A 57,671-nucleotide genomic window follows, 5' to 3' on the forward strand; every position below is an offset into this window, starting at 1 on the left:
CGGGCCGGGTCGATGGTGTAGTCCTCGGTGCCGACCCATTCGGTGTCGGGGCCGAACTTGGCCTGGCCGCCCATGTCGAGCGTCAGGTGCACGCCGAGGCCGGCGTGTTGCGGCACGGGGTAGATCAGGCGCGAGAACGGCGCGCGGCCGGACAGCGTGAAATAGCTGCCCTTGCACAGGTAATCGGTGGGGATGCTGGCGGCCGGCACGCCCTCGATGCGGCGCGCCAGCGCCGGCGCCTGCAGGCCGGCCGAATTGATCAACACGTTGCAGCTCAGGCTCATGGCGTCATCGCCGCCGAACTGCAGATCGAAGCCGCCTTCGGGGCGCACCCGGCCGGACACCAGCGGGGTGTGGAACACGCACTGGGCGCCGGCGTTCTCGGCATCGCCCTGGTAGGCCAGCATCAGCGCGTGGCTGTCGACGATGCCGGTGGACGGCGACACCAGCGCCGCCGTGCAGCGCAGCGCCGGTTCCAGCCGCATGGCGTCTTCGCCGGAAATGAACTGCAGATCGTCCACGCCGTTGGCGCGGGCGCGCTGCGCGATGCCTTCGAGCTGGGCGGCCTGCTCGGCGCTGGTGGCCACGATCAGCTTGCCCAGCCGCTTGTGCGGAATGCCGCGCTCGGCGCAATAGGCATACAGCAGATGCTTGCCGCGCACGCACAGGCGGGCCTTGAGGCTGCCCGCCGGGTAATAGATGCCGGCGTGGATGACTTCGGAATTGCGCGAGCTGGTGCCGGTGCCGATCGCCTCGGTGGCCTCGGCCACCAGCACCTCGCGGCCCGACTGGGCCAGGGCGCGGGCGATGGCCAGGCCGACCACGCCCGCGCCGATGACGACGCAATCGATGTCGGCGCTCATGGCTTCCCGCCTTCCGCGCGGGCGCCGGCGGGCGTCAGGTCGAAACCGCCCGCGTGGAAGACCAGCGGCGGTTCGCCGCTATGGCCGCAACGTTCGACTTCTCCCACCATGATGACGTGATCTCCCTCGACATAGCGGCTGCGGTTGTGGCATTCGAACCAGGCGGCGCAATGGCCGTCCAGCATCGGCGTGCCGCCCGGCGCGTGGTGCACGGTCAGGCCGGCATAACGGTCCGGCGTCTTGCCGGTGGCGAAGCGCCGCGCCAGCGCAATCTGGTCGGCGCTCAATACATTGACCACGTAGCGCTGGCACTGCTCGAAGGCGGCCAGCGACGAGGAATTGCGCGACAGGCTCCACAGCACCAGCGGCGGATTCAGGGACACCGAATTGAACGAGCTGACCGTCAGGCCAATGGGGGCGCCATCGAGGTCGGCGGTGGTCACGACCGTGACGCCGGTGGCGTAGCGGCCGAGCGCGGTGCGGAAGAAGGCAGCGTCGAAATCAGGGGAGGAGGCTGGCATGCAATTGAGAAATGGGGCGGGCGCCGTGGCCGGCGCCCGGCGGCGTCAGGGCGACAGGCGCTCGATCTTCCAGCCCTGGCCGTCGGCGACGTAGCGCAGGCGGTCGTGCAGGCGCGAGGGCCGGCCTTGCCAGAATTCCATCGAGGTGGGCTTGAGGCGGTAGCCGCCCCAGTGCGGCGGGCGCGGCGGCTGGTCGCCATAGCGGGCGCGGAATTCCTGCTCGCGCGCTTCGAGTTCGGCGCGGGTGATGGGCTGGCTCTGGCGCGAGGCCCAGGCGCCGATGCGCGAACCGGCCGGGCGGCTGTGGTAGTAGGCGTCCGATTCCTCGGCAGGCACTTTTTCCACCACGCCCTCGATGCGCACCTGGCGCTCGAGCGGTTGCCAGAAGAACAGCAGGCAGGCGCGCGGCTCGGCCAGCAGGTCGGCGCCCTTGCGCGACTCGTAGTTGGTGAAGAACGTGAAGCCGTGTTCGTCGAAACCCTTGATCAGGACGATGCGGGCGCTGGGCTGGCCGGCGGCGTCGACGGTGGCCAGGGTCATGGCGTTGGGCTCGGGCACCTTGGCGGCCAGGGCCTCGTCGAACCAGCGGGTGAACTGCTCGAACGGGGACGCGGCGGCCTCGCTTTCCAGCAGCACGTTCTTTTCGTAGCTTTGACGCAGATCGGAGACAGACATGGGACGTTTGATTCAGCGTTGATAACAAGCAGTTTATACCGCCGAAGAAACGCTCCCCTCATTGACCCCGCGCAGGGGCCGGACAAGTTTTTGCGCCGCGAGGGCCTCTGGCGCCTTTCGGCCAGGCCTGGCGGCCCCGCGCCGGGCTCGCTTCAGGCGCCCTCGGGCAGGGTGTGGCTGTCCTGTTCCAGGCGCCGGGCGATGGCGTCCAGGCGGGCATCGTGGATGCCGGCGGCGCGCAGGGCCTGGGCGGTCTGCACCACGTAGTCGGTGCAGGGGCCGTAGCGGCCGGCGGCCCGCCGCACGATGGCCAGCAGCTCGGCCTCGGGCAGCGCGCGGATGTAGGCCGGGTTGTCCCGGTTCATGATGAAGACCAGGGCGCGGACCGGGCCGGCCTCCGTGCTGCAATTGATCCAGCGGGGCAGGTAGGCGCCGGTGGACATTTCCCGGTCCCACAGGGCGGGGAAATAGGTCGGCACCTGGCGGCCGGCCAGGCGGTAGACCACGCCGCGGCAGGAGCCGCCGCGATCCAGGCCGAACACCAGCCCGGGGCATTCCGGCGTGCCGCGGTTGACCCGCGACCACAGGCACAGCGCGCGGTGGTGGCCGCGCAGGGTGGCCAGGCGCCGTTCCTCGAAGTCGAAGTCGGGGCGCCAGATCAGTGATCCGTACCCATATACCCAGACGTCTTCCCCGTCCCGCCAATGCTGCAAGGCCGCCTGCAGCGATGCCTGCCGCTCTTCGGGCGTCCACAGGCGAAAAGGCAGGCTGGCGCCGGCCACGGGAGGAGAAGACTGCATGTTCACGACTACGGTTTCCGGTCAGACTCGAGCGGGGGGTTGCGATTGGCCCAGCCCCCGGCCATCAGGGCCACGGAATAGGCCCAGAACAGGGGAGCGACGCCAATGACCGCACCCAGCGCGCCGAAGGTCAGCGGCAGGGACACCTGGGAACCGTTGATCAGCGCCATCCGCAGCCCCACGGCTTCAGCGGCGCGGCCGGGCGGCGAATGCTGGTGCAGTAGTGAAAGCATACTCGGTTGGCAGCATCCCAGCGCAAGCCCCAGGATGAAGGACAGCACGATCAGGACGCCAACGTCGGTGAACAGCGGGTAAAGCATGAAGTCGATGGCGGCGGTGGCCATCGCCACCCGCACCAGCGTCCAGGAACGCACCCGGCGCTGGATCAGGGGCAGAACCAGGCGGATGATGAACGTTGCCGCCGCGAAGGACGCAAGAATGACGCCGATGGTGGTGGCGGACAGGCCGATGGCAACGCCGAAGATGGGCACCACGAACAGATGCGTGTCCCAGGCTCCGGACAGGATGGTGTTGACCATCAGGATGCGGCGCAGCGCGGGCACCGCCAGCAGCTCGGTCACGCGGCGGCGCTGCGCTTCCTTGGCGCCGGCCAGTTGCGAATCCACCGCCTTCAATTGGTGCCGCAGCGCGTACAGGCCGGCGGCCGACAGCAGCGGGCCCAGCGTCAGCAGGCCGAAGGCCAGCCGGGTGCCGAGATGGTCGATCGCCAGTCCGGCGATCAGCGGACCCGAGAAACCCGAACCGGCCAGCGCCAGCGACATCAGCGAGAAATTACGCAGGCGCTGGGTTGGCTCGGCATGGCCCAGCAGGTCCTGCGTGGCCACCTGGTGCAGCATGAAGCCGATACCGATGCAACAGGACGCCACCAGCAGCGCGAACTGGGTCTGCGACAGGAACGGCAGCGCCGTGCCCACCGCCACCAGCGTGGTGCCGATGACCAGCGGCCGGACGATGCCGACCCGGTCCACCCAGCGGCCGGCGCGCACCGAGAACAGCATGGGCAGCACCGCGAACACGGCCACCAGGGTGCCGACCTTGAAGGTCGACAAGCCCATCTGCAGCGCCGTCAGGGACACGGTGATGCGTCCACCGGTCAGCGCCACGTGGTTCAGCATGGCCAGCACGCACAACAGCGCCGCCCCGGAAAACTCCGGGGCGGCGCTGTTTGAAGAGGGGGAGGGGGGCGGATTGGACACGGATACGGCTTAACTGCATTCATTCTGTCCCTATCGTCGCCCTATGTCGAGGCGTGGTTTTTTTGCGCCGCCGCATTTCGCGATCGCCAGTGGCAACAAGATAGGCGCCATCTATGGCCCATCTGGGATAGGGATGCGGCAAGATGGCACCATGTTGGCGGCACGGTTCCATAGAATGGAAACGCTAATGCGCCGCAACAGATGTATCGTTCGTGCAACGGAACAATTTTGCCCGCCCCGGACCCAATGCCGGGGCCTTTACCGTTTTTCACCCTTTCGCCACAGATTGGCCATGCTTTGACGCAGCCCCCCGTTTAGGATGAGCGGGCAGTATGGGTACGCACAGCCGGCCCGATCCGTATCGAGTTATTCGAGCGGTGGACGATGCCTCCGCCGCCTCCTCCGAACTGGTTCAATGAAAAAGCCTCGTAGCAAAGTCCAGCGTTACGTCCTGATCGCCGTCGTTCTCCTGATCATCGCCTTTGGCGTCCGCGCCGCCTTCTTCTCGTCGCCGCAGCCGCCTACTTTCGCCGTGGCCGAGGTCGTCCGCGGCAATCTCGAAGACAGTGTGCTGGCCAGCGGCACCATGGATGCCATCGAGCGTGTCAGCGTCGGCGCGCAAGCCACCGGCCAGTTGAAGTCGCTCAAGGTGGCGCTGGGCGATCGGGTGACCCGAGGCCAGTTGGTCGCCGAGATCGACGACCTGACCCAGCAGAATGAATTGCGCAATACACAGGCCGCGCTGCAGACGCGCCGCGCCGAGCGCGCCGCCAAGGTCGCCACCCTGAAGCAGGCCGAGCTGGCGTTTCGCCGCCAGCGCCAGATGCTGGCGGCCGACGCCAGTTCACGCGAGGCGTATGAATCTGCCGAGGCCACGCTGAGCGTGACGCGGGCGGAGATCGCCGCGCTCGACGCCCAGATCGTCCAGGCCGAGATCGAGGTCGACAAGGCCAAGGTCAACCTGGGCTACACCCGCATCGTGTCGCCCATCGACGGCGTGGTGGTGGCGGTGGTCACCAAGGAAGGCCAGACCGTCAACGCGATCCAGAGCGCGCCCACCATCATCAAGGTGGCCCAGGTGGCCACCATGACCATCAAGGCGCAGATCTCGGAGGCCGACGTGACCCGCGTCAAGCCGGGCCTGCCGGTCTATTTCACCATCCTGGGCGAGCCGGACCAGCGTTACCACGCCACGCTGCGCGCGGTGGAGCCGGCGCCGGATTCGATCCAGAAGGACGATGCCACCGCGTCGCTGACCTCTTCCAGCTCCACCTCCACCAGCGCGGCCGTCTACTACAACGGTCTGTTCGACGTGCCCAACCCGGACGAGAAGCTGCGCATTTCCATGACCGCGCAGGTTTCCATCGTGCTGGGCGAGGCCCGTGACGCCGTGGTGGTGCCGGCCTCGGCCCTGGGCAAGCGCGGCCAGGACGGCCGCTACGAGGTGCGGGTGGTCGGCAAGAACAACCAGACCGAGACCCGCCAGGTCAGGATCGGCATGAACAACAACGTGCAGGCGCAGGTGCTGGAAGGCCTGGAGGTGGGCGAGCGCGTGGTGTCGGCCGACGCCGCGCCGGTGGCCGCCGCGGCGGGACGCTGACATGGCCGAACCGTTGATTTCGCTGTCCGGGGTCCGGCGCGAATTCCCCGCGGGCGAGCAGACCATCGCCGTTCTCAAGGACATCAACCTGACCATCGAGGCCGGGGAAATGGTGGCCATCGTCGGCGCGTCCGGTTCGGGCAAGTCGACCCTGATGAACATCCTGGGCTGCCTGGACCGCGCCACCAGCGGCGACTACCGCGTCAGCGGCCGCAGTACCGGAGAACTGGATCCGGACGAGCTGGCCGAGCTGCGCCGCGAGCATTTCGGCTTCATCTTCCAGCGCTACCACCTGCTGTCCGACCTGACGGCGCAGGGCAACGTCGAAGTGCCGGCCGTCTACGCCGGCAAGCGTCGCGAGGCCCGGCTGAAACGCGCCGCCGACCTGCTCGAGCGCCTGGGGCTCGGCGAACGCACCGGCCACCGGCCCGGCCAGTTGTCCGGCGGCCAGCAGCAGCGTGTGAGCATCGCCCGCGCGCTGATGAATGGCGGCGACATCATCCTGGCCGACGAGCCGACCGGCGCGCTGGACACGCACACCGGCCAGGAAGTGCTGCGCATCCTGGAGGAACTGAACGCCGCCGGCCACACCATCATCCTGGTCACCCACGACATGAACGTGGCGCGGCACGCGCAGCGCATCATCGAGATCAGCGACGGCGAGATCGTCTCGGACCAGCGCAACCCCGACGCGCCGCGCATCGAGGTCAAGCGCGAGGAGGCGGCGCCGCTGCCGCCGCGGCCGGCCTGGCAGGCCTACCTGGACCGCTGCGGCGAAGCGCTGCGCATGGCGCTGCTGGCCATGAACGCGCACCGCCTGCGCACCTCCCTGACCATGCTGGGCATCATCATCGGCATCGCCGCGGTGGTGTCAGTGGTGGCGCTGGGCGAGGGTTCGCGCCAGAAGATCCTCGAAGACATCAGCGAGATCGGCACCAATACCGTCGAAGTGTTTCCCGGCAAGGACTTCGGCGACGAAAAGGCCCTGACCATCCGCACCCTGGTGCCGGCCGATGCCGAGGCCCTGTCACGCGAGTCCTACGTGGACAGCGTCACGCCCGAGGTTTCCACCAGCAACACGCTGCGCTATCGCAACGTGGCGGTGAATGGCTCGATCCAGGGCGTGGGCGAGCAGTATTTCCGGGTGCGCGCCGTCAAGCTGGCGCAGGGCAAGTTCTTCGACGCCACCAGCGTGGCGCGGCGCGCCCAGGAAGTGGTGATCGACGAGAGCACCCGCAAGACCCTGTTCGGTTCGCACACCGACCCGATCGGCCAGATCGTGTTCCTGGGGTCGATGCCGGCGCGGGTGATCGGCGTCACCAAGAAGAACGACACGGTGTTCGGCAACAACGAGACCTTGAACGTGTGGATTCCCTACACCACGGCGCTGTCGCGCGTGCTGGGGCAGCAGCATCTCAAAAGCATCACCGTGCGCGTCAACGACGCCGCGCCGCCGGCGGCGGCCGAACAGGCCATCACCAAGGTGCTGCTGCGGCGCCACGTGGTGAAGGATTTCTTCGTGTTCAACACCGACGCGATCCGCAAGACCATCGAGCGCACCACGGCCACCATGACGCTGCTGGTGTCGCTGATCGCGCTGATCTCGCTGATGGTCGGCGGCATCGGCGTCATGAACATCATGCTGGTGTCCGTGACCGAGCGTACCCGCGAAATCGGCGTGCGCATGGCGGTGGGCGCGCGTCGCAGCGACATCATGCAGCAGTTCCTGATCGAAGCCGTGCTGGTCTGCCTGATCGGCGGCGCCGTGGGCATCGCGCTGTCGCTGGGCCTGGGCGTGCTGGTCTCGAAAGCGACCGGCGGGTCCTTCCGCATGATCTATTCCACCGCGTCGATGGTGGCGGCATTCACCTGCTCGACGCTGATCGGTGTGCTGTTTGGTTATCTCCCGGCGCGCAACGCGGCGCGCCTGGATCCCGTCGAGGCCCTGGCCCGGGAATGAGAACGATGAAAGCTGTTTCCCTGATCCGCAAACCCGCCGCCCTGGCTCTGGTGCTGGCCCTGGCCGGCTGCGGCGGCCTGCTCAAGAGCGAATACGAAACGCCGCGGACGCAGTCGCCGGCCGCCTGGCTCCACGGCACGGGCGCCGACGCGCCGGCCAACGCGCTGGCCGCTGGAGGCGCCTGGTGGCGCAATTTCAACGACCCGGTGCTGGACGGCCTGGTCGATGGCGCGTTGGCGCGCAACAACGACCTGGCCGCCGCCGCCATCCGCGTGCGCCGCGCGCAATTGCAGGCCGGACTGGCACAGGACCAACTTATCCCGCAACTGTCCGGCACCGGCAACGTGACGCGCGCGCGCAACCTGCGCGGCGAACGCGAAATCACGCGCACCAACAGCGCCGAACTGTCGATCGGCTACGAGGTCGACCTGTGGGGCAAGCTGTCGCGCCAGCTCGACGCCGCCGAGTGGGAAGCGCTCGCCAGCGAGCAGGACCGCCAAAGCTCCGCGCTGTCGCTGGTGGGCACCACCGCCACGCTGTATTGGCAGACCGCCTTCATCAACCAGCGCATCGCCAGCAGCCTGGAGAGCATCGCCTACGCCCGCAAGACGCAGGAACTGGTGCGCGCGCAATATGCCGCCGGCGGCGCCTCGGCGCTGGAAGTGGCCGAGGCCGAGCAGACCGTGGCCAGCCAGCAGGCGGCGCACGCGCTGCTGGTGCAGCAACGGGTGGAATACGTGAACGCGCTGGCGATCCTGTTCGACGGCCCGCCCGACCGCACCATGGCCGACCCGCAACGCCTGCCGCAGTACCCGCTGCCGCAGGCGCGCGAAGGCGTGCCGGCCGAACTGCTGGGCCGCCGTCCCGACCTGCGCGCCGCCGAACTGCGCCTGCGGGAGTCGCTGTCCAATATCGACGCGGCCCGCGCCAGTTTCTATCCGACCCTGAACCTGACCGGCGCGCTGGGCAGCTCCAGCCCGACGCTGTCGAATGTGCTGCAGAACCCCGTGGGCACGCTGACGGGGGCGCTGACGCTGCCGTTCCTGCAGTTCAACCGCCTGAACCTGAACCTGAAGGTCTCGCGCGCGGATTTCGACGAACGGGTGGTGAGCTTCCGCCAGGCGCTGTACCAAGCCATGGCGGATGTGGAAAACGCGTTGTCGAACCGGACGCAGTTGCGCCTGCAGGCTGAGCAGTTGGACGCGTCGCTGAAGGCGGCGCGCGAGGCGGAGCGCCTGTACGAGGTGCGCTACCGAGCGGGATCGGTGTCGTTGCGGTTCTGGTTGGATGCGCAAGAGAAGCGGCGCGCAGCCGAGATCGCGCGGGACGAGAATGCCCTGAATCGGTTGGTGAATCAGGTGAAGGTCTATCAGGCGCTGGGAGGAGACGATGCCGTCGTCATGGCCGGTGCTGGCGCGGTGGACGGCCGATGAGCGGATCGCGCCCATAGCGCGTTGAAAAAAGCCCCGGCGTCGGCGCGCGATATCGCCGGCGCCAGCGCTGAAATCCGATCGCGTCCGATCCTCCTGGCCGCGTCAACTTCGATATTGGCTCGGGCAGTTCGCAAGCTGACCCGCAGCGCTTCGGCCTGTTCCCGAATCGTCGCCTATGCCGTCAGATTCGGACGGTTTCACCTGATGCAATAGAAGACGGAAAGCAGCGTCAGCCGACGCTGAATCATGAAGGCCGTCGCTACAATCGATTGACCGCGCAATACCCCGCCAGACTGATCACGTTCACCGCAACGTACGATCACCGTCACCGAAATACTCAGAATGAACTTGCGACTGCTGAAGTACTTCGCTGTGTTGGCCGACGAGTTGAACTATCGCCGCGCCGCCGAACGGCTGCATATTGAAATCTCGCCGTTGTCTCGGGCGATTCAATCGCTGGAAACCACCTTGGGGGTGTCTCTTTTTGTGCGGTCCAACCGGGGCACCCTGCTCACGCCGGAGGGGGAAGCGCTACGGGAGCACATTCCGGCCATATTCAGCGCAATCGGTCAGGCGCGCGACAGCGTCCTAGGCGTGGCCGTTGGCAATCGCGGCGCGCTACATATTGCCCTGTCAGAAGGAATGAACCCGACGCGATTGGCCGCGTTGATGGCCGGTTGCCGCGCGGACGAGCCGCGCGTGGTCATCCATTTTTCGGAGGTGCCGTTCGCCCAGCAACTCGCAGGCCTGGACCAAGGCCTTTACGACCTGGGTTTCGCTCCATCCGACCACGTGGGCCGCGGCATCGTGGCTGAACGAGCCTGGCAAGACCCGATCCATGTGATTCTCCCCACCGGCCACCCGCTGCTGGCGATGGAAGTGATTCCATTGAGCGCGGTTCTCAGGCATCCCCTGGTGCTTGGCGATCCGAAGTATTGCGAGGGATGCCGCCGGCAAATCGACCGCTTGATCAGTAAGGGTTCGGCCCAACCTCTCGTGGCGGCGCAGGTGCAATCGACCTATCTCATGCTTTCGATGGTGGCCGCTGGCGTCGGCCTCGCACTGGTGGGCGCTTCCCAGGCCCTTTCAAGCTGGGAACTCGGCATCCTCAGCCGTCCGCTGGCCGAGCCGGCGGCGTTGACGACCTGGCTCCTGCGCTCAACCCGCGTCGCACGCCAGAACGTGACGCGCTTCGTTGAGCGGGTGATTGCCATGCGCGAAGACACCTCTCCACCTTCCCGCGCGCGGTAAACGGCCACTATCGGTGCGTGAGCCTGGCTCGATCACATCCACACGTTACCTTTTGGGCCTATCACGTTGCCCATAAGGCAACGTGATAGGCCTTTCGCCGTTCTAGATTGAAAGATCCAATTCCCTGCCTTTGTAGCGCTTTTGGAAAAGAAGTCAGGGGCGTCAATTGCTGGAATCAATCAGGAGCTGCTTGTGCAAGTATCCAATTCAACGCTGTCAGGTCCGAGCGGCCCGCTCGGTTTCAACTATTCGTCGACGCGGTTCACCACCGACGCGAATGGGGAGGCCCGCTTCACCGAAGTCATGGGTTCTGCGAAGCAAAAATATATCGAAAGCCCCCCCGCATCGAAGGCCGTGACCCTGTCTGATAAGGCGGTGGCGCTGTCAAGCCAGGAGACCGAAGATGAGGATGCAGATCTCAGCTTGTTGGCGTGCTGGACACCGGCTGAGCTGGCGCGGTTCACCAGGAACTATACGGAAAGCGAGCGGCTCGAGGAACTGGATATTATGGTTTTTAACAGTCAATATTCACCGGGGTGCGATTGCAGTGAGCTTACTGAAGATGGTGGTCAGATTTACTATGCGACCACGAAGATTCCGGTTACCGCAGAAAGTGAAATTGTCGACAGGCGGCAGTCAGATACGTTCGTTGCGCAGTTGAAATCGATGTATAAGGCCGAAAGGAACAAAGGCAGCTCAGCGCTGGATATCTACAAGAAGATCGGAAAATTGATTCTGGCCCAACCGGATGATTTTGCTTATAGGTTCGGATTCAGTGTCACGTTTCGCGAGAGGGTGGAGTCCATGCAATGGGGGGGACGTGCTAACCCGGTCGAACGGCAGCGCGGTGATTTTTCTACCCTCAGTCACGCCGCTTCAGACGAATCGAATGTCGCGATGTTGAAAAAAATGAAAGATGGGTTTTCGCACAACACGCTGCAACAGAAAGTACATGATATGGAGCGAGACAGGCAGCATCAGTTGATGGACCTGTTGTATGGGAAAGTGAACCATAAGTCGAAACCCACAGGTCGCCAGGCGTAAATCAGGTTTCTCCGAAAAATGCGCATGTCGCATTTTCGGAAAGGCGTCGGCATATTGGATTCGCCGGGCCTAATAAAGATGGTCAGACAGAACCCCGCTAGGCGTAGCGCTTCGTGGGGATCGGGCCGACCATAGCTTTTTATGGCTAGGGGCAAAACCATATTTTTCTGACCGATACGGTAACGCGTGTTCCCAAAATAGCAATAAACGACGCCGTTGCTGCGTTCAAATTGATGTGCAGGTTGTCAACCTGTCCACCCCGTATGTTGTCAAGCTGAAAGCAAGTCATCTAAGGGGGGGCATCAATCGCTGATTGATGCGTAGTTTCATACCTAGCCCTGGAGAGATGTCATAAAAACCCCATTGCTGCGTGCAGATATCGCAGTATTTTAATGGCAAACTCGCCGATAAGCCTTTCCATGTGAAATATACTGGAACAGGGCTTGGGCCATATCCTCGCTATATCCTTGCCACGATGGTGGTTTATTACAACGACTGAGAAAACAGCAATGGATGGCGATTTGTTTTCGATTTGAAAATAAATCGCCATCCGAAATATATAAGCTGATTCTGGACATCGTGACCGATGCAGAGCAAAGAGGCGTCGTCGGGCCATCCGCTCGTTCAAATCACACATGTCAGCCATGCCTATCGCATGAGCAGCCAATCCGTATCCATGCTACGGGACGCGACGCTCGAAATCCATCCTGGCGAAACCTGCACGCTGCTTGGAGCGTCCGGTTCCGGCAAGAGCACCTTGCTCAGTATCCTGGGCTTGCTCGACCGGCTTTCGGCGGACCGGTTCCTACCTGGGAAACCCCGCTAGGGGGCAACTCCCGGCAACAGAAAAACCTCATCAGGTTGACTAGCCATTGCCGGGCGAATTGCTCCCATGTGTGCAGTGAGTACCGCCTTCGGGTGGGTTGCCCGTACGTTACCTTTTCGGTCTGGCGCGTTTCTTATAAGGCAACGTCAAGGGCCACTCGCCGTTCTAGATTGAAAGATCCAATTCCTTGCCCTTGCGCCCATTTGGAGAACAGCCAATGGCATCAATGGCTTGAATCAATCAGGAGCTACTTGTGCAAGTATCCAATTCAACGCTGTCAGGTCCGAGCGGCCCGCTCGGATTCAACTATTCGTCGACGCGGTTCACTACGGACGCGAATGGGGAAGCCCGCTTCACCGAAGTCATGGGTTCTGCGAAGCAAAAATATATCGAAAGCCCCCCCGCATCGAAGGCCGTGACCCTGTCTGATAAGGCGGTGGCGCTGTCAAATAAGGAGTCGGAAGATAAGGATGCAGATCTCAGCTTGTTGACGGCCTGGACACCTGAAGAGTTGGCTCGCTTTGCTAACAACTATACCGAGGAGGAACGGTATCAACGGCTCGAGACTTGGGCTTTCTTCGGCGATGGGGCCGCATGTGACTGCAGCGACGCAATTTATGGGGGGCCGGATTACTACGCGACTACGAGAATTCCGATCACTCCTGAAAGTAAAATGATCGATAAACGACAAGCCGATGCGTGCAATGCCGAATTGAAAGCCATGTATGCCGCCGAGAAGGCAAAGGGCAGTTCAGCAATGGATATCTATAAAAAAATGGGGCATGTGATTTTGTCTCAGCCGAACGATTTCGCCTACAGATTCGGATTGAGTGTCAAGTATCGTGAAGCGGTAGAGTCAATGGATCCGTGGGGAGGTCACGGGAATCCGTTCGTTAATGGTATTACGTCCATCACGTATGTCCCACCAGATGAATCAGACGCTGGGACGCCTACGCAGACAAAGGATGAAATTTCCCGAAGCGTGTTGCAGCACAAAGTGCATGCTATGGAACGGGACAGGCAATACCTGCTGATGGATTTGCTTTATGGAAAATTGGGTCATACGTCGAAGGCATCCAATCGCTCGGTATAGATTATTAATTTCAGAGTGGCACGCTCTTATGTGCCTTTCCGAAAAAAACCCGATGCGTTCCATTGGGTTTTTTTATGATCGTGGCTCAATCTGATTTTTCTCTTTGATGTAGCGACGGTCCGCTAAGCAATGATGGGATTTTTCATGGTCTGACCAATTCGGTCGCGCGTGTTCCAAAAATAACAACATGCAATCCCATTGTGGCGCTCAAATTGAGTTGCAGGTTATCAACCTGTCGTCCTGTATGTTGATCGGGCCTCGCCAGCAAAAGCCGGGGAAGTTCAGCATCAGCCGATGATCGATACGAAGTTCACCTTTTTTTGGAAGAGATTTTATGAAGAATGGATTGCTGAATGCGTTGATAGCTGCTTCGCTGCTGTTCTCCGGCAGCGCATTCGCCGGGGATTATGTTTGGTCCGCTGATAATGGTAGCGACTCCGTGTCAAGGAAGGGGGCGACAACAATTGTTATGTATCGGCCGGCTAATTTTCTCGTCTCACCCTCGGGTAAAAAAATAAAGGGTGTGCAAGTGCAGCTTCGAGATAGCGCCCAGGCGGATGTATCGATGCAGGTTTGCTACGGTAATACAGTTAATTGCCTTCCGATATCCTACGATGGGAGAATTTACCAATATTTTGTTGGCAGTCCTGCCGATAATACGTTCTATGTCAAATATACCGGTACGGGTGCCGGGCCGTACCCCAGGTACATAATTTCCTCGATGGTGGTGTATTACAACGACTAAGCAAGTTCCGATCGATAGTGGGTCATTGCCGGTTTGGCTATAACCCGCTATCGAATACATTTGAATCGATTTGGACCTTTTGACTGATGCGGCTTGCAAGATGCTGCACCATCCGCTCATTCACGTCACACATGTCAGCCATGCCTATCGCATGAGCAGCCAATCCGTATCCGTGCTACGGGACGTGACGCTCGGGATCCACCCCGGCGAAACCTGCGCGCTGCTTGGGGCGTCCGGTTCCGGCAAGAGCACCTTGCTCAATATCCTGGGCTTGCTCGACCGGCCGTCGGCCGGCCAGTTCCTGTTTCGCGGACGCGACATGCTGGATATGGACGAGAACGCTCGCGCCTGGGTTCGCAATCGAGAGATCGGGTTCGTTTTTCAGTCCTTCAACCTGTTGCCCCGTATGAACGCCCTCGATAACGTTGCCTTGCCACTGTTCTATCGTGGTATCCCGCGAGCCCAGGCGCGGGCCACGGCCACGGATTGGCTTCGTCAAGTTGGATTGGCCGATCGCGGCGGGCATCTCCCTGCCGATCTCTCCGGCGGGCAGCGCCAGCGGGTCGCCATTGCCCGCGCCTTGGTCGGCAATCCCTCCGTCATTCTTGCGGACGAACCGACCGGTAATCTGGATCAAGCTTCAGCCGAGAGCATCATGGCCTTGCTCATGGGGCTGAATCGCGAGCGGGCGGTCACGATCGTGATGGTGACGCATGATGCCAACCTGGCTGACCGCTTCTCGCGCCAGCTCCATGTGCGCGACGGTGTATTGCATGAACCCTGCCACTGCGATGAAAGACGTTGATTTCCGGTGTTCCGGTGCATGCGCGGTCCATCGCTGACGCAAACTGCGCTGCAAGCGGCCGACAGCCTGCGCCAAATGGGTCGCAGGGCCTTGTTGGCTTTGCTCGGCATCATGGTCGGCAGCACCGCCATCATCGCGCTCCTGAACATCGGGCATAGCGCCGCCGAACAGGTGATGCGCATGTTCAAGGACATGGGTACGGACATCCTGGTGGTGACTTTCCCTGTGACGGGCGCCAAGCCGCGCGCGCTGCCCCGCGCGTTGGATGCCGGCGCGTTGGCGCAAGCCGTGCCGGGCATCCGCCATGCGGCGCCCCTGTCGGTCTACAACGTGCCGCTGCGTTTCCCGGGACGTACGATGGTTCCCAGGATCGTAGGCACGACGCCGGATCTTGCCGCCGCGATGAATCTGCGCATGGATCGCGGCCGTTTCCTGTCGCCGTTCGATCGTCATGCCACGTTTGCCGTCGTCGGTGCGGAAATCGCGCGTGAACTGGGCAGTCCGGCGCATCCGCTCGCCCTGGGGGCCTCGCTGCAAATTGGCGGCTACTTCTATCAGGTCATCGGCGTCACGCGCAGCATGAAGGGGAATCCGCTGATTCCGGTCGATGCGGACCGATCGGTGATCGTTCCCGTTGAAGGGCTGCACCGATTGTTTCCCAAGCCTGAACTCGGCGCCATCCTGGCCAGGGCGACGCCTATGGCCGACCTTGTGGAAACGGCCAGCGCGCTGCGCGAGTATGTCGGCACGCAGGTGCCCGGCAGGGAGGTCCAGGTGGATATTCCCCGGCAATTGATCGATGGTCTCGAGCGCCAGTCCCGAACCTTCTCATATCTGCTCGCGGGACTGGGCGCGATCTCATTGCTGGTGGGCGGCGTGGGCGTGATGAACGTGATGCTGATGAGTGTCTCCGAAAGGCGGCGCGAGATCGGCGTTCGCCTGGCGCTCGGGGCGACCCGGCGCGACATCCGCCTGTTGTTCCTCGCCGAGGCGGGCCTGTTGGCCATGGTGGGCGCGGCGCTGGGCGCAGTGTTCGGCGTTGGCGCGGCCTACGCTTTTGCGCGCTACTCCGGTTGGGATTTCGTGCTGGCGCCCGCATCCTTGCCCTTGGGGATGGGCACGGCGCTGCTGACGGGCTTGTTCTTCGGTTGGTATCCGGCCGTCGCGGCTTCGCGGCTGGAACCTGTCCAGGCCTTGCGCGATGCGTAGTGCGGCGCGAATGCTCATCGTGGCGCTTGGGTTGGCGGCGCTGTCACCCGTGGCACGCGCGGGTGATGAGCCGTTGCCGTCTCGCCCGACCATGCCGTATCAGGCGCCGGCCGTGGTGGGCCAGGGCGTCGTCGATCTGACCTTGACCGATGCCGTCTTTCTCGGCTTGCGCGCCAATCGCGGCATACGCAGCGCCTACCTGACCCGCGTGGCGCAGAAGTTCGACCTGCGCGTGGCCGAGGATTTCTTTTCGCCCAAGCTTCTCGTTACCGGGCAGATCACCGGCAACCGCAATCAGGACGATCGTTCGCGGCAGGGGGTGCTTTCGCCCGCGGCGACGATGGTGGGGGAATTCGGCACGCGTTTCAGCCTGGGTTGGACCAGCCAATTGAGCAAGGCCAACCGGGCGGGAGGGTTCCGCGACGACGGCGTCACGCTCGCGATCATCCAACCCTTGCTGCGCGGCGCGGGCCGCGAGGTGGCAACCGCGCCCTTGCGCATGGCGCGCTTGATCGAGCAAAGCAATCGGCTGACTTTGCAGGATTCGGTTTCCCAGACCGTTACGCAGATCGTCCAGGCCTACTGGCAATTGATGCGGGCGCAAGAGCAAGTCACCATTGCCAAGGCGGCATTGCAGCGTTCCCAAGCGCTTCTGGAGATCAACCAGGCGCTGATCGCCGCCGGACGCATGGCGCGGGTCGACCTGGTGCAGACGGAGGCCGATGTGGCCGCCCAGGAGTTCAATGTCGAGAATGCCGATAACGATCTCAACGCCAGCCGATTGATGTTGCTGCAACTGCTGGCCCTGGATCTGCGCAGCCGGATCCGGGCCAGCGACACGCCCGGGAAAATGCCCTCGACGCTCAGCGTGCAGGATGCCCAGCGCATCGCGTTGATGCACCAACCGCGGTATTTGCAGCAGGTGATCGCCCGGGAACAGGCCGATATCAATCTTGCGGTCGCGCGCGACAACCGCCTGTGGGATGTTTCCCTGATGGGCGGCGCCAGCCAGGGGCGAACGAGGCGGTCGAGCCGTGCGGACGCGGTGTCCGATCGCCATTGGGACGGGTATGTGGGTGTCCAGGTCCAGATACCGATCGGCGACCTGAGCGCACGACAGGCTGCCGTCCATGCAAAAGCCGACGCGGACAACCAGGCGCTGCTGCTCGAAGACGCCGAACAGCAGTTGGTGCTGGACGTGAATAACGCGGTGCGGGAACTGGCCTCTCGATGGCGCCAGTACGAAATCGCGGGACGCGTTCGCGATCTTTCACGCAAGAAGCTCGAGATCGAACGTCAGAAACTGCAGGCAGGACGATCGAGCAATTTTCAGGTGCTGGCCTTTGAAACCGATCTACGCGGGGCGGAGAACGCCCGACTCAATGCCTTGATCGGCTATCTGGATGCACAGGCGCAGTTGGACCTGAAGCTTGGCATGACATTGCAAAGTTGGGGTATCTCGCTGAATGACTAAGCGCTTTGCCTATAAATCCGGCCTGATGGCAGCGGGCGTGGCCCTGCTTGCCGTCGCGGCGATCGCCTTTGCATGGCATCGGCCGCCTGGCGGCAGGGCGCAAGATAAACCCTCGCCCTGGACATTGGTTTCGCCACGGCCGGTCGAGATTCGTCTGGGCGTGGCGGGAAAGATCGTTTCGGCGCAGATCGTCACAATCACAGCGCCCTTCGATGGCAATATCAAGTCGCTTGAGGTGTCGGAAGGGCAGCGGGTGGAGGCGGGCCAGCGCCTGCTCGAGATGGATGTGACCGAACTCGACATACAGCGACGCCAGGCGCTGAGCGAACAGATCAAGGCGCGCAAGCTCCTGAGCGACATCGACCACTGGGAGTCTGGCCCTGACGTCGCCCGCGCTCGTCAAACCCTGTCGAGCGCGCGTCTCAGTCTGAGCGACACGCATCAGAAGCTGGTTGAGACCAGGCAGCTCTATGAGCGCGGAATCGTGCCCCGCATGGAGCTGGATGCGTTGATCCAGCAGGAAAAGATGCAATCCCTGTCGGTGGCCTCGGCAGAGGCGGAACTCGCCGACGCCCGGGAGCGCGGCAAGGGGCAAGCGCGGCAACTCGCGGAAATGGAGGTGGCCAATGCCACGGCCCGGCTCAATGCGCTGGCCGATGAGGCCTCCGGCGTGGTGGTGGCGCCGTTTTCGGGTGTCGTGATCCGGGTCCCGGGCAACGGCGATGGCAGGCGGGACGCCGTCGGAGAGCCATTGTTGGCGGGCGCCAAGGTTGGGCAGGGCCAGGGGCTGTTGGCCATTGCCAACGTCGCGCGGGTCCATGTCGTGGCCAAGGTCGACGAGACGGATCTGAATCGGCTGCGTCCAGGCCAGCCGGTGGAAATACGTGGCGAAGGATTCAGGGACCTGGCGCTTTCCGGCGAATTGGAATCGATCGGGGTGCAGGGACTCGAGGGAGACTCGCAGGCGGGCACGATGTATCGGGTAGTGATTGCATTGCCGCCGCTGACGGCGGCGCAACAGGCGGTGGTGCGGCTGGGAATGACGGCGAGCGCCTCGATCGTGATCTTTCATGATGAGCAGGCGATGGTGGTGCCGGCCACGGCGATTCGTACTGACGCGGGAAAGAGCCTTGTCCGGTTTCGTGAATCGGCAAGCTCCACCGAGCGGTCGATCGTGGTCTCGGCCGGGCCTGCCACGCCGGACGGGGTGGTCGTGACGGGCCTTTCACCGGGTTATGTCCGGGATGAATGGCAACCTTCGCCGTGAAAGGACCCGGGGGGATCGCCCGACGCGCGCCCATATAAAATACCCCCCATGACCGCCCCAGAAGAAAAAGCCGACATCGCCCGCCGCTTCGGCAGCCTGTCCCGCCTCTACGGCCCCGAGGCTCCCGCCCGCCTCCAGAACGCCCACATCGCCGTCGCCGGCCTGGGTGGCGTAGGCTCGTGGACGGTCGAAGCGCTGGCCCGCTGCGGGGTCGGCGCCCTGACGCTGATCGACCTGGACCACATCGCCGAATCCAACGTCAACCGGCAGATCCATGCGCTCACGGAAACCCTGGGGCAGTCCAAGGTGGATGCCATGGCCGAACGCATCCTGGCCATCAATCCCGAATGTCGCCTGACCCGTGTGGACGATTTCGTTTCTCCGGAAAACGTCGCGCAAGTGTTGCCCGGCCCCTACAGCGCCATCATCGACTGCACCGACCAGGCCGCCGCCAAGATCGCCATGATCCTGCATGCGCGGGCGCTGGGGATTCCGATGCTGCTGTGCGGCGGCGCCGGCGGCAAGACCGATCCGCTGGCGTTGCGCGCCGGCGACCTGTCGGCCGCGGTCAATGACGCCTTGCTGTCCAAGCTGCGCAACAAGCTGCGGCGCGAGCATGGGTTTCCGCGGGCGGCGGACAAGAACGGCAAGGCGCTCAAGCGCGTGCCGAAGATGGGGATTCATGCCCTGTGGTTCGATCAGCCCGCCATCCTGCCCGATGAATGGACGCGGCAGGCCGAGGCCGAGGACGATATGGGCGCCTCGGCGCAGGCCGTGGCGCCGCAGGGGTTGTCCTGTGCCGGCTATGGCTCGGTGGTCACCGTGACCGCCGCCATGGGCATGGCGGCTGCCAACGAGGCCCTGCGGCTGGCGTTGCAAGGCTAGCTGGGCGGCGACGGCCCGTCACGGAACGCCGCCGCGCCCGGGTCACAGCGCCACGAACACCACGCCGTCCTCGATCCTGACCGGGTAGGTCGCCAGGTTGTCACGCAGCGGCGAACAGAGCGCGCGGCCGTCGCGCACGTCGAAGCGGCCCTGGTGCAGCGGGCACTCGATCTCGTGGCCCGTCAGGAAGCCGTCGCACAGGCGCGCATTGCCGTGCGTACAGAGGTTGTCGGTGGCGTAGACGTTGCCTTCCACGCCGTACAGCGCGATCTCGCGGCCGCCCGCCTGCACGGCGATCACGTCTTCGTCCGGCACGTCGGCCAGCGCGATGGCCTTGATCCAGTTCGTACTCATGTCTTGGTGTCCTGGTCAGATGGGGTAGATCAGCGAATTCGGGATCAGCTCGCTGTCGAAGATGCACAGCCGCGACTCGAACTTCAGCCCGTCGGGCGTCTGCCGGATCACGTCCAGGTAGCGGCCGACGTTGTAGACCGTGGTCAGTTGGTTCGGCTTGGTGCGGAACACCGCGTAGTTGGCTTCCGATTCGATGCGGTCGCCCCGCACCGACAGCACGCGCGGGGCGCCGACCACGTGACGCTGGTAGTAGGGGTCGTGGAAGATGGTGTCGGTGGCGCCGTAGATGCGGTCCCTGAGCATGGCGCGGCTCTCGAACGACATGGTCGCCAGCGGATAGCCGCGTTCGTGGTTCTCGCGCGGCAGCACCTTGTAGACGCAGTCCTCCAGGAAGAAGTCGGGCCATTGCTCCCACTGTTCGGCGTCGAGCGCGGCGGCGTAGTCGGCGTACAGCCGGGTCAACTGGTAGTAGAGGGGGAAGTCCAGCATGTTCACGCCTCCGCTTCCATCACGCGGCGCCAGTAGGCGTACATGCCGCGGATCAGGGTTTCGGTCACCATGTGGTCGGTGTTCTCGGCGGTCTTGCCGCCCAATTCGGCCACGCTGCGGTGCCAGGGCTTCTGCGCGAAGCCGGATTGCGAGAACTCGATCACTTCGCCATCGTCCGCCGAGACGAAGCCGGCCGGGCCGAACAGGTTGGCCTGGCGCAGGCGGCGCTGTGTCATCTCGGGGGTGTCGTCGGCGAAGCCGAAGTGGGTCCAGACGAAGTCGAAGGCGTCGTGGCCGACCGGCTGGATGTGGCGCGTGGACAGCGAGTTGACCTGCTGCTGGATGATGACGCTGGGGAACAGCGTCATCAGCACGGCGGTGGGGCCGTTCCACCAGGGTTCCGGCACGATGTCCAGGAAGCGGTCGTCGTTCAGCGTCATCTGTTCCTTGAAGCTGGACACGCCGCTGGTGACGCTGCCCTTGCCGCCCTGGCCGCGGGTCGAGATCATGGCTGCGTGGCGGAAGTGGCGGTCCATCTTCAGTTCGGAGCGGTTGTCGGCGCGCCACAGGCCGAAGGTGACGAACCAGGTGTGCAGCAGGCCGGGGTGGTAAGGGTCCTTGATGTTCTCCTGCATCAGCTTCCAGTTGCCCGGGATGCGCTGGCGGCTGTAGCCGTGGATGACCAGTTGGCGGCCGTCGAAGACGCGGTCGAAGTAGTGCAGGATGTCCGGGCCCAGGTAGTCTTCCAGCGGCTCGACGTCGTGGTCGAACGAGGCGAACACCACGCCGTTGCGGCAGGCCACGGCCAGCTTGGTCAGGCCGTGCTCTTCCGGCTTGAAGTCGGGCGGCATGCCGCCGTTGACGCGGCCGTCCTGCTTGACGCCGCGGCGGAACGGCACGCCGATCAGGTTGCCCTGCAGGTCGTAGTTCCACTGGTGGTAGGGACAGACGAACTCGCTGCGGTTGCCGGAGCGTTCGCGGCAGAACTGCACGCCGCGGTGGGCGCAGACGTTCTCCACCACGCGCACCTGGCCGTCGTTGTCGCGCAGCAGGATGACGGAGCGCTCGCCCACGGCGGTGCGCTTGAAGTCGCCGGGATTGGGGATTTCCGCTTCCAGGCCGACGTAGCTCCAGTGGCCGCGATAGAAGAAACGCTCCAGCTCGCGCTGGTGCAGGGCGGCGTCGGTGTAGACGCCGAAGGGAATGCGGTGGCTGCCGTCGCCCTGCCAGGGGGGCATGAACGACAGCGGCTGTTCGGGGGCGGCGCTGGCGGGGCAGGCAGAGTTCGCGCGGGCGCCGGGGATCGTGTCCGTCGCGGTATCCAGGGGAGTGTTCATCGGCGGCCTCCGGCGAGGCGGCCGTGCCTACAGGGCGTGACGCGGGGATGGCGCATGGTTGTCTCCTTCATCCATCGGAGCCGGCGCGACATGGGCGCAGGCGTTTGTTGCATCATCGGCCAGGGTGTGAAATAAATAAATAGAATCTGGATGATGACAACAATCACCAAAATAAATATTGGTGGAGACAAGCATGAACCTGCAAGACATGGACCTGAACCTGCTGGTCGTGTTCAACGAGCTGTGCAAGCACGGCCGGGTGTCGGCGGTGGCGCAGAACCTGGGCATTTCGCAGCCGGGGGTCAGCAACGCGCTGGGGCGGTTGCGCAAACTGCTGGGCGACGAGCTGTTTCTGCGCACCTCGCGCGGCATGGTGCCCACGCCCTATGCCGAGGCGCTGGCGCAGCCGATCGCCGATGCGCTGGCGGCGCTGCACGGCACGCTCAACGCGCGCGCCAGCTTCGATCCGGCGCGCAGCGAGCGCGCCTTCGTCATCGGCGTCAACGACGTCGGCGAGACCTACTTCCTGCCGCGCCTGATGCGGGCGCTGGACGACGCCGCTCCCGGCGTCACCATCCGCACCGTGCGCACCACTTCGATCGACGTGAAGGACGAGATGGAGCGCGGCCGCATCGACCTGGCGATGGGTTTCCTGCCGGGCCTGAAGCACGGCTTCTTCCAGCGCCGGCTGTTCCGCCAGCCCTATGTGTGCATCTTCCGCGAGGACCATCCGCTGGCGCGCACCGGCGTGTCGGCGCGGCAGTTCCGCGCCGCCGAGCATGTCGCCATCGTGTCCGAAGGCACCGGCCACGGGGTGGTGGACCAGGTGATCGAGCAGGCCGGCATCCGCCGGCGCCTGCGGCTGACGGTGCCGCACTTCATGGCGGTGGGGCCGGTGCTGCAGGCCACCGACATGATCGCGGTGGTGCCGCGGCGCTTCGCCGATTGCGCCTGCAAGCCGTTCGGCCTGGCCACCGCGCCCTGTCCGGTGAAGATCCCGGAGTCCGTCATCAATGTGTTCTGGCACGCCCGCAACCATCGCGAGCCGGCCAACCAGTGGCTGCGGCAGGTGGTGGTGGAGCAGTTCGCGGATTAGGGGGGCGCGTACTCACCGCCCGGCGCGCCGGGGTTCAGGTTTCGCGCAGCGTGACCGTGAACCAGCCGCGCAGGGCGTTGGACAGCCGGATTTCGTCGGCCGCGTGCAGGTCGGCCAGGGTCAGCACGCGTTCGCTGACGTTGCCGGTGTCCAGCAGTTCGGCGCGCTGCACGCCGGGCAGGCAGCCGCTGTCGACCGGCGGCGTATACCAGTCGCCATCCAGGCGCAGGTAGACGTTGCTGCGGCTGCCTTCGCACAGCTCGCCGCGTTCGTTCAGGTAGACCAGGTCGAAGATGTGCGGATGGGCCGGCAGCCATTCGATGGTCTTGGTGTACCAGGGCCGGTAGGTGGTCTTGTAGCGCAGCAGCGGTTCGGAGGAGCGCAGCGCCTCGGGCGCCAGCATGATTTCCTGCGCCGCCGGCAACGGCGGCAGCATGGCGGTCTGGATGTGGCGGCTGCCATCGCGCGCCACCAACAGGCGCAGGCGGTGCGCGCCGGGGGTGTTCAGGCTGAGCGCGGCGATCATGATGTCGCTTTGCACCGCATTGCCGCCCCAGGTGTAGCCCAGCGCCTTGCAGGAATGCTCCAGGCGGTGCAGGTGGCGCGCCAGCAGCGGCACGCGGCGCTCGGCGTCGACCAGGATGGTCTCGATCAGTTCGGGTTGCATGCGGGCTCCTGGTAAACGGCGGGCGAAGGAGGGCGGGGCCGGGGTCTATCCTACCCCGTGGACACGGATTGCGCACTCAGGCGCGCAGGATGCGGGCTTTCCAGTGGCATTCCTGCCATTCCTCGGCCGGATCGGAGTCGTGCACGATGCCGCCGCCGACGCTGTAGACGCCATGGCCGGCCGCATCCAGCACCAGCGTGCGGATCGCCACGTTGAGCGAGAAGTCGCCGTCCGGCGCCAGCCAGCCGATGCTGCCGCAATACAGACCGCGCGGCGCGGCCTCCATTTGCCGGATGCGGCGCATGGCGGCGACCTTGGGCGCGCCGGTGATGGAGCCGCACGGGAACAGCGCGCGCAGCACGTCCTCGAGCGTGGCGCGCGGCGCCTGCGCGGACACGGTCGAGGTCATGGTCCAGACGGTGGGATAGCGTTCCAGCGAGAACAGCGCCTCGACCTTGACCGAGCCGGGCTCGGCCAGCCGGCCCAGGTCGTTGCGCAGCAGGTCGACGATCATCAGGTTCTCGGCGCGGTTCTTGTCGCTGGCCAGCAGCGCCTGGCCCAGGCGCTGGTCCTCGGCCGGGTCGGGGTGGCGCGGCGCGGTGCCCTTCATCGGCCGGGTGGTCAATCGTGCGCCGTGGCGGGTCACGAACAGCTCTGGCGAGAACGACAGCACCGTGCGCGCGCCGTCCTCGATATAGGCGCCGTGCGCCACCGGATTGCGCGCGGCGATGCGGCGATACAGCGTGGCCGCGTCGCCCTGGTATTGCACGTCGAGCGGCTGGGTGTAGTTGACCTGGTACAGCTCGCCGGCGCCGATCAGCGCGCGGATGGCCTCGATCTGGCGCACGTAGCCGGCCTCGGTCATGCGCGGCGCGGGGATGCTGAGGGCGGCCGGGGGGCTGTCGGCCGCCGGCGGGTCCCACGGCGTTTCGTCGATCTGGCGCTCGAACACCAATGCCGTCAGGCGCGCCCGGCCGTCATCATGCGGCGGCGTCCAGGGACCGGCGGGCGCGGGCCGGGTGGCTTCGGGCAACAACCATTCGCCCAGTTCGTAGTCCAACAGCAGCGCGACCCAGTGGCCGCGCTGGCGCGCCGCGTCGATGGCGGCCAGCGCGGGGCCGACCTCGGCCGCCGCGCGCGCCTCGATGCGGGCCAGGAAGCCGTCCAGCCGCAGCGCGCGGCCGGCCAGCCGGTCTTCAAAACGACAATGCATGACTCTCTTTACTGTTGCGCCAGGAACTCCGTCAGCACCCGGCCCGTGTGGGAGTGGTCGCGCAAGGTCATGACGTGTTCAGGCGACCCCTGCGCCACCAGCTTGCCGCCGCCGGTGCCGCCTTCGGGGCCCAGGTCCAGCAGCCAGTCGGCCTCGGCGATGACGTCGAGATTATGCTCGATCACCACCACCGTGTTGCCGGCTTCCACCAGGCGGTGCAGCACGTGGATCAGCTTTTCCACGTCGGCCATCGACAGGCCCACGGTCGGCTCGTCCAGCACGTACAGCGTGTGCGGGATGCGCGAGGCGCGGCCGGTCTTGATCAGGCCGTCGGTCAGGCGGGCCTTGGACAGCTCGGTCACCAGCTTGATGCGCTGCGCCTCGCCGCCGGATAGCGTCGGCGACGGCTGGCCCAGCGTCAGGTAGCCCAGGCCGACGTCCTGCATCAGCTGCAGCGGCCGATGGATCTTGGGGTGCGCGGCGAAGTATTCGATCGCGTCATCGACTTCCATGGCCAGCAGTTCGCCGGCGTTCTTGCCGCGCATCTGCACGCTCAGCGTGTCGCTGTTGAAGCGCGCGCCGTTGCAGGCGTCGCACGGCACCTTCACGTCGGGCAGGAAGTTCATTTCGATGGTGCGCATGCCCTGGCCTTCGCAGATCGGGCAGCGGCCGTCGCCGGTATTGAACGAGAAGCGCGCCGAGGTCCAGCCGCGCATGCGCGCTTCGCGCGTGTCGGCGAACTGCTTGCGCACGTCGTCCCAGAAACCGACGTAGGTGGCCGGGCACGAGCGCGGCGTCTTGCCGATCGGGGTCTGGTCCACTTCCAACACGCGGTCGATCGCTTCCCAGCCCTTGATGCTTTCGCAGCCGGCCCAGCCGGGCGCCTTGCCCTGCGAGACGGCCTGCATCAGGTTGTCCAGCAGCACTTCGCGCGCCAGGGTCGATTTGCCGGAGCCGGACACGCCGGTGACCACGCTCAGGCGGCCGACCGGGATCTTGGCGTCGACGCTGCGCAGGTTGTGCAGGCGCGCGCCCTTGATCTCGATCATGGGGGTGTCGGCCTCGACCGGGCGGCGGCCCTGCAGCGGGTGCTGCAAGGGCTTGGCCAGGTAGCGGCCGGTGACGGATTCGGGCGCGTCGATCAGGTCCTGCGCGCTGCCCTGCGCCACCACGCGGCCGCCGCGGATGCCGGCGCCGGGGCCGATGTCGATGATGTGCGAGGCGCGGCGGATGGTGTCGTCATCGTGCTCGACCACCACCAGCGTGTTGCCGTTGCCTTCCAGGCGCGCCAGCGCGTCCAGCAGGATGCGGTTGTCGCGCGGGTGCAGGCCGATGGTGGGCTCGTCCAGCACGTAGCAGACGCCCTGCAGGTTCGAACCCAACTGCGCCGCCAGCCGGATGCGCTGCGCCTCGCCGCCCGACAGGGTGGGGGCGGCGCGGTCCAGCGCCAGGTAGTTCAGGCCGACTTCCTGCATGAAGTTCAGGCGCCCGCGGATCTCGGTGAGGATGTCGCGGGCGATCTCGCCTTCGCGGCCGCGCGCCACCAACCCGGTGAAGAAGGTGTGCGCGTCCGACACCGGCAGCGAGGCCAGCTCGGCGATCGACTTGTCGCGCCAGCGCACGGCGCGCGCGACTCGGTTCAGGCGCTGGCCGTCGCACTGCGTGCAGACCTTGGCCTCGCCTTCGTACCAGGCGTTCCAGGCGGTTTCCTCGCCGGTCTGCTCTTCGTCGAAGCCCTGCAGTTGCAGGCCGGTGCCGAAGCAGCCGGTGCACCAGCCATGCTTGGAGTTGTACGAGAACAGGCGCGGGTCGGGCTCGGGGAAGCTGGTGCCGCACGAGGGGCAGGCGCGCTTGACCGAGAAATGCTGCTGCTGCAGTTCGCTGTTCAGCGCCTCGTGCAGCTTGTCCACCGGCCACACCACCGACATCACGCCCTGGCCGTTTTCCAGCGCGCTCTTGACCGCGGCGCGCAGGTCAGCCTCGTTGGCCGGGTCGACCACCACGTCGGCCACCGGCAGTTCGATGGTGTGTTCCTTGTAGCGGTCCAGGCGCGGCCACGGCGCCACCGGGATGAATTCGCCGTCGACCCGCAGGTGGGTGTGGCCCTTGGAGCCGGCCCACTTGGCCAGGTCGGTGTAGTAGCCCTTGCGCGCGGTGACCAGCGGCGCCAGCAGGCCGATGTGCTCGCCCTTGCGCTCGCGCAGCAGGCGCGCCACGATCTGGTCGGTGTTCTGCGGCTCCACCGCGACGTTGCAGTCCGGGCAGTATTGCGTGCCCAGCTTCACGTACAGCAGGCGCAGGAAGTGGTGGATCTCGGTCATCGTGGCCACGGTCGACTTGCGGCCGCCGCGGCTGGTGCGCTGTTCGATGGCCACGGTCGGCGGGATGCCGAAGATGGCGTCCACATCCGGCTTGCCGGCAGGCTGCACGATGGCGCGGGCGTAGGCGTTGAGCGATTCGAGATAGCGGCGCTGGCCTTCGTTGAACAGGATGTCGAAGGCCAGGGTCGACTTGCCCGAGCCGGACACGCCGGTGATCACGGTGAACTTATCGCGCGGGATCTCGACGCTGACGTTCTTAAGGTTGTGTTCGCGCGCGTTGCGGATCTCGATCGCCATGTTGTCCTGGCGGCGCTTGCGCATGACGGATTGCAGCGGCGTGCCTTCGCCGGCGCCATAGGCGGCAGTCGGCTCGGCGATGCGGGCCGTCAGGCCGGCCTGCTCGGCTTCCTGCGCGTCGATGTCGCTGCTGACCACCACGTCGGCTGGCAGGATGCTGACTTCGTAGTCGCGCAGCGCCGCGCCGGTGTGCGAGGCGGGGTTGGCCATCAGGTCCTGCGGCGTGCCGACGCCGATCACCAGGCCGCCGGCGTCGCCGCCTTCGGGGCCCAGGTCGATCAGCCAGTCGGCCGCGCGGATCACGTCCAGGTTGTGCTCGATGACCAGCAGCGTGTGGCCCGCGGCCAGCAGCTTGCGGAAGGCGCGCATCAGGCGCGCGACGTCATCGAAGTGCAGGCCGGTGGTGGGTTCGTCGAACAGGAACAGGCTGCCCTTCTTGGCGACTTTGGCGGTGGAGATGCCGCTGCGCGCCGCTTCGGCCAGGTGACCGGCCAGCTTCAGGCGCTGCGCCTCGCCGCCCGACAGGGTCGGCACCGGCTGGCCCAGCCGCACGTATTCCAGGCCGACGTCGGCCAGCGGCGCCAGGCCCGTCTGCACGTCGCGCAGGCCCTTGAAGAACTCCAGCGCCTCGCTCACGGTCATTTCCAGCACCTCGTCGATCGAGGCGCTCTTGCCCAGGTGCTCGACGCGCACTTCCAGCACTTCGGGGCGGAAGCGCTTGCCGTCGCAATCGGGGCAGCGCAGGTAGACGTCGGACAGGAACTGCATCTCGACGTGTTCGAAGCCGGTGCCGCCGCAGGTGGGGCAGCGGCCGTCGCCGCCGTTGAAGCTGAAGGTGCCGGCGGTGTAGGCGCGTTCACGCGCCAGCGGCGCCTGCGCGAACAGCTTGCGGATCGCGTCGAACGCGCCCACGTAACTGGCCGGGTTGGAACGCGCGGTCTTGCCGATGGGGGTCTGGTCGACCATGACGACGTCGGCGATCTGCTCGACGCCCAGCAGGCGCTCGAAGGCGCCCGGCGCTTCCGACGGCTTGCCCTTCTGCTTGAGCAGGGCGGGGAACAGCACGTCCTGCACCAGCGTCGACTTGCCCGAGCCGGACACGCCGGTGACGCACACCAGTCGGCCCAGCGGCAGCTCGACCGAGACATTCTTGAGGTTGTGCGCGCTGACGCCTTCGAGCAGCAGGCGCGGCGTGTTGGCCGCCACCGGCATGGGGCGCGGCGCTTCGACGCGCTGGCGTCCGCCGAGATAGTCGCCGGTCAGCGTGCGGGCCGCGCGCAACTGCGCCGGCGTGCCGTCGAACACGATCTGGCCGCCGCGTTCGCCGGGGCCGGGGCCAATGTCGATGATGCGGTCGGCGGCCACCATGACCTGCGGGTCGTGCTCCACCACCACCAGCGTGTTGCCGGCGTTGCGCAGCCGGTGCATGACCTCGACCACGCGGTGCATGTCGCGCGGGTGCAGGCCGATGGACGGCTCGTCCAGCACGAACAGCGTGTTCACCAGCGAGGTGCCGAGCGCCGTGGTCAGATTGATGCGCTGCACTTCGCCGCCTGACAGCGTGCGGCTCTGGCGGTCCAGCGTCAGGTAGCCCAGGCCGACGTCGCACAGGAACTTCAGGCGCGCGCGCACCTCGGTCATGAGCAGGTCGGTGGCGGCGTCGAGCGCGCCTTCGAACGACAGCTTGTCGAAGAACGCGCGCACCCGTTCGATGGGCAGCAGCATCACGTCATGGATCGACAGGCCGTCCAGGTTGTCGAGCTGCTCGCGGCTCCAGTTGGCGCCGACCGGCATGAAGCGCTTGTAGCGGCCGTCTTCCGGCGGCAGCACGCTGTCGGCCTCGGCCTTGGTGCCCAGGCGCCACAGCAGCGCATCGGGCTTGAGGCGCGCGCCGTTGCAGGTGGGGCAGGGGGTGTAGCTGCGGTACTTGGACAGCAGCACGCGCACGTGCATCTTGTACGACTTGGTCTCGAGCCAGTCGAAGAAACGCTGCACGCCGTACCACTGGTGCTTCCAGGCGTCGTTGCCGCCCTTCCAGTCGGGCGTGCCGTACAGCACCCAGCGCTTGTGCTCCTCGCTCATGCTCTTCCACGGCACGCCCAGCGGGATGCCGGCGCGCGGCGCGTACTTCTGCAGATCGTCCTGGCATTCCTTGTACGAGGGCGTGGTCCAGGGCTTGATGGCGCCTTCCAGCAAGGTCTTGTTCTCGTCCGGGATGACCAGGCCGAAGTCGATGCCGATCACGCGGCCGAAGCCGCGGCAGGCCTCGCAGGCGCCCAGCGGCGAGTTGAACGAGAAGCTGCTGGGCAGCGGGTCGGTGTATTCGATGTTGCAGTCGGCGCAGTGCAGGCGGTCGCTGTACTTCCAGATGTGCGCATCGGCGCCCTCGGCGTCCATGACGTACACGGCCAGATGGCCGGCGCCCATGCGCAATGCCGTATCCAGCGCTTCCATCACGCGTTCGCGTTCGGTGCCGGCGAAGCGGAAGCGATCCTGGATCACGTGCAGGATGCGGCGTTCCTCGGTGGCGGCCTTGGCCTTGCCCTTTTCCTTCTTGGCGCCCTTGGCCGGCGCGGTGGCGTTCGGCACGGCGGTTTCCTCGGCGTGCACGCGGGTGTAGCCCTGCTGCTCGAGGAAGCCGCGCACTTCGTCTTCGGTGAAGTTGGCCGGCACGGCGATGGGGAAGGTCACCACCAGGCGCGGATCGCCGGCCGCGGCCGAGCGTTCGGCCAGCGAGCGGTGGATCGATTCGGGGGTGTCACGCTGCACGACCTTGCCACAGCCGCGGCAGTGCAGGCGCGCGCCGCGCGCGAACAGCAGCTTGATGTGGTCATTGAGCTCGGTCATCGTGCCGACCGTGCTGCGCGAACTGCGCACCGGATTGGTCTGGTCGATGGCGATGGCCGGCAGAATGCCCTCGATGCGGTCCACCTGCGGCTTGTCCATGCGGTCCAGAAACTGGCGCGCGTAGGGCGAGAAGGTTTCCACGTAGCGGCGCTGGCCCTCGGCGTAGAGGGTGTCGAAGGCCAGCGAACTCTTGCCGGACCCCGACACGCCGGTCACGACCACCAGTTCGCCGGTGGCGATGGTCAGGTCCAGGTTCTTGAGATTGTTCTGGCGGGCGCCAACGATGCGGATTTGGGAGCTCATGGACGGTATCGTAGCCTGAGGGAGGGGGCGGCCCCGGACGACGGCCAATGGCTGGTTCCGGGCGCGGCGATGTGGAATAATTGCCTATATCGTGAGGCATGTGTCCACAATGTGGTCAAACATGCGCGACGAAGCTGTACAAATAAACAGTATCGCAGATTCGTCTGAAATTGGCGCGGTTTGCCGAGTGCTTTCCGCGGGCGCGTTGTTAACGCAGGGCATCTACCCGAGGTGGGGGCGGTTGTGTCGGAATCCAAGGTGGCGGGCGCGGCCGCGTTCGCCAAGTTCATGACGGTGTTGCAGGCGGTGGCGGACGCGCCGCGGCCGCCCACGGCGGCGGCGCTGGCGCGCAGCAGCGGCTATCCGCGGCCGACCGTCTATCGCATCGTGGCGGCGCTGGCCGAGCAGGGCATGGTGGCCGAAGCCGACGGCGCCTATCGCCTCGGGCCGCGCCTCCTGGCCCTGGCCAGCCGCGCCTGGTCGCAGTTCGACCTGCGCGCCGCGCTGGCGGCCGACCTGCAGGCGCTGCGCGACGCCACCGGCGAGACCGTGCACCTGGCGGTGCCGGCCGGCACCGAAATGATCTATATCGACAAGCTTGAAAGTCCGGGCCCGGTGCGCATGGCCTCGCGCGTGGGCGCGGCGGTGGCGCTGCATTCGAGCGCGGTCGGCAAGGCCTACCTGGCCGCGCTGGACGAGCCGGCGCGCGAACATCTGCTGCGCGACCTGCCGCTGGAATCGCGCATGCCCGGCACCGTGGCGAGCCTGCCCGCGCTGCGCGCGGCGCTGGCCGAGACGGCGGCGCGCGGCTACGCGCTGGACAACGAGGAAAACGAGCCCGGCATCGTCTGCTATGGCGTGGCGCTGCGCGATGCCGGCGGCCAGCCGGTCGCATGCGTCAGCGTCAGCACGCTGATGTTCCGGCGCAGTGACGATCCGCAATCGGCCTATATCGAACCCCTGCTGCGGCTGCGCGATGCGGCCGCCGCCAAACTCGCCGTGCTGCCATCCGGCGGCGCCTGAACGATCCATCCCGAAAGGAATGCCATGACCGCTGCTCCCCGTGCCTCGAAACTCGACGCCTTGCTCGCCGCCCGGGTCGTGCCCGTGCTGCGCTACCAGGATGCCGCCACGGCGGCCTACGCCGCCGAGGTGGCCGTGGCCGCCGGCTGCACCACGCTGGAACTGACCTGGACCATTCCGGGCGTGACCGACCTGGTGCGCGCGCTGCGCGACAAGCACGGCCCCGCGCTGCTGCTGGGCGTGGGCACGGTGCTGGATGAAACCCAGGCGCGCGAGGCCCTGGTGGCCGGCGCCGACTTCCTGGTGTCGCCGGCACTGGCCACCGAGATCGTCGACCTGGCGCATGCCGCCGACGCCCTCTGCCTGCTGGGCGCCTTCACGCCCACCGAGGTGCTGGCCGCGCGCCGCGCTGGCGTCGATGTGGTCAAGGTGTTCCCGGCCGACACCGGCGGCCCCAAGCATCTGGCGGCGCTGAAATCGGTGTATCCGGACACGGTGTTCTGCCCCACCGGCGGCGTCACCGCCGAAAACATGGCCGCGTATTTCGCCGCCGGCGCGGGCCTGGTCGGCATCGGCAGCAACCTCTACGACAAGGCCGCCTTCGCCGCGCGCGACACCGCCGCGCTGGTGGCCCAGATCACCCGCACCCGCGAGGCCGCCCATGGCTGATTTCGATATCGTCGCGCTGGGCGAACCGCTGGTCGAACTGAACCAGACCAGCCAGGACCAGCGCCAATACTTGCAAGGCTTTGGCGGCGACACCTCCAACGCCGTCATCGCCGCCGCCCGCCAGGGCGCGCGCTGCGCCTACCTGACGCGCGTCGGCGATGACGCCTTCGGCGCGCAGTTCCTGGCCTTGTGGCGCGACGAGGGCGTGGACACCTCGGGCGTCGAGGTCGACGCCACTGCGCACACCGGCCTGTACTTCGTGCAGCACGGCCCCGACGGCCACGCCTTCAGTTACCTGCGCCGCGGCTCGGCCGCCAGCCTGATGACGCCCGCCAGCCTCGACGGCGGGCTGATCGAACGCGCCCGGTTCCTGCACGTCTCCGGCATCAGCCTGGCGATCAGCACCAGCGCCTGCGACACCGTCTTCGCCGCCATCGCCCGCGCCCGCGCGGCCGGCGTGCAGGTCAGCCTGGATTCGAACCTGCGGCTGCGCCTGTGGCCGCTGGACCGCGCCCGCGCCGTGCTGCGCGAAGCGCTGTGCCACGCCGACCTGTTCCTGCCGAGCATGGACGACATGCAGCACCTGACCGACAACGACGACCCCGAACGCACCCTCGACTGGATCCGCGACGCCGGCGCGACCGGCGTGGTGGTGCTGAAGCTGGGCAAGGACGGCTCCATCATCGACGACGGCAAGACCCGCGCGCCGGTGGCGGCATTGCGCGTGGATGCGGTGGACGCCACCGGCGCCGGCGACTGCTTCGCTGGCAGCCTGCTGGCGCGCCGCTGCCAGGGCGACGACTGGGCCGCCGCGGTGCGCTACGCCAACGTGGCGGCGGCGCTGTCGACGCTGGGCTATGGCGCGGTCGACCCGTTGCCCCGCGCCGAGCAGGTGCTGGCGAAGCTGCGGACCTGAGGCTGGGGCGTCCCGACAGCCGGCGCCAACGGCCGCCCCAAACAAAAATCCCCGCCGGTTCGCACTAGCGGGGATTTTTTCGATCGGGCCGCACGCCAGGAATCTGGCGCGGCCGGCGGGTCATTTAGACGCGCTTGATCTTTTCCAGCATCTTGAACACACCCTTGGGCGACTTGACGAACAAGCGCTTGAAGGCCTTGCCCAGGCAACGGCGTTCCAGGGTGTTGCGACGCACGCGTTTGCGTTCAGCCATGTTGATTCTCCTGTTGAATTTGCGGAAATCGAATTAGCGGGGCGAAGCCGCCTTCAAGCTTGGCTTGCGGGTGTCTTCGACCCGGCCGCACAACCGGAAACTGGGCTGGCGGGGAAATTGGGTAACTCGGCATTCTAGCCTGAAAGTGGCTAGGGCGCCAATTTGGGGGAGGCTTGCCTGGAGACCCGGGAACGAAAAAAATAGGGACGCATTTGGCTTGGTAAGCCCCCTTTCGGTCCGCTCCGTGTGCAGGATGCATCGACAGGCCAGCTAATTGGCCCCTTCGCACACGCGAGAGCGCCATCATCCCGACGCAAGACGCCGCGTAAGCCTCAAAAGGCCGCCCGCGCGGCCGGTTTGAGGCGGACCCCGCAAGATCCTCCGCTCCACTCCTGATAGTCACCAGCACGCCAAGCAAGCCGACCGCCCCAACGCCCTAGGCCAAGTCTCATCGTGAGCGCGTGGCGGGATCGGCGGGGGATGGCGGGGCGTGTAGATGCGCCCGACGGAAACCGAAGGGAGCCGAAGGCGTACGAGGTTGAGGCAGGGGTAGTCCGGAGCGAAGGCTCCGGACCGCAATCGGAGCCCCGCCATCCCCCGCCGATCCCGCCACGCGCGGCGCAAGAACCCCGCATCGTCCAGAAAAAAACGACTACTCAGCCGGCCCCAACTTAGGCCGAATGAAATCCATGAACGCCCGCGTCTTGGCCGGTTGAATACTCGACGGATACACCACGTAGATAGAAATGGGATCCACCGACCACCCCGGCAACACCCGCCGCAACGAATTGCGCTTGATGATCGGATCCAGCGCCTGGCAATGCGGCATCCGCGTGATCGCCAGATCCAGCCCCGCCAGCGTCCCCGCGATGCTCATGTTGTTTGCCGCCAGATGCCCCTTCACCGGCACCTGCTCGCTCACCCGCCCATTGTGCAGCGTCCAGTGCGAATGGGCGTCGTCGATCGTCGTGCGCAGGCATTGATGCTGCGTCAGGTCCGACGGCGTCTTCGGTTCCCCGAAACGTTCCAGATAGCGGTCCGACGCATAAAGATAGTTGTTCAGCGCCACCAGTTCCTGCACCACCGCGCCGTCGCTGCGGGGCGCCGGCGCAGCGCCATTGCCATTGCCGTGGTCGGCGTTCGTCACCGGATAGTCGCTGTTGCGGCCGAAACGCAGCACGATGTCGAACGGCGTGCCCTGGGCGTCCGACGCCGTCATCATGCTCAGGTCGAACTCGCACTCCACCTCGGGATAGCGGTCCGTGAAATCGTTGATCGTTTCCGGCAGCAGCCAGATCGCCAGACTGTAGGGCATAGACACCCGCAGATTGCCCGAGGGGCCGCCCGATAGCGCCTGCAACTGTTCGTGCGCCAGGCGGGCCTCGTCGATCAGGCCCTGGCAGCGGCTCATGTAGGCCGCGCCGGCTTCCGTCAGGTCCAGGCGGCGGGTGTTGCGGTTGATGAGGCGCAGGCCGATCGCGCGTTCCAGCTCGTTGATACGGCGCGACAGCGTCGAGGTGGGCATGTTCAGCGCCCGGGCGGCCAGGCTGAAGCTCTTGCGCTTGGCCACTTCTACAAACAGGGCGATGTCGTTGAGCTGGACGGTCGGGGCTTCCATAGGCGTTCCGGTGTGGGCCGCCCGAGTTTACGCCACTCCGGCGCGAGTCCCAACGTCGGCGCCGCGGACCAGAATCAGTCCGAGAATCCGCGCCTTGTCAGATTTGATTGCAAATTTGCATGCCATGCCATCAGTTGCCGCGGGCATATCCCCTAAACTTCAGGCGAACACACCATACCAAGACCGCAGCGGTTATCCGGAATCGCCAAGGGGCCCAGTTCGCATGATCGATACGCCGACGTTTTTCACCGTCCTGACGCCCACCTACAACCGGGCGGGGACGTTGCACAGGGTGTACGAATCCCTATCCCGCCAGACATTCCGGGATTTCGAGTGGGTGATCGTGGACGATGGCTCCACCGACAATACCCACGAAGCCGTGCTCGACTGGCAGCAGCGGGCCCGTTTCCCCATTCGCTACATCTGGCAGAACAACCAGCATAAGAAAACCGCCTTCAACCGGGGCGTGCGCGAGGCGCATGGCCAGTTGATCGTGGCGCTCGACAGCGACGACGAGATGCCGCCCGAGGCGCTGGCGACGTTCAAGGCGGCGTGGGAGGCCATCCCGCCGGCGCGGCGCGATTCCTACGTGGCGGTGACCGGCCTGTGCGCCCGGCCCGACGGCAGCATCGTGGGCGACCGCTATCCGCAGGACGTGTTCGACAGCACGGCGGTGGACGTGTATTTCCGCTACCGCATCAAGGGCGAGAAATTCGGTTGCATGCGCACCGACGTCCTCAAGAAGTATCCGTTTCCGGAAAACGTGGCGGGGTTCGTGCCCGAGAGCCTGGTGTGGTGGGCGATCGCGCGGGCCGGTTACCTCAGCCGCTTCATCAATCAAGTGGTGCGCACCTACCACGACACGCCGGGCGGCCTGAGCCAGAGCACGACGTCGGTGGCCAACAACGCCCAGGGCCTGTACCTGCTGGCCTGGGACATGCTGCAGCACCACCTGGAATTCTTCCGCTTTCGGCCGCGCGAATTCATCATGGCCGCGGCCCGTTATACGCGCTTCCGGCTGCATCTGAAGCACTCCGGCGTGCCCACGGCGCTGCAGGCCTATCGCCTGACAAACCCATGGGCACGCCTGATGGTGGGCGTGATGTGGCCGTTGGGCTATGCGCTGTACCGCCGCGACCGGCGGCGCGGCGTGGCATGAGGGGCGGCCGGGCGTTCACCCGGGCCGCCATGCGAGGCTATGCCGGGGTTGACGCGGCGTGGCCGAGGCCCAGGTAGACCTCGACCACGCGCGGGTCTTCGGCGACCTGCGCGGCGGGGCCTTCCAACGTGAGGCTGCCGGTTTCCAGCACGTAGGCGTAATCGGCCACCTGCAGCGCGGCGCGCGCGTTCTGTTCGATCAGCAGGATCGACACGCCCATGCCGCGCAACTGCTCGACGATGCGGAACACCTCGCGCACGATACGCGGCGCCAGGCCCAGGCTGGGTTCGTCCAGCATCAACAGGCGCGGCTTGGCCATCAGCGCGCGGCCCACCGCCAGCATCTGGCGTTCGCCGCCGGACAGCGTGCCCGACAACTGCGCGCGGCGTTCGCGCAGGCGCGGGAACAGGTCGTAGACCTCGGCCAGCGTCTGGTCCTGGTCGCGCAGGCCGCGGCGGAAGCGGTCGAAGCCGCCCAGCATCAGGTTGTCTTCCACCGACATCTCGGCGAACAGCTCGCGTTTCTCCGGCACCAGGTTCATGCCGGCCGCCACCATTTCCTCGATCTCGGCGTGTTCCTGGCGCTTGCCGCCGAACACGATTTCGCCGCGCGAGGGCAGCACGCCCATGATGGCCGACAGCAGGGTGGTCTTGCCGGCGCCGTTGGGGCCGATGACGGTGACGATCTTGCCCTCGTCCACCGACAGGCTGACGCCCGAGACGGCCTCGACCTTGTCGTAGGCCACGCGCAGGTCGCGCACTTCCAGCAGTTTCGCGCTCATCATTCCACTCCGCCCAGATAGGCTTCCAGCACCGCGGGGTTGTGCTGGATCTCCGCCGGCAGGCCCTCGGCGATCTTCTCGCCGAAGTCCATCACCACCACGCGATCGACCAGGCCCATCACGAAATCCATGTCGTGCTCGACCAGCAGGATCGCCATGCCCTCGGCCCGCAGCTTTTTCAGCAACTCGGCCAGTTCGCATTTTTCCTGGTAGCGCAGGCCGGCGGCCGGTTCGTCCAGCAGCAGGATGCAGGGATCCGACGCCAGCGCCCGCGCGATCTCCAGGATGCGCTGCTGGCCCAGCGCCAGCGAGCCGGCCTCGTCGTGCAGGTGTTTGCCCAGGCCGACGCGCTCTACCTGGCGCGCGGCCTCGGCCAGCAGGCGGGCCTCCTCGGCGCGGTCCAGGCGCCAGGCCGCCGGCAGCACGCCGCGATGGCCGCGCAGGTGGGCGCCGATGGCGACGTTCTCCAGCACGCTCATGCGGCCCAGCAGCCGCACGTGCTGGAAGGTGCGCGACAGGCCCAGGCGGGCGATGCGGCGCGCGCCGGCGCCGGCCACTGGCTGGCCCAGCAGCGTGACCTGGCCGGAGGTGGGCGTGTCCACGCCCGAGATCTGGTTGAACATGGTGCTCTTGCCGGCGCCGTTGGGGCCGATCAGCGCCAGGATCTCGCCGGCGCGGATCTCCAGGTTCATGGCGTTGTTGGCGACCAGGCCGCCGAACTTGCGGGTCACGTCGACCGCTTTCAGCACCACTTCGCCGCGCGGCGGCATGGGCTTGCGCGGCAGCGGCTCGGCCTGGCTGTCGATCTGGCGCTGGCGCTTGCGCACCGGCACGCAGCGCGCCAGCACCGGCCACAGGCCGCCGCGGAAGCGGTGCAGCAGCAGCACCATGCCGAAGCCGAACACGATCACCTCGAAGTTGCCGGTCTGGCCCAGCAGCTTGGGCAGCCAGTCCTGCAGCCATTGCTTGAGCACCGTGAACACGCCCGCCCCGACCAGCGCGCCCCACACCTGGCCGGCGCCGCCGATGACGGTCATGAACAGGTACTCGATGCCCATCTGCAGGCCGAACGGATTCGGATTGACGAAACGCTGCATGTGCGCGTACAGCCAGCCCGAGGCGCAGGCCTGCAACGCCGCGATGATGAAGATCACCATGCGCGAGCGGGCCGTGTCCACGCCCATCGATTCGGCCATGACGCGGCCGCCCTTGAGGGCGCGGATGGCGCGGCCCTCGCGCGAGTCGAGCAGGTTGCTGGTCGACCACATGGCCACCAGCAGGAAGGCCCAGATCAGGTAGTAGATCTCATCGCCCTGCGTCAGCGCCCAGCCGAACAGGTGGATGGCCGGCACGTCGGGGATGCCGGTGTGGCCGCCCAGGCCCTCGACCGAGCCGAAGGCGAAGTACAGCGACAGGCCCCAGGCGATGGTGCCCAGCGGCAGGAAGTGGCCGGACAGCTTGAGCGTGATGGCGCCCAGCAGGTAGGCCACCACCAGGGTCAGCAGCAGGCCTGCCAGCAGCGTCAGCCAGGGCGAGGCGCCCAACCACGCCAGCCAGGCGGGCAGGGCGTCGGCGCGGGTGGTGAGCAGCGCGGTGGTGTAGGCGCCGACGCCGACGAAGGCCGCCTGGCCGAAGCTGGTCAGGCCGCCCACGCCGGTCAGCAGCACCAGCCCCAGCGCCACCATGGCGTACAGGCCGATGTAGTTCAGCAGGGTGACGTAGAACGGCGGCAACGCCAGCGGCGCGGCCGCCAGCAGCGCCAGGAACACGAGGACGAGGTGGCGCGGGGTCATTCTTCTTCTTCCTCGACGTGGTGGCTTTTCAGGGAACGCCAGAGCAGCACGGGGATGATCAGCGTGAAGACGATGATCTCCTTGTAGGCGCTGGCCCAGAACGAGGAGAAGGCCTCGATCAGGCCGACCAGCACGGCGCCGGCGGCGGCCAGCGGGTAGCTCACCAGGCCGCCGATGATGGCGCCGACGAAGCCCTTCAGGCTGACCATGAAGCCGGAATCGAAATACATGGTGGTGATGGGCGCGATCAGGATGCCCGAGACGGTGCCGATCAGCGCCGCCAGGAAAAACGTGGCCTTGCCGGCGAACACCGGCGAAATGCCCATCAGGCGCGCGCCGAGCCGGTTGAAGGCGGCCGCGCGCAATGCTTTGCCGTACATCGAGCGCTCGAAGAACTGGTACAGCACCACGATCAGCAGCGCCGACACCGCCACCACCCACAGCGCCTGGCTGTTGACGTTGACCGGACCCAGCGCCAGGCTGGCGTCGCTGAACGGCGCGGTGCGCGCGCCTTCGGCGCCGAAGGCCAGCAGGCCCAGGCCCACCAGCGCCAGGTGTACGGCGATCGACACGATCAGCAGCACCAGCGTCGAGGCCGAGGCGATCGGCTGGTAGAACAGGCGATAAAGCTGCGGACCCATCGGCACCACCAGCAGCAGCGTCAGCAGCGCCTGCACGGCCATCGGCAACTGCGCCAGCGGCAGGCGGTAGAACAGCGCGGCCAGCAGCAGCGGATACACCACCTTGGCGATGATGCGCCACAGCGGCGCGCGGCGTCCCGGCCGCCTGGCGCGCGCCATCAGGTCGGCCACGGCCTCGGCCAGCGCGAACGCCAGCAGCAGCCACACCAGCAGCACCGGCTTGCCGGCCTGCAGCGCGGCCATGGTGAGCGCGCCGAAGGCGACGAACTCGCCCTGGGGGATGAACAGCACGCGGGTAACGGTAAAGACCAGCAGGATGGACAAGGCCAGCAGCGCGTAAATGGCGCCGTTGGTGATGCCATCCTGCCCGAGTATCAGGGCGATCTGAGCATTCATCGGTACTTCCGGATAAAACGGAAAATCACTGCAGCGGATTTATCCCCCCGAAGCGCTGCGCGCCTCCCCCCGGGGGGCATGCCTGCGGACCGGCAAAGCCGGCTCCGCGGCATCTCGATGGGGCAGCGTTCAAGGGGGGTTACTTGACTAGCGTCCAGTTGCCGTCCTTGACGGTGATGAGTTCGCGGCCGCGGTCGTCGAAGCCGCTGTGGTCGGCGGCGCTCATGTTGTAGACGCCCTGGGTGCCGACCAGCTCGCGGGTCTGCTCCAGCGCGTCGCGCAGCGCGCTGCGGAATTCCTTGGTGCCCGGCTTGCCGGCCTTCTCGGCCAGCGGAATGGCCTTCTCCAGCAGCAGGCCGGCGTCGTAGACGTTGGCGCCGAAGGTGGCGGGCTTGGAGCCGTTGAGCTTTTCGTAGGCGGCGATGTAGTCGCTGGCGACCTTCTTGGACGGGTTGCTGTCGGGCATTTCCGGCAGCACCAGCATCAGGCTGGCGGCCAGCACGGTGCCTTCGACCTTCTTGCCGCCGAGCTTGAGGAAGTCGGGCAGCGCGGCGCCGTGGGTCTGGTAGAACTTGCCCTTGTAGCCCTGGTCGAACAGCGTCGCCTGCGGCAGCACGCTGGCGGCGCCGGGGGCGGCCACCAGCACGGCGTCGGGCTTGGCCGCCAGGATCTTCAGCGCCTGGCCGGTGACCGAGCTGTCAAAGCGCAGGTAGCGTTCGTTGGCGGTGATCTTGATGCCCTTTTCGGCCGCCAGGCCGGAGAACACCTTGTACCAGTTCTCGCCATACGGATCGTTCAGGCCGATGAAGCCGACCGTCTTGATGCCGGTCTTGGCCATGTGGTCGACCAGCGCGCGGGCGATGATGTCATCGTTCTGGGTGGTCTTGAAGACCCACTTCTTCTGCTCGTTCATCGGCAGCACCACGGCGGCGGTGCCCACCGGCGCCAGCATCGGCACGCCGGCCTCGGCGGCGAACTGGATCACGCCCATGGCGTTGGGCGAGCCCGACGGCCCGATCAGGGCGTCCACGTTCTGTTCGGTGATGAGCTTCTTGAAGGCCGTGACCGAGTTGGTGGAATCGCTGGCGTCGTCCAGCGAGATGTATTCCACGGTCAGGTCGCCGATCTTCTTGGGCAGCAGCGGCACGGTGTTCTTTTGCGGGATGCCGACCAGCGCGGTGGGGCCGGTGGACGAGGTGACCACGCCGACCTTGACCTGGGCCAGGACGGGCAGGGAGACCAGCGTGGCCAGCACGGCGGCGGCCAGGGGGAGTTTCTTCGACAGCATGGCAAAACCTCCGGATAGGGGGCAGAGTGGGTGCGGCTGGAAAACGGAGAAAACGGATACCGCGGAAATTGCTTTTGGTTTCAACTTTCTGGCACTGCACTGTAGACGCGGTCTGCGTGCTTACCTATCCGTCAAAACCCGAAGCGGATGCGTGGGACGCCGGTCAGATGGTGATGGAACTGACGCTGGCGCCGCCGCAGACGAACAGCGTCTGGCCGGTGACGAAGCTGTTGGCCGGGTCGGCGAAGAACATCACCGCCCGCGCCACGTCGTCCGAGCGTCCCAGGCGCTTGACCGGGATGCCGTTGGCAAGCTGCTTTTCGCGTTCGCTGCCGGGTTCGATCACTTCGTAGAACATGTCGGTCTGGATCGGGCCGGGCGCCACCACGTTGACGGTGATGCCATGGGGCGCCAGTTCCAGCGACCAGGTGCGCGCCATGCCGACCATGCCGGCCTTGGTGGCGGAATAAGCGGTGCGGGTGGGCAGGCCCAGCGCGCCGCGCGAGGACATCATGACGATGCGGCCGAAATGGCGTTCCTGCATGCCGGGCAAGGCCGCCTGCACCAGGCTGATGGCCGCGCCCAGGTGGATCTGGGTCAGGCCGTGCAGTTCCTCCTGGGTCACCTGCGGCAGCAGGTTGGGCCAGATGACGCCGGCGTTGTGGATGACATGGCTGACCGGAAAGCGCGCCGCGATCTCGGCGCCGGCCTGGGCCGTAGCGTCGGCGTCCAGCAGGTCGACCTGCACGTTGTGCAGGCGCGGGTGGCTGAAGTCGGCGGCGCGGCGCGCCATCGAGATCACTTCGTAGCCGGCTTCGAGCATGCTGCGGCAGATTTCGGCGCCGATGCCGGCGCTGCCGCCGGTGACGATGGCGACGTTGGTTTGCGTCATGGTGAATCCCCCTGTGTTCTGTTGTTCTTGACGGCCGCTCAGGCGCGCGGCGCCAGCGCCAGCACCCGCAGCGGGCTGCCCGAGCCGCTGCGGATCTTGAGCGGCGCCGAGAAGATCACCGCGCCGGTGGGCGGCAGCTGGTCCAGGTTGGTCAGGCACTGCAGGCCGTAGCGGTTGTTGCCGTGCATGAAGTAGTGGCAGGGGTAGGGCGGATTCAGGTGATGGGCCTGACCGGCGTCGGTGCCCACCGATTCGGTGCCGAAGCCGTGCACGTCGCGTTCCTTGATCAACCACGGCACCACCTCGGCGTCGGGGCCGGGCGAATGGGCGCCGTCTTCCTGCATGTTCAGGTATTCGGCCGGCTTGGCGCGCTTGGACCAGTCGGTGCGCATCAGCACCCAGGAACGGGCCGGGATGCGGCCATGCTGTTCCTCCCACTTCTTGACGAAGTCGATGGTCAGCAGGAAGTCCGGGTTGTCGCGCGCCTCGGCCGAACAGTCGATGACGCAGGCGCCGGCGATGAAGGCCTCGACCGGGATGGTGTCGACGGTGTTGTCGGGTTGGTCCTTGCCGGTGACCCAGTGCACCGGCGCGTCGAAGTGGGTGCCGGTGTGCTCGGAGCACGAGAAATTGTTCCAGTACCAGGCCGGGCCGCGCTCGTCATAGCGCGAGATCTCCTCGATGCGGAACGGCCAGGCCTGGCCGAATTCCGGCGGCAGCACGATGGTCGGGAATTCCGGCGTCAGCGTCTCGGTCAGGTCCACCAGGCGGATGCGGCCCGACACCAGTTCGGTCATGAATTGGGCAAGTATGGGTTGGCTCATCTGTTGCTCCTTTGGTTTTCGTGTCGGGGCGTCAGGCGCCCAGTTCCCGTTCCAGTCCCTTGGGGTTCTCCGCCAGCCGCGCGCGGAATTCCTGTGCCACGTCGCCGACGTACACGTCCTCGACGCCATCCTTCAGCGCACGCACGATGGCGCTCGCGATGGCCGTGGGCGCCACGCGCGGGGGCGGCGTGCGCTGCTCCCATTCGTGGTCGACCGGGCCGGGGAACACGTTCACCACCCGCACGCCGGACGGCCGCATTTCGGCGCGCAGGCATTGCGCCAGCGACAGCGCGGCAGCCTTGGAGGCAGACCACATGCCGCGCGCCGGCAGGTTGAGGTGGGCGTAGATCGACAGCACGTTGACCCAGGCCGTGGCGTTGTTGACGCCGTCGGCGGCGCGGCCGCACAGCGCCGGGCCGAAGCCCTGCGCCAGCCGCATCAGGCCCAGCACATTGACGTCCAGCGCGTCGCGCGCGGTGTTGACGTCCTTGCGGCCGAGCAGGCCGCCTTCGCGTTCCAGGTCGGCGGTGTTGACCAGGATCTCGACCTTGCCGCCGATCGACGCGGCGGCGCGTTCGACCGAGTCGCTGTCGGTCACGTCCAGCGCCAGCGCCTGCACCCGTGGATCGGCCGCCAGCGCGTCGAAGCCGGCGTCGCGGCGCCAGGCCTGCGGATCGCCCAGGAACACGGTCGGGCAGCCGGCGTCGAGCAGGGCGCGCGCCACCGCCTGGCCCACCGCCGACTTGCCGTCGGTGACCAGCGCCCGGCGGAATTTTGGATCGCACGAGGTCTCGCGCAGGGTCTTGTCGTCTTCCATATTGGGCGTATTCCTTTCGGGCAGGGCGATCATCACGGCCTGGCCGCCGCGGTCGAGCTTGAGCGCCAGCCGCACGCGGGCGCCGTCGGCGCAATCCTGGTGCACGTGCGCCACCACCGGCGGGCCGGCGTCCATGCGCACCGTGCCCACCCGCCACGGCAGGCGTTCACGGAAATAGAGGTCGTTGCTGTGATGCAGCGTGGTGCTGACCAGCAGCACGCCGCTGGGATCCACCGGCCGCCACGGCAGGCGTTCCGACAGGCAATGACCGCAGACCTCGCGCGGCGGGTACTGCACGGCGCCGCAATCGGCGCAGGTCTGCAGCTCGAAGCGGCCTTCGGCGGCCGCGGCCGTCAGGCCCAGGGCGGCGCGGCTGCGGGCGCCCGGCGGCAGGGTCGGCTGGCGCGTGCGCGCCACGGGGTTCTTGCGCGGCGGCTTGGCTAGCGGCTCGGTCATGCGTCGCTCCTGGCCAGGATGGCCGCGGCGGTGCACAGCCCGCGGTCGTAGTTGATCATGCCGAAGCCGCTGACCAGGCCCAGGCGCGCGTCGGCCACCTGCGTGCCGCCGGCCGTGCCGGTCAACTGGCGCAGCGCCTCGACCATGCCGAGGTAGCCGCCGGCGGCGCCGGCCTGGCCCACCGACAACTGCCCGCCGTTGGTGTTGAAGGGGAAGCTGCCGTCGATGGTGAAGGTGTTGGCGCGCACGAATTGCGGCGCTTCGCCCTTGGCGCAGAAGCCCAGGTCTTCCATCTGCATCAGGTTGATGACCGGGTAGTCGTCGTAGGCCTGCAGGAAGTCCATGTCGGCCGGCGCCGCGTCCGCCATGCCGTAGAGTTCGTCGATGTCCATGGTCCAGCCGCCGCGGGTCTGGATCGGGTCCTCGATCCAGGCGTTGTGGCGCTCGATGGTGGACAGGATGCGGGCGTAGGGCAGGTTCAGCGCCCGCGCCCGGTCTTCGCTCATCACCAGGAAGCCGTCGGCGCCAGCGCAGGGCATGACGCAGTCGAACAGGTGGATCGGGTCGGTGATGACGCGCGCGTCCAGGTATTGCTTGAGCGTCAGCGGCTTCTTCATCAGCGCGTGCGGATAGCGCAGCGCGTTGTCGCGCTGCGCCACGCAAACCTTGCCGAAGTCCTCGCGAGTGGCGCCGGTGCTGCGCATGTAGTGCGCGGTCAGCAGCGCGAAGCTGGCGTTGGGGCCGCCCGCGCCATAGGGGTAAACCGCGTCCTGGGCGAAGCGCGAGAACTGGCTGACGGTGTTGCGGAACGAGTCGACCTGGTTGGTGTCGCCCGCGATGCAGGCGACGATGCCGGCGTCGCCCGCCTGCACCGCGCGCGCGGCGCGGCGCAGCGCGGCCACGCCGCTGGCGCCGCCCATGGGGATGTGGTCGAGCCAGCGCGGGCTCATGCCCAGGTGCTGCGTCAGGCCCACGGCGGTGTCCGGCGCCAGCGTGAAGCTGGACACGCACAGGCCGTCGACGTCGGTCTTGGCGATGCCGGCCTGGCGGATCAGCGCGCCCAGCGCGCGGCCCAGCCACCAATGCGCGGCATGGGTGGAATAGCGCTCGTACGGAATGCTGACGGGCAGGGCCGCCACCACGCCGTCGTAGCGGGCGCGCGGCGGGGTCATCGGGCCGGCTCCTGGCGCTTCTTCATCGCGGTGGTGTCGACGCAGTTCGTGCTGCCGGGCAGCGTCGGCGCCAGCGCCTTCATTTCGCCGCGCTGGATCTTGTTGGTGGTGGTGAGCGGCAGGCTGTCGACGAAGGCGACGTAGCCGGGCGCCTTGTAATAGGCCAGTTGTTGCAGGCTCCACTGCACGATGTCGCGGGCCGCGTCGGCGCGGGCGGCGGCGTCGGCGGGCGCGGTTTCCGCCACCACGCAGGCCAGCACCTCGTCGCCGCGCACCGGGTCGGGCACGGCGGCCACCGCCACGGCCTTGACCAGCGGATGCTGCAGCAGCACGCTTTCGACTTCCACGGCGGAGATGTTCTCGCCGCTGCGGCGGATCACGTTCTTCTTGCGGTCGACGAAGCGCAGCGCGCCGTCGGCCTCGCGGCGCACGATGTCGCCGGTGTGGAACCAGCCGTCCTCCCAGGCCTGCGAAGTGGCCTCGGCGTCCTTCAGGTACCCGGCGAAGAAGCCGTAACGCGGGTCATCGCCGGCATGGCGCACCAGCAGCTCGCCCGGCTCGCCGGCCGCGGCCTCGCCGCCGTGGTCGGCGACGATGCGCACCTCTACGTCGTCCTCTTCGCGGCCGAAGCAACTGCTGCCGATGTGGCGCGGCTCCTGGTTGGCGATGATGACGGCCCCGGCGCCGGTTTCGGTCATGGCCCAGGCTTCCAGCAGCGGAAAACCGAAGCGTTCCTCAAAGGGCTGGTGCAGCTTGCGGTCGACGCCCGCGCCGAAACCGAATCGGATGGCTGGCTGCCTGTCGCGCGCCGACGGTTCGGCCTTCATCAGGATCGCCGGCATCACGCCCAGGTAGTGCAGCACGGTGGCGCCGGATTCGCGCACGCTGTCCCACCAGGTCTTGGGATGAAAGCGGTCCAGTGGAATCAGGCAGCCGCCGGTCAGCACCATGGCCATGGCGGAATAAGCCATGGCGTTCATGTGCACCAGCGGCAGCGGCGTCAGCATGCGCTCCTCGCCGGGGCGCAGCTCGGCCAGGCCGCCGATGCGGGCGTACCAGCCGCCCGCGTGCAGGAAATAGCGATTCGGCAGGATGCAGCCCTTGGGACGGCCGGTGGTGCCGGACGTGTACAGCAGCGCGCACTCGGTCAGTTCATCCGGCTCGCCCGCCAGCGGCGCGGGGAAGGGCGCGGCGGGCGGGGCGTCGTCCGGCCCCATCACGCGCAGCGGCCGGCCGGCGCGCTCGGCGGCGGCCAGCAGGTCGGCGTGGCGCTCGGGCAGGGCCACCGCCAGCGCGATTTCGGAATGGCCGGTCAGGTACTCCAGTTCGGCCGCGCGCAGATCGGGGTTGATCGGCACCACCGACACGCCCAGCGCATTCAGCGCGAACCAGTGCAGGAAGAAGGCGGGGCGGTTTTCCAGCAGCAGGCCGGCGCGGTGGCCGTGGCCGTAGCCGGCGCGGGCATAGGCCGCGCGCAGCGTCTCGATGGCGGCGGCAGCCTGCGCATAGCCCAGTTCGCCGGCGCCGATGCCGTAGATGCCGGCGGTTTCCGGCAGGATGCACAGGAAGGGCCGGGCGCCGTGGCGGGCCGCGGTGTCCAGGAAAGCCTGGTGGACGGTGGTGCTCACAAGCCGCTCCTACATGAACAATTGGATGTTGCCGAACGCGGCGTCGCAGTTCACCAGGTCGACGCGCTTGAGGCGGATACGCAGCGCGCCGTCCTGCTCGACCAGGTGATGCGTGGCCCAGCCGGCGTACAGCGTCTGCGCGTCCTGCCGCGTCTCGACGTAATGGAAGGCGGTGCGCACCACGTGGCGGCCCTGGTCCGGCGCCGAATCGGGATGGTCGTGTTCGACCGTGGGCGCCTGCAGCAGATGATGGCAACGGCTCTTGGGCTGCTGCGAGAAGGTGCGCTGGCCGGCGAGGCGCTCGACCCGCACGCGCAGCAGCAGCTTGTCCTCGTACATGAGCGAGGCGTGCAGGCGGGCGTCGGTCTGGCCGTGGGCCAGCGGCATCCAGTAGTGGCCGTCCTCGGTGTACAGATCCAGCCAGTCCTCGAAGCGCAACTCGTCGAGCAGGCGCGCCTCGGCGTAGACGAAATCGATCAGGTCGCGGTCGCTCAAGCTCATGCCTGCTCCGTCATGTAGCGGCCCCATGCGCGGTATTGGTTGCGCATCTGCCATTCGTTGGTGCCGTTGGTGGTGACGTTCTTCTGGCCGATTTCGGCGGGGTCGTACAGGCGGCCGACGTTGACCCAGTCGCGGGCGCGCGATTGCAGGCCATCCTGCGCGCGCTCGTACATCTCCAGGTCGTCGTGGCCGACCACCGAGGTGGGCGCGTTGATCAGGCGGTTGTACATGAGAGTGCGTTCCAGCAGCAGGTCGGGCGCGCCGACCAGGCGGAAGGTCCACGACTCCACCAGGGTGCGGTCGGCGGCGATCGGCTTGAACACGCGCAGGGTCTGGATCGGGCCCTTGACCATGATGTTGGGGAAGTACACGGTGTTGTGGCGCACGTCGCCCAGGATCTGGCGGGCGCGTTCCTCGCCATAGGCGGCGACCATCGACTCCCAGTAACCCGGAATGCCTGAATAGGCGGCGTGGATCGAATCGGACACGCCGGTGTGTCCGTGGCCGTTTTCCCAGACGCGGATGCCCATGTTCTCGAAGAACTCGTAGGGCGAGATGAATGGCGCGAACAGTTCCACCGCCATCGGCTTGGGCGTGCCGGCCGGGGCTTGTTCCCAGACCTTGACCGCGGTGCCGGCCGACGACTCGTGCGCCACCATCGGATGGCAGGTGTCGGTCTGGTTGTCGACCAGCATCTTCCAGTTGCAGCGGTGCATGTAGCGCAGCACGCCGCCGGCCACTTCCAGCCGGCCCTCGGGCGAGCGGTCGACCATGTTGTCCAGCGTCGACAGCGCGTCGCCGAAGAAGTCTTCGAACGACTGGCCGTTCGGGTTCAGGCGGCAGAACACGAAGCCGCGATGGTTGCGCACGTCTTTCACCGCCGCCATGCCCTGGCTGGCCTCACACTGCTCCAGGCCGGTGTTCTCATAGCCTTTTTTCAGCGGGATCGACAGCAGGCTGCCGTCGGTCTTGAAGGTCCAGGCGTGGTACGGGCAGCGGAAGAACTTGCCGGTGTTGCCGCAGGCGTCGCCCGCCACCATGGTGCCCTTGTGCGGGCAGCGGTTGTGCAGCACGCGCACCGAACGGTCGCTGTGGCGCACCATCACCACCGGCTGGTTGCCGACGGTGGTGGTGATGTAGTCGCCGGGGTTGGGCACCTGGCTGTCGTGGCCGACGTAGACCCAGGTGTTGGCGTACAGCCGTTCCATCTCCAGGTCGAACAATTCATCGTCGATGAACAGGTCCTTGTGCACCTCGGTCTCGCGCAGCAGGGCGCGGATGGCGTCGGGGTTGTCGCGGTATTTGGCCATGGGAGTCTCCTCTTGTCGCGCCCGGCCCTACAGGTCCAGCACCAGGCGCGCCGACTTGGCGCGCGAGATGCAGATCTGGATGATCTTGCCGCTGGCTTTCTCGGTATCCGACAGGTAGTAGTCGCGGTGGTCCGGCTCGCCCTCCAGCACGGTAGCCTGGCACACGCCGCATTCGCCGCGCTTGCAGTCGTACATCGGGTCGCAGCCTTCTTCTTCCATGACGTCGACGATGGTCTTGTCGGCGGGAATCGTCAGCACCCGGCCGGACTGGCGCAGCTCGACCTCGAAGGGCTGGTCGCCGGCCTGCGGCGCGGCGGTCGCGAACAGCTCGAAATGGATGTGGGCGTCGGGCCAGTGGCGGGCGCGCGCTTCGTGGATGACGGCGTCGATCAGGCCCTTGGGGCCGCAGACGTACAGGTGCTGGCGCGGGTTGGCGGCGTCCAGCAGCGCCTTCAGGTCGAAGCGGCAGGAAGCGTCGTCGTCCGCATGCGGCACCAGCGCGTCGCCAGCCAGCGCCTGCAATTCCGGCAGGAACGCCAGTTGGTCGCGGCTGCGGCCGCTGTAGTGCAGTTCGAAGGCGCGGCCGGCGGACTTGAGCGCCGCCGCCATCGACGCCACCGGCGTGATGCCGATGCCGCCGGCGATCAGCACCACCGGTTCGTCGCCAGCCGGACCCTCGTGCAGCGGGAAATCGTTCTTCGGCCCTTCGACGCTGAGCGTGTCGCCCACCGCCAGGCCATGCATGTGGCGCGAGCCGCCCGCGCTGGCTTCTTCCAGCCGCACGCCCAGGCGATATTCGACGGGTTCGGCGAAGCGGCCGGCTTCCGGCGTCAGTTGCACCAGCGAGTAGCAGCGCGGTTCGCGCAGGCCCGGCACGCTGACCTTAAGGTGGGCGCCGGGGCCGAAGGCGGGCAGGGCGCCGCCGTCTTCGCGCGCCAGGCGCAGCGAGCGGATCAGCGGCGATTCCTGGCGGACTTCACGGACGATGAGTTTCAGGGTTTGCACGGCGTTCGTCTCTATCTCGATGTCAGGCGGCCAGTTTCTCGGCCAGTTGGCGTTCCATGGGGCCGCATTTCTCGTCGGCCAGCGCGGCCTGGCGCAAGGCGCGCAGCGAAGCCGCGGCATCGGGCCGGCCCGCCAGTTGGGCGGCGGCCGCGATCAATTGGCGGTACTTGCCGCCGCCGCGCGCGTGGGTGTCGCTGTAGCCCTTGACCAGGCGGCGGCAGTTGACGGTCTCGACGGCCAGGTCGTAGTCGCGCGGCGCCAGGCTGGCGATCAGGTCGAGCCATTGGGTCAGGCCCTCGGATTCGATCTGGTGGCGCAGCGTGCGGCGGCGGAAGCGCCGCATGCCGGCCAGCGTGTACAGCATCAGGAAGCCGACCAGCGTGCCGCTCTGCATGCGGCGGCCCTTGCCCAGGCGGCGTTCGACGAAGCCGCCGAAGGCCTTCGACCGTTCGAGCCAGCGGCCCAGCCCGGCCGGCAGCGTGCCGCAGATTTCCTCCAGCCGCGGATGCATGAATTCGGTGGTGTAGACCAGTTGGTCCGGCTTGGCGCCGACTTCGGCGCGCACGCGCTCGAAGCGGCTGCCGCGCGTCTTCAGGTCGGCCACGCGGATCACGTCGTCATAGGCCATGGCGGTGGCCAGGTAGCGCGCGGCGGCACAGGTCAGCGCCCATTGCTTCGATTCGCCGCCGTGGCGCGCGTCGAGTTCGCGGATCGCGGCCATGCGGGCCAGGTAGTCCTCGGCATAGGCCAGGTCCTGGAACTCGATCTGGCGGCGCGCGCCGGCCGTCAACATCGGCTGCGCACAGGCGGGGAAATCGCGCGTGATGCGGTCCAGCAGCGCCTGCGCCGCCGGGCTGGCGGCGCGTTCGGGCACGACCGGCTGTGGCCGGGTCAGGTCGATCGCGGCCGGTTGCGCGGGCGCCTGGTCGGCGGCCTCGAAGCCGAGCGCGAAGGCGCGCAGGCTGGCGTCCACGCCGACGCCGGCGCGGCGCACGGTGGCCTCGAAGTCGTCGCGCGAGAACGGCAGCGCGCCGCTGCCGGCGACGGCGCCGAACAGGCTGGCGCTGATGACGCTGCCGGCGCGGTCGGCCAGGTCCTGCAGGTCGAAGCAGAGGAAGCGGCGGGCCGCCGCGCGGCCGGCCTCCAGTACCTTGTTGGGATCGGCGATGCCGTTGCCCGGCGCCGATTTCTCGCTGACCGCGTAGCTGCGGTGCGACGAGGCGATCAGCACGCTGCGGTCGGGCGTCACCAGCCCGCGCTGGATGGCGCGGCCGCCTTCCATCAGTTCGGCCGCCACCACCAGATCGACGTCGCCCGGCGTGGGCATCAGCGCCAGCGCGGGCGGGCGTCCGGCGCGCGTCACGTCGGATTCGGGCAGCAGTTCCAGGTAATAGATGGTGGCGCCGGTGCGCTGCGCCACGCCCGGCACCGAGGTGGTCTGGGCCCACCAGCCGGCGTGCTCGGCCATGTCGACGATCCAGTCGGCCAGCACGCCGCCGCCCTGGCCGCCCATGGCCAGGATGGCGATCTTGATGGGAGTGCCTTGCTGCAATGCCACCGGGTTCATGGGGCGGGTCCTCACAGGGCGAATTTGGCCAGGCGCGCTTCGCGGCGGCGCTGCAGGTAGCCGATCACGCCCTGGCGCAGGCGCGCCAGGAAACGGTCGCGGCCGCTGGGGTTGTGGACGATGTCGGCGCGGTAGAACGACGGGCACAGCACGGCGGCGTGCGCCACTTCGCCGCAGTTGCCGCAGCCGACGCAACTGCTCTCGACGTGGGCGACCGGATCTTCCTTGAGGGGATCGCCGCTGTCCTTGACCGTCAGCGACGGGCAGCCGGACAGCCGGATACAGGCATGGTCGCCGGTACAGACGTCGGGGTCGACGCCGAAGCGTTCCTTGACCACGCGCTTGCCCGCCTTGACTGCCTGGTTGAACAGCGGCTTGATGCGGCGCTGCTTGTTCAGCATGCATTCCGACTGGGCGATGATTACCTTGGGGCCCTTGATGTCGGTGGTCAGCGCTTCCTCGATGGTGGCGCGCACCTTGGCCACGTCATAGGTGCGGTCCAGCGTGCGCACCCACTTCACGCCCACGCCGCGCACGGCCTGGTCGATGGGGTTGTTGGTGGAGCGGTCCGGATTCTCGGCGCGCGAGGACAGGATGTCCTGCCCGCCGGTGGCCGAGGCATAGAAGTTGTCGACGATGACGATAACGCCGTCGTACTTGTTGAACACCGCGTTGCCGATGCCCGAGGCCAGGCCGTTGTGCCAGAAGCCGCCGTCGCCCATGATCGAGATGGGCCGCTTGGCCGCGGGCACGTTGAAGGCCGCGGCGCTGGAGGCGCCCAGGCCGTAGCCCATGGTGGTCGCGCCCAGGTTGAACGGCGGCAGGATCGAGAACAGGTGGCAGCCGATGTCGCAGGAGATATGGTGCTGGCCCAGCTTTTCCTGCGCCAGCGTCAGGGCCGAGAAGATCGGCCGCTCCGGACAGCCGGTACAGAAGCCGGCCGGGCGCGGCGGCACCACGGCGGCCAGTTCCGCGACGTGCTTGTGGAAGGTGATGGGCTGCTCGGCCGGACGCGGCGCGGGCTTGGGCCGGGTGATTTCGGTGACCTGCAGCGCGGGCTCGGCGGCGCCAGCGTCGGCGGCCACGGCCGGATGGGTCTGCAGCGATTCGGGGCGTTCGCGCTTGAGGAATTCGCGCAGGCCGTCGCGCATCACCTGGGTGGTGTATTCGCCCGCCATCGGCAGCACGTCCTTGCCGGACAGCTTCGTATCGACGCCGGCCTTGCGCAGCACCGCGTGCAGGGCCTGTTCCAGGTAGTCGGGCTGGCCTTCCTCCAGCAGCAGCACGGCGCGCTTGCCGCGGCAGAAGTCGATGGCCTCGTCCTCGATCACGGGGTAGGCCACGTTCATCACGTACAGCGGGATGCGGCTGTTGCCGAAGTTGTCGGCCAGGCCCAGCAGTTGCAGCGCGCGGATCACGCCGTTGTACAGGCCGCCCTGCAGGATCAGGCCGATGTCGTCCTGGTCGCCGTCGAAGTGCTCGTTGAGCTTGTGCTCCTTGATATAGCGGATGGCGGCGGGCCAGCGTTCCTTGATCTTTTCCTGCTCGTGCAGGAACGAGGCCGGCGGCAGCACGATGCGGCTGGTGTCGCGCGCCGGGCTTTCCAGCGCCTGGGCCAGCGAGAACGCCGGCCGCTGGTTGTCCTTGGCGATGAAGCGGCCGTGCACGTGGCAGCCGCGGATGCGCAATTGCAGCATCACCGGCGTCTTGCTGGCCTCCGACAGCGCGAAGCCGTCTTCCACCGCCTTGACCATGCTTTCCAGGTTAGGGCGCGGATCGAGCAGCCAGATCTGCGATTTCATGGCGAACGCGTGCGAGCGTTCCTGCATGATGGACGAGCCTTCGCCGTAGTCTTCGCCGACGATGATGAGCGAGCCGCCGGTGACGCCGCCCGAGGCCAGGTTGGCCAGCGCGTCGGAGGCGACGTTGGTGCCGACGGTGGATTTCCAGGTGACCGCGCCGCGGATCGGGTACATGACCGAGGCGGCCAGCGTGGCGGCGGCGGTGGCTTCCGAGGCGCTGGCCTCGAAGTGCACGCCGAGTTCCTGCAGGATGTCGTTGGCGTCGGCCAGCACGTCCATCAGGTGCGAGATGGGCGAGCCCTGGTAGCCCGCGACATAGCCCACGCCGGACTGCAGCAGCGCCTTGGTGACCGCGAGAATCCCCTCGCCGCGGAACTCCTCGCCCGCGCCGATGCGCAACTGCTGGACTTCTTTCTTGAAAGACCTTTCAGCCATCTCGAACTCCTCCACGCGGACCGGCATCCGGGTCCCGAAGCCATGCTGCTGCGCAGCACGCCCATGTCACGAAATTTCGCTCTGAAAAATACTTTAGGAGTCAACGTTTTAGCTGTCAACAAAAAAGATGAAATTTCATGGAATCAAAAAAATATCACGCGAAAACAAGGGTGTATATACTGGTTGTTCTCTATCCGAGTGCTCGTGAAAACGCGCTTTGATGGTGCAAAAACGGGTCGCGATTCGGGGTATACCCTGTGCTGCGCAACAGCATTGCGCCGCGTCATGGCGCCAGCGCGCGCCATCGTGGTGCAATGCGCCTGCCGGCCTCGGGTCGCCTATTCAATATTGATGCGTGGGAGCGGAACAACATGCGGTCGGACAAGCACGGCGGCGGTACCCGGGACGGCGGTGCGCGGTTCGTCGATGACTACCTGGCCTACCTGCTGGCACAGGCCAGCCAGCGCATCTCGGCGGAGTTCCATCAGCAGGTGAAAGCGGCTGGCCTGTCGGTCACCGAATGGCGGGTGCTGGCCAGCCTGGAAGGCAGCGCTGGCGAAACCATCGGCGACCTGGCGGTGCTGGCGATCACCAAGCAACCGACCTTGAGCAAGGTGGTGCAGCGCATGGAAACCGAAGGGCTGGTGACGCGCACCGAAGTGCGCGCCGACCGCCGCCAGACGCGCGTGGTCATCACCACCAAGGGCCGCCATCTGATCGCCGCGCTATGCGAGCAGGCCATGCAGCACCAGAAGGCGGTGCTGGCGCCGTTCGGCGATGATCAGGCGGCCCTGCTGATTGACATGCTGCGCCGCCTGATGGCCGAGCACGTGCCGCTCGACCTGCCGCTGGACGCCGACGAATAGGGCGGTGCGCGCGGGCGGGGCGGCAAACAAGCCCCCGATCCGGGGTGCCGGGATGGGATGGGCCGACCGAACGCTGTTTACATACCGGGCCAGCGATTCTTTTGTCATATTTTTATACGTCCCTAAATATGTTCTCCCTCTGAAAACCCCCTCCGGTACGCATAAACCCTTAATTGACGCGGGTCTTGGGCCTAGGCAATATCGCGCCGGTATTCAGACTACAGTCAGGAGTTGAACCTATGCGCCGCACTTTGATTGCCATCGCGATCGCCGCCGCCGTGGCCGTGCCCTCGATCGGGCAGGCCAAGACCTTCCGTTGGGCCGCCCAGGGCGACATCCTCACCTTTGATCCGCACTCGCAGAACGAAGGCATGACGATTGCCGCCAACAGCTACGTCTATGAACCGCTGGTGGACTACGACAAGGACTTCAAGGTGGTGCCGCGCCTGGCAACCGAGTGGGAGCAGGTTTCGCCCACGCTGTACCGCTTCAAGCTGCGCCCCGGCGTCAAGTTCCACGACGGCGCCGCCTTCACGGCCGACGACGTGGTGTTCTCGGTGCACCGCGCCATGGCGCCCACCTCGAACTACAAGGCCTACACCACCGGCATCAAGGAAGCGCGCAAGATCGACGACCTGACGGTCGAGATCGAGACCTCGGCGCCCAACCCGGTGCTGCTGCGCCAGCTGCCCAACGTGTTCATCATGAACAAGGCCTGGTCGGAGAAGAACAACATCGCCAAGCCGCAGGACTTCGTCAACAAGGAAGAGACATTCGGCGCCCGCAACACCAACGGCACCGGCCCGTACAAGCTGAAGTCGCGCGAAGTCGACGTGCGCACCGTGTTCGAAGAGAACAAGGGCTGGTGGAACCAGGCCAACAAGGTCGGCAACGTGACCGAAGTGGTGTTCACCCCGATCAAGCAGAACGCCACGCGCACCGCGGCGCTGCTGTCCGGCGAGATCGACTTCGTGCTCGATCCGGCCGCTCAGGATCTGGACCGCCTGCGCCAGTCGGCCAAGGTGGTCGAGGGCAACGAGTACCGCACCATCTACCTGGGCCTGGACCAGAAGCGTCCCGAGTTGCAGTATTCCAACATCAAGGGCAAGAACCCGTTCCAGGACATCCGCGTGCGCGAGGCGCTGTACCGCGCCATCGACGTCGACGCCATCAAGCGCGCGGTGATGCGCGGCCTGTCGGCGCCCACTGGCACCATGATCGCGCCGCAGGTCCACGGCTGGGCCGAGTCGCTGCACAAGCGCGTGCCCTACGATCCCGAGAAGGCCCGCGCCCTGCTCAAGGACGCCGGCTATGACGGCACGCTGAACTTCACGCTCGACTGTCCCAACAACCGCTACATCAACGACGAGGCCATCTGCCAGGCGGTGGTCGGCATGTGGGCCAAGGTGGGCGTGAAGGCGACCATGAACGCGATGCCGCGTTCGACCTACTTCCCCAAGGTGCAGAACTCCGACACCAGCGCCTACCTGTTCGGCTGGGGCGTGCCGACGTTCGACGCCATGTACACGCTGCAGAACCTGATCCGCACCAAGGGCGAGGGCGCGGACGGCATGTACAACCTGGGCAACTACAGCAACAAGGACCTGGATGCGATCATCGACCGCATCAAGACCGAAACCGACGCGGCCAAGCGCGACGCCGACATCCGCAAGGTGCTGGAAGTCCACGCCCAGGAATTCGGCCACATCCCGCTGCATGACCAGGTCATTCCCTGGGCCATGCGCAAGAACGTGTCGGTGATCCACCGCGCGGACAACCGCCTCGTTGCCGACTGGGTCAAGGTCGACTGACCCCGCCCTTCCGGCTAACCAGACAGCGAAGCCCCGCGGGGCTTCGCCGTTTTGCCTTTCCCGCCTATGTTTGCTTTCATACTGCGTCGCCTGTTGCAGGCCGTAGCGGTGATGCTCACCGTCGCGCTGCTGGCCTTCGTGCTTTTTCAATACGTCGGCGACCCTGTCACCATCATGCTGGGGCAGGACGCCACCGATGCCGAGCGCATCGAACTGCGTGAGCGCCTGGGGCTGAACGAGCCCGCCATCGTCCAGTTCGGCCACTTCGTGGCCAACGCCGCGCAGGGCAATTTCGGCATTTCGCTGCGCCAGAGCGAACCCGTTTCGAGCCTGCTCAAGTCGCGCCTGCCGGCCACGCTGGAGCTGTCCCTGGTGGCGGCCCTGCTGGCGCTGGTGGTGGGCGTGCCGCTGGGCGTGTACACCGCGCTCAAGCGCAACAGCCTGCTGTCGCAGCTTCTGCTGGCCGGCTCGCTGCTGGGCGTGTCGTTGCCGACCTTCCTGATCGGCATCCTGCTGATCCTGGTGTTCTCGGTGCAACTGGGCTGGCTGCCCAGCTACGGCCGCGGCGATACCGTGGCGCTGGGCTGGTGGACCTCCGGCCTGTTCACCGCCAATGGCTGGAAGCACCTGATCCTGCCGTCGATCACGCTGTCGCTGTTCCAGATGACGCTGGTGCTGCGGCTGGTGCGCTCCGAAATGCTGGAGGTGCTGCGTTCGGACTACATCAAGTTCGCGCGCGCCCGCGGCCTGAAGCGGCGCGCCATCCATTTCGGCCACGCGCTCAAGAACACCATGGTGCCCGTCATCACCATCACCGGACTGCAACTGGGCGGCATCATCGCTTTTGCCATCGTGACCGAGACGGTGTTCCAGTGGCCCGGCATGGGGCTGCTGTTCATCCAGGCGGTGCAATTCGCCGACGTGCCGGTGATGGCCGCGTACCTGTGCCTGATCGCGCTGGTGTTCGTGGTGATCAACCTGATCGTCGATCTTCTGTATTTTGTCGTGGACCCGCGCCTGCGCTCCGGGTTGACCCGCGGCGGAGGTGGCCACTGATGCGTGCCGTTCTGAAACGCTGGTGGGACAGCGACATTGCCTGGGCCTGGCGCCGGGCGCCCGTGGCCATCGTCGCCACCGTGCTGCTGGCGGCCCTGCTGATCGGCTCCTTCGGGGCCGGCTGGGTGGCGCCGCACAATCCGTTCGACCTGACCAAGGTCGAGCTGCTGGACGCGCTGCTGCCGCCGGCCTGGTCGCCCAATGGCCAGTCGACCTATCTGCTGGGCACCGACAGCCAGGGCCGCGATCTGTATTCGGCGATCCTGTATGGCACCCGCGTGTCGCTGCTGATCGGCCTGGCCTCGGTGCTGCTGTCGATGCTGATCGGCATCGTGCTGGGGCTGATCTCGGGCTACGCGGGCGGGCGCATCGATGCTTTCATCATGCGCATCGCCGACGT

Annotated in this window: 49 protein-coding genes (2 of these 49 running past the window's edge); 22 read left to right on the forward strand and 27 right to left on the reverse strand. The window is 66.6% G+C overall.

Annotated features, from left to right (window positions below; all coding sequences use genetic code 11):
* From HV783_RS00715 to HV783_RS00735, 5 genes are all read right to left on the reverse strand, one after another.
* Positions 1-863, reverse strand: partial view of an NAD(P)/FAD-dependent oxidoreductase gene (locus tag HV783_RS00715; RefSeq protein WP_059269379.1) — the 5' portion only. The gene continues 271 nt to the left of window position 1, outside the view; only the first 863 of its 1,134 coding nucleotides appear in the window; it begins with the start codon at positions 861-863; its stop codon lies off the left edge, out of view.
* Positions 860-1,384: a flavin reductase family protein gene (locus HV783_RS00720; RefSeq protein ID WP_054501819.1), complete on the reverse strand. Its 525-nt coding sequence runs from the start codon at positions 1,382-1,384 to the stop codon at positions 860-862. Before HV783_RS00720 ends, HV783_RS00715 begins: the two co-directional genes overlap by 4 nt.
* Positions 1,385-1,429: 45 nt before the next feature.
* Positions 1,430-2,059, reverse strand: a complete 630-nt coding sequence (pdxH, locus tag HV783_RS00725; protein WP_049071573.1) for a pyridoxamine 5'-phosphate oxidase — start codon at positions 2,057-2,059, stop codon at positions 1,430-1,432.
* Between the two features lie 152 nt (positions 2,060-2,211).
* Positions 2,212-2,865: a gamma-glutamylcyclotransferase gene (locus HV783_RS00730; protein ID WP_416172660.1), complete on the reverse strand. Its 654-nt coding sequence runs from the start codon at positions 2,863-2,865 to the stop codon at positions 2,212-2,214.
* A gap of 2 nt (positions 2,866-2,867) precedes the next feature.
* Positions 2,868-3,995, reverse strand: coding sequence for an MFS transporter (locus HV783_RS00735; RefSeq protein ID WP_372416513.1), 1,128 nt, complete (start codon positions 3,993-3,995; stop codon positions 2,868-2,870).
* Positions 3,996-4,491: 496 nt separating this feature from the next.
* On the opposite strand from HV783_RS00735, the gene HV783_RS00740 reads away from it, so the two are divergent.
* The 13 genes from HV783_RS00740 (at position 4,492) to HV783_RS00800 (ending at position 19,668) form a co-directional block, all read left to right on the forward strand.
* A complete protein-coding gene (locus HV783_RS00740) occupies positions 4,492-5,676 on the forward strand; it encodes an efflux RND transporter periplasmic adaptor subunit (protein ID WP_175188505.1) in 1,185 nt (394 codons plus the stop codon).
* Between the two features lies 1 nt (position 5,677).
* A complete protein-coding gene (locus tag HV783_RS00745) occupies positions 5,678-7,636 on the forward strand; it encodes a MacB family efflux pump subunit (protein ID WP_175188507.1) in 1,959 nt (652 codons plus the stop codon).
* Between the two features lie 5 nt (positions 7,637-7,641).
* Positions 7,642-9,069, forward strand: coding sequence for an efflux transporter outer membrane subunit (locus HV783_RS00750; RefSeq protein ID WP_064525584.1), 1,428 nt, complete (start codon positions 7,642-7,644; stop codon positions 9,067-9,069).
* A 342-nt stretch (positions 9,070-9,411) separates the two neighbouring features.
* Complete coding sequence (locus tag HV783_RS00755; protein WP_116792683.1) at positions 9,412-10,320, forward strand: LysR family transcriptional regulator; 909 nt, start codon at positions 9,412-9,414, stop codon at positions 10,318-10,320.
* A 192-nt stretch (positions 10,321-10,512) separates the two neighbouring features.
* Positions 10,513-11,364, forward strand: a complete 852-nt coding sequence (locus HV783_RS00760; protein ID WP_175188509.1) for a hypothetical protein — start codon at positions 10,513-10,515, stop codon at positions 11,362-11,364.
* Between the two features lie 586 nt (positions 11,365-11,950).
* Entirely contained in the window at positions 11,951-12,190 is a 240-nt protein-coding gene (locus HV783_RS00765) for an ATP-binding cassette domain-containing protein (protein WP_254603816.1), read from the forward strand.
* A 253-nt stretch (positions 12,191-12,443) separates the two neighbouring features.
* On the forward strand, positions 12,444-13,283 hold the full coding sequence (locus HV783_RS00770; protein WP_123767394.1) for a hypothetical protein: 840 nt from the start codon (positions 12,444-12,446) through the stop codon (positions 13,281-13,283).
* A gap of 334 nt (positions 13,284-13,617) precedes the next feature.
* Positions 13,618-14,028 (forward strand): hypothetical protein, encoded by a 411-nt coding sequence (locus HV783_RS00775; RefSeq protein ID WP_175188511.1) that lies wholly within the window; start codon positions 13,618-13,620, stop codon positions 14,026-14,028.
* 100 nt (positions 14,029-14,128) lie between these two features.
* Positions 14,129-14,833, forward strand: coding sequence for an ABC transporter ATP-binding protein (locus HV783_RS00780; protein WP_175188513.1), 705 nt, complete (start codon positions 14,129-14,131; stop codon positions 14,831-14,833).
* A gap of 18 nt (positions 14,834-14,851) precedes the next feature.
* The gene (locus tag HV783_RS00785; protein ID WP_175188515.1) at positions 14,852-16,042 is read left to right on the forward strand and encodes an ABC transporter permease; all 1,191 of its coding nucleotides are present in this window, start codon (positions 14,852-14,854) and stop codon (positions 16,040-16,042) included.
* Between the two features lie 10 nt (positions 16,043-16,052).
* Entirely contained in the window at positions 16,053-17,516 is a 1,464-nt protein-coding gene (locus tag HV783_RS00790) for a TolC family protein (RefSeq protein WP_254603817.1), read from the forward strand.
* On the forward strand, positions 17,509-18,783 hold the full coding sequence (locus HV783_RS00795) for an efflux RND transporter periplasmic adaptor subunit (protein WP_175188519.1): 1,275 nt from the start codon (positions 17,509-17,511) through the stop codon (positions 18,781-18,783). Before HV783_RS00790 ends, HV783_RS00795 begins: the two co-directional genes overlap by 8 nt.
* Before the next feature lie 48 nt (positions 18,784-18,831).
* Entirely contained in the window at positions 18,832-19,668 is an 837-nt protein-coding gene (locus tag HV783_RS00800; RefSeq protein WP_064525568.1) for a tRNA threonylcarbamoyladenosine dehydratase, read from the forward strand.
* Between the two features lie 42 nt (positions 19,669-19,710).
* Here HV783_RS00800 and HV783_RS00805 read toward each other — a convergent pair whose 3' ends face one another.
* Genes HV783_RS00805 through HV783_RS00815 form a run of 3 tightly spaced genes read right to left on the reverse strand, consistent with a single transcriptional unit; the run spans position 19,711 to position 21,749 of the window.
* Positions 19,711-20,022 carry a non-heme iron oxygenase ferredoxin subunit gene (locus HV783_RS00805; protein WP_020925024.1) on the reverse strand — a complete coding sequence of 104 codons (312 nt, stop codon included), beginning with the start codon at positions 20,020-20,022 and terminating at the stop codon, positions 19,711-19,713.
* A 15-nt stretch (positions 20,023-20,037) separates the two neighbouring features.
* A complete protein-coding gene (locus HV783_RS00810; protein WP_175188521.1) occupies positions 20,038-20,511 on the reverse strand; it encodes an aromatic-ring-hydroxylating dioxygenase subunit beta in 474 nt (157 codons plus the stop codon).
* A gap of 2 nt (positions 20,512-20,513) precedes the next feature.
* On the reverse strand, positions 20,514-21,749 hold the full coding sequence (locus HV783_RS00815; RefSeq protein ID WP_026382665.1) for an aromatic ring-hydroxylating dioxygenase subunit alpha: 1,236 nt from the start codon (positions 21,747-21,749) through the stop codon (positions 20,514-20,516).
* A 292-nt stretch (positions 21,750-22,041) separates the two neighbouring features.
* On the opposite strand from HV783_RS00815, the gene HV783_RS00820 reads away from it, so the two are divergent.
* Entirely contained in the window at positions 22,042-22,944 is a 903-nt protein-coding gene (locus HV783_RS00820) for a LysR family transcriptional regulator (protein WP_006388935.1), read from the forward strand.
* Positions 22,945-22,978: 34 nt separating this feature from the next.
* On the opposite strand, the gene HV783_RS00825 is transcribed toward HV783_RS00820, so the two are convergent.
* From HV783_RS00825 to uvrA, 3 genes are all read right to left on the reverse strand, one after another.
* Positions 22,979-23,611, reverse strand: coding sequence for an aminotransferase class IV family protein (locus HV783_RS00825; RefSeq protein ID WP_054501810.1), 633 nt, complete (start codon positions 23,609-23,611; stop codon positions 22,979-22,981).
* A gap of 76 nt (positions 23,612-23,687) precedes the next feature.
* Positions 23,688-24,824 carry an aminodeoxychorismate synthase component I gene (locus tag HV783_RS00830; protein ID WP_175188523.1) on the reverse strand — a complete coding sequence of 379 codons (1,137 nt, stop codon included), beginning with the start codon at positions 24,822-24,824 and terminating at the stop codon, positions 23,688-23,690.
* 8 nt (positions 24,825-24,832) lie between these two features.
* Positions 24,833-30,592 (reverse strand): excinuclease ABC subunit UvrA, encoded by a 5,760-nt coding sequence (uvrA, locus tag HV783_RS00835; protein ID WP_175188525.1) that lies wholly within the window; start codon positions 30,590-30,592, stop codon positions 24,833-24,835.
* A 243-nt stretch (positions 30,593-30,835) separates the two neighbouring features.
* Between uvrA and HV783_RS00840 the strand changes: the two genes are divergently transcribed.
* The 3 genes from HV783_RS00840 to HV783_RS00850 are packed head-to-tail and all read left to right on the forward strand — an operon-like array spanning position 30,836 to position 33,200.
* Positions 30,836-31,615, forward strand: a complete 780-nt coding sequence (locus HV783_RS00840; protein WP_144657227.1) for an IclR family transcriptional regulator — start codon at positions 30,836-30,838, stop codon at positions 31,613-31,615.
* 24 nt (positions 31,616-31,639) lie between these two features.
* Positions 31,640-32,284: a bifunctional 4-hydroxy-2-oxoglutarate aldolase/2-dehydro-3-deoxy-phosphogluconate aldolase gene (locus HV783_RS00845; RefSeq protein ID WP_049071587.1), complete on the forward strand. Its 645-nt coding sequence runs from the start codon at positions 31,640-31,642 to the stop codon at positions 32,282-32,284.
* Entirely contained in the window at positions 32,277-33,200 is a 924-nt protein-coding gene (locus tag HV783_RS00850; RefSeq protein ID WP_175188527.1) for a sugar kinase, read from the forward strand. Before HV783_RS00845 ends, HV783_RS00850 begins: the two co-directional genes overlap by 8 nt.
* A 124-nt stretch (positions 33,201-33,324) precedes the next feature.
* Here HV783_RS00850 and HV783_RS29580 read toward each other — a convergent pair whose 3' ends face one another.
* Positions 33,325-33,453 (reverse strand): hypothetical protein, encoded by a 129-nt coding sequence (locus HV783_RS29580; RefSeq protein WP_006226408.1) that lies wholly within the window; start codon positions 33,451-33,453, stop codon positions 33,325-33,327.
* Positions 33,454-34,105: 652 nt separating this feature from the next.
* The gene (locus tag HV783_RS00855; protein WP_054501807.1) at positions 34,106-35,071 is read right to left on the reverse strand and encodes a LysR family transcriptional regulator; all 966 of its coding nucleotides are present in this window, start codon (positions 35,069-35,071) and stop codon (positions 34,106-34,108) included.
* A 223-nt stretch (positions 35,072-35,294) separates the two neighbouring features.
* On the opposite strand from HV783_RS00855, the gene HV783_RS00860 reads away from it, so the two are divergent.
* Positions 35,295-36,230 (forward strand): glycosyltransferase family 2 protein, encoded by a 936-nt coding sequence (locus HV783_RS00860; RefSeq protein WP_054501806.1) that lies wholly within the window; start codon positions 35,295-35,297, stop codon positions 36,228-36,230.
* A 37-nt stretch (positions 36,231-36,267) separates the two neighbouring features.
* Here the strand turns inward: HV783_RS00860 and HV783_RS00865 are convergent, their stop codons facing one another.
* The 14 genes from HV783_RS00865 to HV783_RS00930 form a co-directional block, all read right to left on the reverse strand.
* Positions 36,268-37,011: an ABC transporter ATP-binding protein gene (locus HV783_RS00865; protein ID WP_175188528.1), complete on the reverse strand. Its 744-nt coding sequence runs from the start codon at positions 37,009-37,011 to the stop codon at positions 36,268-36,270.
* A complete protein-coding gene (locus HV783_RS00870; protein WP_175188530.1) occupies positions 37,011-38,804 on the reverse strand; it encodes a branched-chain amino acid ABC transporter ATP-binding protein/permease in 1,794 nt (597 codons plus the stop codon). The genes HV783_RS00865 and HV783_RS00870 overlap by 1 nt, the downstream gene beginning before the upstream one ends.
* Positions 38,801-39,841, reverse strand: coding sequence for a branched-chain amino acid ABC transporter permease (locus HV783_RS00875; protein WP_054416489.1), 1,041 nt, complete (start codon positions 39,839-39,841; stop codon positions 38,801-38,803). Before HV783_RS00875 ends, HV783_RS00870 begins: the two co-directional genes overlap by 4 nt.
* A gap of 139 nt (positions 39,842-39,980) precedes the next feature.
* Positions 39,981-41,129: an ABC transporter substrate-binding protein gene (locus tag HV783_RS00880; protein ID WP_054501802.1), complete on the reverse strand. Its 1,149-nt coding sequence runs from the start codon at positions 41,127-41,129 to the stop codon at positions 39,981-39,983.
* A 163-nt stretch (positions 41,130-41,292) separates the two neighbouring features.
* Positions 41,293-42,021, reverse strand: coding sequence for an SDR family NAD(P)-dependent oxidoreductase (locus HV783_RS00885; RefSeq protein WP_064525557.1), 729 nt, complete (start codon positions 42,019-42,021; stop codon positions 41,293-41,295).
* 38 nt (positions 42,022-42,059) lie between these two features.
* Positions 42,060-42,845, reverse strand: a complete 786-nt coding sequence (locus HV783_RS00890) for a cyclase family protein (RefSeq protein ID WP_020925011.1) — start codon at positions 42,843-42,845, stop codon at positions 42,060-42,062.
* Between the two features lie 31 nt (positions 42,846-42,876).
* Positions 42,877-44,118 carry an SDR family NAD(P)-dependent oxidoreductase gene (locus tag HV783_RS00895; protein WP_175188532.1) on the reverse strand — a complete coding sequence of 414 codons (1,242 nt, stop codon included), beginning with the start codon at positions 44,116-44,118 and terminating at the stop codon, positions 42,877-42,879.
* Positions 44,115-45,290, reverse strand: a complete 1,176-nt coding sequence (locus tag HV783_RS00900; protein ID WP_175168346.1) for a thiolase family protein — start codon at positions 45,288-45,290, stop codon at positions 44,115-44,117. The genes HV783_RS00895 and HV783_RS00900 overlap by 4 nt, the downstream gene beginning before the upstream one ends.
* A complete protein-coding gene (locus HV783_RS00905; protein WP_175188534.1) occupies positions 45,287-46,918 on the reverse strand; it encodes an AMP-binding protein in 1,632 nt (543 codons plus the stop codon). Before HV783_RS00905 ends, HV783_RS00900 begins: the two co-directional genes overlap by 4 nt.
* 9 nt (positions 46,919-46,927) lie before the next feature.
* Entirely contained in the window at positions 46,928-47,419 is a 492-nt protein-coding gene (locus tag HV783_RS00910; protein ID WP_049071602.1) for an aromatic-ring-hydroxylating dioxygenase subunit beta, read from the reverse strand.
* Positions 47,416-48,729, reverse strand: coding sequence for an aromatic ring-hydroxylating dioxygenase subunit alpha (locus HV783_RS00915; RefSeq protein ID WP_054416497.1), 1,314 nt, complete (start codon positions 48,727-48,729; stop codon positions 47,416-47,418). Before HV783_RS00915 ends, HV783_RS00910 begins: the two co-directional genes overlap by 4 nt.
* A gap of 27 nt (positions 48,730-48,756) precedes the next feature.
* Entirely contained in the window at positions 48,757-49,734 is a 978-nt protein-coding gene (locus HV783_RS00920) for a PDR/VanB family oxidoreductase (protein WP_116792698.1), read from the reverse strand.
* Positions 49,735-49,756: 22 nt separating this feature from the next.
* Positions 49,757-51,301, reverse strand: a complete 1,545-nt coding sequence (locus HV783_RS00925; RefSeq protein WP_175188536.1) for an indolepyruvate oxidoreductase subunit beta family protein — start codon at positions 51,299-51,301, stop codon at positions 49,757-49,759.
* A gap of 11 nt (positions 51,302-51,312) precedes the next feature.
* Positions 51,313-53,538, reverse strand: coding sequence for a ferredoxin family protein (locus tag HV783_RS00930; RefSeq protein WP_175188538.1), 2,226 nt, complete (start codon positions 53,536-53,538; stop codon positions 51,313-51,315).
* 371 nt (positions 53,539-53,909) lie between these two features.
* On the opposite strand from HV783_RS00930, the gene HV783_RS00935 reads away from it, so the two are divergent.
* The 4 genes from HV783_RS00935 to HV783_RS00950 form a co-directional block, all read left to right on the forward strand.
* On the forward strand, positions 53,910-54,404 hold the full coding sequence (locus HV783_RS00935) for a MarR family winged helix-turn-helix transcriptional regulator (RefSeq protein ID WP_175188540.1): 495 nt from the start codon (positions 53,910-53,912) through the stop codon (positions 54,402-54,404).
* A 239-nt stretch (positions 54,405-54,643) separates the two neighbouring features.
* The gene (locus HV783_RS00940; protein WP_175188541.1) at positions 54,644-56,215 is read left to right on the forward strand and encodes an ABC transporter substrate-binding protein; all 1,572 of its coding nucleotides are present in this window, start codon (positions 54,644-54,646) and stop codon (positions 56,213-56,215) included.
* Positions 56,216-56,281: 66 nt separating this feature from the next.
* Positions 56,282-57,271, forward strand: coding sequence for an ABC transporter permease (locus HV783_RS00945; RefSeq protein ID WP_006388963.1), 990 nt, complete (start codon positions 56,282-56,284; stop codon positions 57,269-57,271).
* Positions 57,271-57,671, forward strand: partial view of an ABC transporter permease gene (locus tag HV783_RS00950; protein WP_054501792.1) — the beginning only. It continues 514 nt past the right edge of the window; the window shows 401 of its 915 coding nt (coding positions 1-401); the start codon lies at positions 57,271-57,273; its stop codon lies beyond the right edge, outside the window. The genes HV783_RS00945 and HV783_RS00950 overlap by 1 nt, the downstream gene beginning before the upstream one ends.

The sequence above is a fragment of the Achromobacter dolens genome (assembly GCF_902859745.1).
In the GTDB taxonomy this organism is placed as follows: Bacteria; Pseudomonadota; Gammaproteobacteria; order Burkholderiales; family Burkholderiaceae_B; genus Achromobacter; species Achromobacter dolens.

Coding starts and splice junctions, on each gene's coding strand:
- HV783_RS00810 (WP_175188521.1), bottom strand. CDS start 20,511: ATGCTGGACTTCCCCCTCTACTACCAGTTGACCCGGCTGTACGCCGAC.
- HV783_RS00850 (WP_175188527.1), top strand. CDS start 32,277: ATGGCTGATTTCGATATCGTCGCGCTGGGCGAACCGCTGGTCGAACTG.
- HV783_RS00895 (WP_175188532.1), bottom strand. CDS start 44,118: ATGACCGAGCCGCTAGCCAAGCCGCCGCGCAAGAACCCCGTGGCGCGC.
- HV783_RS00755 (WP_116792683.1), top strand. CDS start 9,412: ATGAACTTGCGACTGCTGAAGTACTTCGCTGTGTTGGCCGACGAGTTG.
- HV783_RS00750 (WP_064525584.1), top strand. CDS start 7,642: ATGAAAGCTGTTTCCCTGATCCGCAAACCCGCCGCCCTGGCTCTGGTG.
- HV783_RS00735 (WP_372416513.1), bottom strand. CDS start 3,995: ATGCTGAACCACGTGGCGCTGACCGGTGGACGCATCACCGTGTCCCTG.
- HV783_RS00720 (WP_054501819.1), bottom strand. CDS start 1,384: ATGCCAGCCTCCTCCCCTGATTTCGACGCTGCCTTCTTCCGCACCGCG.
- HV783_RS00825 (WP_054501810.1), bottom strand. CDS start 23,611: ATGCAACCCGAACTGATCGAGACCATCCTGGTCGACGCCGAGCGCCGC.
- HV783_RS00890 (WP_020925011.1), bottom strand. CDS start 42,845: ATGAGCCAACCCATACTTGCCCAATTCATGACCGAACTGGTGTCGGGC.
- HV783_RS00865 (WP_175188528.1), bottom strand. CDS start 37,011: ATGAGCGCGAAACTGCTGGAAGTGCGCGACCTGCGCGTGGCCTACGAC.
- HV783_RS00790 (WP_254603817.1), top strand. CDS start 16,053: ATGCTCATCGTGGCGCTTGGGTTGGCGGCGCTGTCACCCGTGGCACGC.
- pdxH (WP_049071573.1), bottom strand. CDS start 2,059: ATGTCTGTCTCCGATCTGCGTCAAAGCTACGAAAAGAACGTGCTGCTG.
- HV783_RS00740 (WP_175188505.1), top strand. CDS start 4,492: ATGAAAAAGCCTCGTAGCAAAGTCCAGCGTTACGTCCTGATCGCCGTC.
- HV783_RS00915 (WP_054416497.1), bottom strand. CDS start 48,729: ATGGCCAAATACCGCGACAACCCCGACGCCATCCGCGCCCTGCTGCGC.
- HV783_RS00745 (WP_175188507.1), top strand. CDS start 5,678: ATGGCCGAACCGTTGATTTCGCTGTCCGGGGTCCGGCGCGAATTCCCC.
- HV783_RS00910 (WP_049071602.1), bottom strand. CDS start 47,419: ATGAGCTTGAGCGACCGCGACCTGATCGATTTCGTCTACGCCGAGGCG.
- HV783_RS00875 (WP_054416489.1), bottom strand. CDS start 39,841: ATGAATGCTCAGATCGCCCTGATACTCGGGCAGGATGGCATCACCAAC.
- HV783_RS29580 (WP_006226408.1), bottom strand. CDS start 33,453: ATGGCTGAACGCAAACGCGTGCGTCGCAACACCCTGGAACGCCGTTGC.
- HV783_RS00855 (WP_054501807.1), bottom strand. CDS start 35,071: ATGGAAGCCCCGACCGTCCAGCTCAACGACATCGCCCTGTTTGTAGAA.
- HV783_RS00930 (WP_175188538.1), bottom strand. CDS start 53,538: ATGGCTGAAAGGTCTTTCAAGAAAGAAGTCCAGCAGTTGCGCATCGGC.
- HV783_RS00795 (WP_175188519.1), top strand. CDS start 17,509: ATGACTAAGCGCTTTGCCTATAAATCCGGCCTGATGGCAGCGGGCGTG.
- HV783_RS00935 (WP_175188540.1), top strand. CDS start 53,910: ATGCGGTCGGACAAGCACGGCGGCGGTACCCGGGACGGCGGTGCGCGG.
- HV783_RS00925 (WP_175188536.1), bottom strand. CDS start 51,301: ATGAACCCGGTGGCATTGCAGCAAGGCACTCCCATCAAGATCGCCATC.
- HV783_RS00945 (WP_006388963.1), top strand. CDS start 56,282: ATGTTTGCTTTCATACTGCGTCGCCTGTTGCAGGCCGTAGCGGTGATG.
- HV783_RS00765 (WP_254603816.1), top strand. CDS start 11,951: ATGCAGAGCAAAGAGGCGTCGTCGGGCCATCCGCTCGTTCAAATCACA.
- HV783_RS00845 (WP_049071587.1), top strand. CDS start 31,640: ATGACCGCTGCTCCCCGTGCCTCGAAACTCGACGCCTTGCTCGCCGCC.
- HV783_RS00940 (WP_175188541.1), top strand. CDS start 54,644: ATGCGCCGCACTTTGATTGCCATCGCGATCGCCGCCGCCGTGGCCGTG.
- HV783_RS00820 (WP_006388935.1), top strand. CDS start 22,042: ATGAACCTGCAAGACATGGACCTGAACCTGCTGGTCGTGTTCAACGAG.
- HV783_RS00860 (WP_054501806.1), top strand. CDS start 35,295: ATGATCGATACGCCGACGTTTTTCACCGTCCTGACGCCCACCTACAAC.
- HV783_RS00885 (WP_064525557.1), bottom strand. CDS start 42,021: ATGACGCAAACCAACGTCGCCATCGTCACCGGCGGCAGCGCCGGCATC.
- HV783_RS00775 (WP_175188511.1), top strand. CDS start 13,618: ATGAAGAATGGATTGCTGAATGCGTTGATAGCTGCTTCGCTGCTGTTC.
- HV783_RS00800 (WP_064525568.1), top strand. CDS start 18,832: ATGACCGCCCCAGAAGAAAAAGCCGACATCGCCCGCCGCTTCGGCAGC.
- HV783_RS00870 (WP_175188530.1), bottom strand. CDS start 38,804: ATGACCCCGCGCCACCTCGTCCTCGTGTTCCTGGCGCTGCTGGCGGCC.
- HV783_RS00785 (WP_175188515.1), top strand. CDS start 14,852: ATGCGCGGTCCATCGCTGACGCAAACTGCGCTGCAAGCGGCCGACAGC.
- HV783_RS00780 (WP_175188513.1), top strand. CDS start 14,129: ATGCTGCACCATCCGCTCATTCACGTCACACATGTCAGCCATGCCTAT.
- HV783_RS00815 (WP_026382665.1), bottom strand. CDS start 21,749: ATGCCCCCCTGGCAGGGCGACGGCAGCCACCGCATTCCCTTCGGCGTC.
- HV783_RS00900 (WP_175168346.1), bottom strand. CDS start 45,290: ATGACCCCGCCGCGCGCCCGCTACGACGGCGTGGTGGCGGCCCTGCCC.
- HV783_RS00830 (WP_175188523.1), bottom strand. CDS start 24,824: ATGCATTGTCGTTTTGAAGACCGGCTGGCCGGCCGCGCGCTGCGGCTG.
- uvrA (WP_175188525.1), bottom strand. CDS start 30,592: ATGAGCTCCCAAATCCGCATCGTTGGCGCCCGCCAGAACAATCTCAAG.
- HV783_RS00805 (WP_020925024.1), bottom strand. CDS start 20,022: ATGAGTACGAACTGGATCAAGGCCATCGCGCTGGCCGACGTGCCGGAC.
- HV783_RS00880 (WP_054501802.1), bottom strand. CDS start 41,129: ATGCTGTCGAAGAAACTCCCCCTGGCCGCCGCCGTGCTGGCCACGCTG.